This window comes from Actinoplanes regularis, assembly GCF_900188005.1.
Classification (GTDB): Bacteria; Actinomycetota; Actinomycetes; order Mycobacteriales; family Micromonosporaceae; genus Actinoplanes; species Actinoplanes regularis.
In genome coordinates this window covers 227,408-285,078 of sequence record NZ_FZNR01000007.1, presented here as the reverse complement: position 1 = coordinate 285,078, position 57,671 = coordinate 227,408, and the positions used below count along the sequence as shown (strand labels likewise).

The 57,671-nt window shown below is 71.7% G+C and carries 49 protein-coding genes (2 of these 49 running past the window's edge); 16 read left to right on the top strand and 33 right to left on the bottom strand.

The annotated features are described in order from the left end of the window. Window positions 1–1,071: the 3' portion of an amino acid permease gene (locus tag CHC09_RS20800; protein WP_089294812.1), read on the top strand. Its footprint begins 339 nt before the window's first position; only the last 1,071 of its 1,410 coding nucleotides appear in the window; its start codon lies beyond the left edge, outside the window; its stop codon occupies window positions 1,069–1,071. Then, window positions 1,068–1,931, top strand: a complete 864-nt coding sequence (locus CHC09_RS20795; RefSeq protein ID WP_089294811.1) for a universal stress protein — start codon at window positions 1,068–1,070, stop codon at window positions 1,929–1,931. The genes CHC09_RS20800 and CHC09_RS20795 overlap by 4 nt, the downstream gene beginning before the upstream one ends. 229 nt (window positions 1,932–2,160) lie before the next feature. Here CHC09_RS20795 and CHC09_RS20790 read toward each other — a convergent pair whose 3' ends face one another. Then, on the bottom strand, window positions 2,161–3,072 hold the full coding sequence (locus CHC09_RS20790; protein ID WP_089294810.1) for a glycoside hydrolase family protein: 912 nt from the start codon (window positions 3,070–3,072) through the stop codon (window positions 2,161–2,163). 50 nt (window positions 3,073–3,122) lie between these two features. Continuing rightward, window positions 3,123–4,076, bottom strand: a complete 954-nt coding sequence (locus CHC09_RS20785; protein WP_089294809.1) for a sulfotransferase family protein — start codon at window positions 4,074–4,076, stop codon at window positions 3,123–3,125. 485 nt (window positions 4,077–4,561) lie between these two features. Here CHC09_RS20785 and CHC09_RS20780 point away from each other — a divergent pair, with 485 nt between their 5' ends. The 8 genes from CHC09_RS20780 to CHC09_RS20745 all read left to right on the top strand — a co-directional run bounded on the left by CHC09_RS20780 (window position 4,562) and on the right by CHC09_RS20745 (window position 13,405). Beyond that, window positions 4,562–5,215 carry a hypothetical protein gene (locus tag CHC09_RS20780; RefSeq protein WP_089294808.1) on the top strand — a complete coding sequence of 218 codons (654 nt, stop codon included), beginning with the start codon at window positions 4,562–4,564 and terminating at the stop codon, window positions 5,213–5,215. A gap of 142 nt (window positions 5,216–5,357) precedes the next feature. After that, on the top strand, window positions 5,358–6,053 hold the full coding sequence (locus CHC09_RS20775; protein WP_089294807.1) for a nucleoside/nucleotide kinase family protein: 696 nt from the start codon (window positions 5,358–5,360) through the stop codon (window positions 6,051–6,053). 21 nt (window positions 6,054–6,074) lie between these two features. Next, window positions 6,075–7,259 (top strand): metallophosphoesterase, encoded by a 1,185-nt coding sequence (locus CHC09_RS20770; RefSeq protein ID WP_239138363.1) that lies wholly within the window; start codon window positions 6,075–6,077, stop codon window positions 7,257–7,259. A 143-nt stretch (window positions 7,260–7,402) separates the two neighbouring features. Beyond that, window positions 7,403–10,891: an ATP-binding cassette domain-containing protein gene (locus tag CHC09_RS20765; protein WP_089294805.1), complete on the top strand. Its 3,489-nt coding sequence runs from the start codon at window positions 7,403–7,405 to the stop codon at window positions 10,889–10,891. Window positions 10,892–11,111: 220 nt separating this feature from the next. Next, entirely contained in the window at window positions 11,112–11,423 is a 312-nt protein-coding gene (locus CHC09_RS46400; RefSeq protein WP_179277205.1) for a hypothetical protein, read from the top strand. Between the two features lie 195 nt (window positions 11,424–11,618). Then, window positions 11,619–11,966: a peptidoglycan-binding protein gene (locus CHC09_RS20755; RefSeq protein ID WP_089294803.1), complete on the top strand. Its 348-nt coding sequence runs from the start codon at window positions 11,619–11,621 to the stop codon at window positions 11,964–11,966. A 65-nt stretch (window positions 11,967–12,031) separates the two neighbouring features. Next, entirely contained in the window at window positions 12,032–12,754 is a 723-nt protein-coding gene (locus tag CHC09_RS20750; RefSeq protein WP_089294802.1) for a TIGR03089 family protein, read from the top strand. A 48-nt stretch (window positions 12,755–12,802) separates the two neighbouring features. Further along, window positions 12,803–13,405 (top strand): class I SAM-dependent methyltransferase, encoded by a 603-nt coding sequence (locus CHC09_RS20745; protein WP_089294801.1) that lies wholly within the window; start codon window positions 12,803–12,805, stop codon window positions 13,403–13,405. Window positions 13,406–14,035: 630 nt separating this feature from the next. Here CHC09_RS20745 and CHC09_RS20740 read toward each other — a convergent pair. From CHC09_RS20740 to paaN, 6 genes are read right to left on the bottom strand one after another with little or no spacing between them, the layout of a single operon-like run. Then, complete coding sequence (locus CHC09_RS20740) at window positions 14,036–15,370, bottom strand: 2Fe-2S iron-sulfur cluster-binding protein (protein ID WP_307833936.1); 1,335 nt, start codon at window positions 15,368–15,370, stop codon at window positions 14,036–14,038. 1 nt (window position 15,371) lies between these two features. After that, window positions 15,372–15,863 carry a 1,2-phenylacetyl-CoA epoxidase subunit PaaD gene (paaD, locus tag CHC09_RS20735; RefSeq protein ID WP_089294800.1) on the bottom strand — a complete coding sequence of 164 codons (492 nt, stop codon included), beginning with the start codon at window positions 15,861–15,863 and terminating at the stop codon, window positions 15,372–15,374. Continuing rightward, window positions 15,857–16,732, bottom strand: a complete 876-nt coding sequence (gene paaC, locus CHC09_RS20730; RefSeq protein WP_089294799.1) for a 1,2-phenylacetyl-CoA epoxidase subunit PaaC — start codon at window positions 16,730–16,732, stop codon at window positions 15,857–15,859. Before paaC ends, paaD begins: the two co-directional genes overlap by 7 nt. A gap of 8 nt (window positions 16,733–16,740) precedes the next feature. Then, entirely contained in the window at window positions 16,741–17,037 is a 297-nt protein-coding gene (gene paaB, locus CHC09_RS20725; protein ID WP_179277204.1) for a 1,2-phenylacetyl-CoA epoxidase subunit PaaB, read from the bottom strand. Continuing rightward, window positions 17,034–17,972, bottom strand: a complete 939-nt coding sequence (gene paaA, locus CHC09_RS20720; RefSeq protein ID WP_089294798.1) for a 1,2-phenylacetyl-CoA epoxidase subunit PaaA — start codon at window positions 17,970–17,972, stop codon at window positions 17,034–17,036. Before paaA ends, paaB begins: the two co-directional genes overlap by 4 nt. Window positions 17,973–18,021: 49 nt before the next feature. Next, window positions 18,022–19,710 (bottom strand): phenylacetic acid degradation protein PaaN, encoded by a 1,689-nt coding sequence (gene paaN / locus CHC09_RS20715; protein ID WP_089294797.1) that lies wholly within the window; start codon window positions 19,708–19,710, stop codon window positions 18,022–18,024. A 106-nt stretch (window positions 19,711–19,816) separates the two neighbouring features. Here paaN and CHC09_RS20710 point away from each other — a divergent pair, with 106 nt between their 5' ends. Continuing rightward, window positions 19,817–20,455: a TetR/AcrR family transcriptional regulator gene (locus CHC09_RS20710; RefSeq protein ID WP_089294796.1), complete on the top strand. Its 639-nt coding sequence runs from the start codon at window positions 19,817–19,819 to the stop codon at window positions 20,453–20,455. A 193-nt stretch (window positions 20,456–20,648) separates the two neighbouring features. Continuing rightward, window positions 20,649–22,520, top strand: coding sequence for a DUF6528 family protein (locus tag CHC09_RS20705; protein WP_143232438.1), 1,872 nt, complete (start codon window positions 20,649–20,651; stop codon window positions 22,518–22,520). A gap of 156 nt (window positions 22,521–22,676) precedes the next feature. On the opposite strand, the gene CHC09_RS20700 is transcribed toward CHC09_RS20705, so the two are convergent. The 12 genes from CHC09_RS20700 to CHC09_RS20645 form a co-directional block, all read right to left on the bottom strand. Further along, on the bottom strand, window positions 22,677–23,690 hold the full coding sequence (locus CHC09_RS20700; RefSeq protein ID WP_089294794.1) for a Gfo/Idh/MocA family protein: 1,014 nt from the start codon (window positions 23,688–23,690) through the stop codon (window positions 22,677–22,679). Then, entirely contained in the window at window positions 23,687–24,466 is a 780-nt protein-coding gene (locus tag CHC09_RS20695) for an ATP-binding cassette domain-containing protein (RefSeq protein ID WP_089294793.1), read from the bottom strand. Before CHC09_RS20695 ends, CHC09_RS20700 begins: the two co-directional genes overlap by 4 nt. Continuing rightward, a complete protein-coding gene (locus CHC09_RS20690) occupies window positions 24,463–25,497 on the bottom strand; it encodes an ABC transporter permease (protein ID WP_089294792.1) in 1,035 nt (344 codons plus the stop codon). Before CHC09_RS20690 ends, CHC09_RS20695 begins: the two co-directional genes overlap by 4 nt. Continuing rightward, window positions 25,494–26,483, bottom strand: a complete 990-nt coding sequence (locus tag CHC09_RS20685) for a substrate-binding domain-containing protein (RefSeq protein ID WP_089294791.1) — start codon at window positions 26,481–26,483, stop codon at window positions 25,494–25,496. Before CHC09_RS20685 ends, CHC09_RS20690 begins: the two co-directional genes overlap by 4 nt. After that, window positions 26,480–27,385, bottom strand: coding sequence for a TIM barrel protein (locus tag CHC09_RS20680; protein WP_089294790.1), 906 nt, complete (start codon window positions 27,383–27,385; stop codon window positions 26,480–26,482). The genes CHC09_RS20685 and CHC09_RS20680 overlap by 4 nt, the downstream gene beginning before the upstream one ends. Beyond that, window positions 27,382–28,890, bottom strand: coding sequence for a CoA-acylating methylmalonate-semialdehyde dehydrogenase (locus CHC09_RS20675; protein ID WP_089294953.1), 1,509 nt, complete (start codon window positions 28,888–28,890; stop codon window positions 27,382–27,384). Before CHC09_RS20675 ends, CHC09_RS20680 begins: the two co-directional genes overlap by 4 nt. A gap of 147 nt (window positions 28,891–29,037) precedes the next feature. Next, window positions 29,038–30,933: a 3D-(3,5/4)-trihydroxycyclohexane-1,2-dione acylhydrolase (decyclizing) gene (gene iolD / locus CHC09_RS20670; protein WP_089294789.1), complete on the bottom strand. Its 1,896-nt coding sequence runs from the start codon at window positions 30,931–30,933 to the stop codon at window positions 29,038–29,040. Beyond that, window positions 30,930–31,823: a 5-deoxy-glucuronate isomerase gene (gene iolB / locus CHC09_RS20665; RefSeq protein WP_089294788.1), complete on the bottom strand. Its 894-nt coding sequence runs from the start codon at window positions 31,821–31,823 to the stop codon at window positions 30,930–30,932. The genes iolD and iolB overlap by 4 nt, the downstream gene beginning before the upstream one ends. Further along, complete coding sequence (gene iolC, locus CHC09_RS20660; RefSeq protein WP_089294787.1) at window positions 31,816–32,766, bottom strand: 5-dehydro-2-deoxygluconokinase; 951 nt, start codon at window positions 32,764–32,766, stop codon at window positions 31,816–31,818. Before iolC ends, iolB begins: the two co-directional genes overlap by 8 nt. Window positions 32,767–32,976: 210 nt before the next feature. Next, window positions 32,977–33,579 carry a GNAT family N-acetyltransferase gene (locus tag CHC09_RS20655; protein WP_089294786.1) on the bottom strand — a complete coding sequence of 201 codons (603 nt, stop codon included), beginning with the start codon at window positions 33,577–33,579 and terminating at the stop codon, window positions 32,977–32,979. Then, entirely contained in the window at window positions 33,576–35,111 is a 1,536-nt protein-coding gene (locus CHC09_RS20650; protein WP_239138366.1) for an APC family permease, read from the bottom strand. The genes CHC09_RS20655 and CHC09_RS20650 overlap by 4 nt, the downstream gene beginning before the upstream one ends. Window positions 35,112–35,157: 46 nt before the next feature. Then, the gene (locus tag CHC09_RS20645; RefSeq protein WP_089294784.1) at window positions 35,158–35,808 is read right to left on the bottom strand and encodes a GOLPH3/VPS74 family protein; all 651 of its coding nucleotides are present in this window, start codon (window positions 35,806–35,808) and stop codon (window positions 35,158–35,160) included. A 428-nt stretch (window positions 35,809–36,236) separates the two neighbouring features. On the opposite strand from CHC09_RS20645, the gene CHC09_RS20640 reads away from it, so the two are divergent. Together CHC09_RS20640 and CHC09_RS20635 are read left to right on the top strand one after the other, a co-directional pair. Beyond that, entirely contained in the window at window positions 36,237–37,004 is a 768-nt protein-coding gene (locus CHC09_RS20640; RefSeq protein WP_203833148.1) for a dioxygenase family protein, read from the top strand. Between the two features lie 212 nt (window positions 37,005–37,216). Continuing rightward, window positions 37,217–38,218 (top strand): TerC/Alx family metal homeostasis membrane protein, encoded by a 1,002-nt coding sequence (locus tag CHC09_RS20635; protein WP_089294783.1) that lies wholly within the window; start codon window positions 37,217–37,219, stop codon window positions 38,216–38,218. Between the two features lie 273 nt (window positions 38,219–38,491). Here CHC09_RS20635 and CHC09_RS20630 read toward each other — a convergent pair whose 3' ends face one another. The 9 genes from CHC09_RS20630 to CHC09_RS20590 form a co-directional block, all read right to left on the bottom strand. Beyond that, complete coding sequence (locus tag CHC09_RS20630) at window positions 38,492–38,740, bottom strand: hypothetical protein (RefSeq protein ID WP_089294782.1); 249 nt, start codon at window positions 38,738–38,740, stop codon at window positions 38,492–38,494. A 651-nt stretch (window positions 38,741–39,391) separates the two neighbouring features. After that, window positions 39,392–42,157, bottom strand: coding sequence for a helix-turn-helix transcriptional regulator (locus tag CHC09_RS20625; RefSeq protein WP_239138367.1), 2,766 nt, complete (start codon window positions 42,155–42,157; stop codon window positions 39,392–39,394). Between the two features lie 63 nt (window positions 42,158–42,220). Beyond that, window positions 42,221–42,811 carry a hypothetical protein gene (locus CHC09_RS20620; protein WP_179277203.1) on the bottom strand — a complete coding sequence of 197 codons (591 nt, stop codon included), beginning with the start codon at window positions 42,809–42,811 and terminating at the stop codon, window positions 42,221–42,223. A 20-nt stretch (window positions 42,812–42,831) separates the two neighbouring features. Beyond that, window positions 42,832–44,049, bottom strand: a complete 1,218-nt coding sequence (locus CHC09_RS20615; RefSeq protein WP_089294780.1) for an ABC transporter permease — start codon at window positions 44,047–44,049, stop codon at window positions 42,832–42,834. Between the two features lie 40 nt (window positions 44,050–44,089). Beyond that, on the bottom strand, window positions 44,090–44,941 hold the full coding sequence (locus CHC09_RS20610) for an ABC transporter ATP-binding protein (RefSeq protein WP_089294779.1): 852 nt from the start codon (window positions 44,939–44,941) through the stop codon (window positions 44,090–44,092). Window positions 44,942–45,014: 73 nt separating this feature from the next. Then, window positions 45,015–46,223, bottom strand: a complete 1,209-nt coding sequence (locus tag CHC09_RS20605) for an efflux RND transporter periplasmic adaptor subunit (protein WP_089294778.1) — start codon at window positions 46,221–46,223, stop codon at window positions 45,015–45,017. 65 nt (window positions 46,224–46,288) lie between these two features. Beyond that, entirely contained in the window at window positions 46,289–47,842 is a 1,554-nt protein-coding gene (locus tag CHC09_RS48455; protein WP_275407874.1) for a sensor histidine kinase, read from the bottom strand. Further along, entirely contained in the window at window positions 47,839–48,558 is a 720-nt protein-coding gene (locus CHC09_RS20595; protein WP_089294949.1) for a response regulator transcription factor, read from the bottom strand. The genes CHC09_RS48455 and CHC09_RS20595 overlap by 4 nt, the downstream gene beginning before the upstream one ends. 74 nt (window positions 48,559–48,632) lie before the next feature. After that, the gene (locus CHC09_RS20590) at window positions 48,633–49,874 is read right to left on the bottom strand and encodes an efflux RND transporter periplasmic adaptor subunit (RefSeq protein ID WP_089294777.1); all 1,242 of its coding nucleotides are present in this window, start codon (window positions 49,872–49,874) and stop codon (window positions 48,633–48,635) included. Between the two features lie 190 nt (window positions 49,875–50,064). On the opposite strand from CHC09_RS20590, the gene CHC09_RS20585 reads away from it, so the two are divergent. Next, entirely contained in the window at window positions 50,065–50,664 is a 600-nt protein-coding gene (locus tag CHC09_RS20585) for a hypothetical protein (RefSeq protein ID WP_089294776.1), read from the top strand. 85 nt (window positions 50,665–50,749) lie between these two features. Here the strand turns inward: CHC09_RS20585 and CHC09_RS20580 are convergent, their stop codons facing one another. Both CHC09_RS20580 and CHC09_RS20575 read right to left on the bottom strand, forming a co-directional pair. Then, window positions 50,750–52,036 (bottom strand): hypothetical protein, encoded by a 1,287-nt coding sequence (locus CHC09_RS20580; RefSeq protein WP_089294775.1) that lies wholly within the window; start codon window positions 52,034–52,036, stop codon window positions 50,750–50,752. 127 nt (window positions 52,037–52,163) lie between these two features. Continuing rightward, entirely contained in the window at window positions 52,164–53,033 is an 870-nt protein-coding gene (locus CHC09_RS20575; RefSeq protein ID WP_089294948.1) for an alpha/beta hydrolase family protein, read from the bottom strand. Between the two features lie 204 nt (window positions 53,034–53,237). Here CHC09_RS20575 and CHC09_RS20570 point away from each other — a divergent pair, with 204 nt between their 5' ends. Further along, window positions 53,238–56,747, top strand: coding sequence for a helix-turn-helix transcriptional regulator (locus CHC09_RS20570; RefSeq protein WP_179277202.1), 3,510 nt, complete (start codon window positions 53,238–53,240; stop codon window positions 56,745–56,747). A 204-nt stretch (window positions 56,748–56,951) separates the two neighbouring features. Here the strand turns inward: CHC09_RS20570 and CHC09_RS20565 are convergent, their stop codons facing one another. Together CHC09_RS20565 and CHC09_RS20560 are read right to left on the bottom strand one after the other, a co-directional pair. Next, complete coding sequence (locus CHC09_RS20565; RefSeq protein WP_089294947.1) at window positions 56,952–57,365, bottom strand: hypothetical protein; 414 nt, start codon at window positions 57,363–57,365, stop codon at window positions 56,952–56,954. A 273-nt stretch (window positions 57,366–57,638) separates the two neighbouring features. After that, on the bottom strand, window positions 57,639–57,671 hold the 3' end of the coding sequence (locus CHC09_RS20560) for a LacI family DNA-binding transcriptional regulator (protein ID WP_089294773.1). Its footprint extends 951 nt past the window's final position; 33 of the gene's 984 nt are visible here — the last part of the coding sequence; its start codon lies beyond the right edge, outside the window; its stop codon occupies window positions 57,639–57,641.

The following is a 57,671-nucleotide window of genomic DNA, read 5'->3' as shown; positions in this document are numbered from 1 at the left end:
CTGATCCTGGAGTACGGCGTCTCGGTGGCCGGCATCGCGGTCGGCTGGGGCGGCAACCTCAACGCGTTCCTGGACGCGGCGTTCGGCGTCACCCTGCCCGACGCCATCGCCAAGTCACCCGAGGAGGGCGGCGTCTTCAACCTGCCGGCCGTCTTCATCGTGCTGGCCGTCACGCTCCTGCTGGTCCGGGGTGTGTCCGAGAGCGTCCGCGCCAACCTGGTGATGGTCGTGATCAAACTGACCGTGCTGGTCTTCTTCCTGGTGGTGGCGTTCGCGAACTTCAGCACCGGCAACTTCCACCCGTTCGCGCCGGCCGGGACGGACGGCGTGACCGAGGCCGCGGCGATCATCTTCTTCGCGTACATCGGGTTCGACGCGGTCTCCACCGGCAGCGAGGAGGCCCGGAACCCGGCGCGGGACCTGCCCTGGGCGATCATCGGCTCGCTCGCCATCTGCACCGCCTTCTACGTGCTCACCGCGGTCGGCGCGCTCGGCATCGCCAGCCCCGACCAGATGAAGGACAGCGACGCCCCGCTGGCCGCGGCCCTCGACCAGGGCGCCGGGATGAGCTGGGCGGCCGGAATCCTGGCCCTGGGCGCGGTCGTCGCGATCACCAGCGTGGCCCTGGTGATCCTGTACGGACAGACCCGGATCTTCTTCGCCATGTGCCGGGACGGCCTGCTGCCGCACCGGATGGCCCAGGTCCATCAGCGGTACGGCACACCGGCCCGGCTGACCGTCCTGCTCGGCGTGCTGATCGCGCTGCTGGCGGCGCTGGTCCCGCTCGGCACCATCGTGGAGCTGGTCAACATCGGCACGCTGTTCGCGTTCGTCCTGGTCAACATCGGGGTGATCGTGCTGCGCCGGACCAGGCCGGAGATGCCGCGGCCGTACCGGGTGCCCTGGTCGCCGCTGCTGCCGCTGCTCGGCGTGGCGTTCGCCGTCTACCTGATGTCGGATCTGCCGCTGGACACCTGGATCCGATTCGTCGTCTGGCTGGCGATCGGCCTGATCATCTACGGTCTCTACGGCTATCGGAACTCCCGGCTGCGCCGGCAGGAGGCGTCATGACCGCACCGGTGATCGTCGGCACCCACCACGGCGCCGGCACCGCGGACGCGCTCGCCCTGGGCCGCTGGCTGGCCGAGGCGCGGGAGGCCCCGCTGCTGGTCGCGGTGGTGCACCCGGCGCCGTCCGCGATCGGCTCCGGCCGGGTCGACGCCGAGTGGGTCGCGGACCGGTACCGGGCCGCCGAGCGGGTGCTCGCCGAGGCCCGCTCCACCCTGGGCGACCCGCCCGGTGTGGAGTACCGGATCATCGCGTCCAGCTCGGCCGCGCACGGCCTGCACGACCTCGCCGAGCAGACCGGCGCCGCGATGCTGGTGGTCGGCTCCCGCGCCACCGCGCCGGCCGCCCGGATCCTCGCCGGCAGCACCGCCGAGCGGCTGCTGGCGGGCTCGGTCTGCCCGGTCGCGGTGACCCCGGCCGGCGTCGGTGGGGCGCCCGGCTCGGCCGGCCGGATCGGGGTGGCCTACGTGGACACCCCGGACGGGCGGGCCGCGCTCGACGCGGCCGCCGTGCTGGCCCGCCAGACCAAGAGCGAGCTGCGGCTGGTCACCGTCGTGGCCGGGGGCGAGTCGGCACTGCCGTTCATGATCGGCGACGACGCGGAGCGGGCCTTCCTGGACACCGCCCGGGAGACGTACGAGCGGGCGTTGCGCCACGCCGCGGCCACCGTGCCGGACCTGCCGACGCGGTGGGAGGTGCGCTCCGGTGACGTGGTCGAGGAGCTGGCCGCGCTGGCCGAGGTGGACGTGCTGTTCTGCGGATCGCGTGGCTACGGGCCGGCCCGCCGGGTGCTGCTCGGCGGCGTGTCGACCCGCCTGCTGCGCAGCGCGGTCCGGCCCCTGGTCGTGGTGCCGCGCGCTTGAGCGGGCTCCGGCCCGGAACGAAAGAATGGCGGAACCGCGCCTTGTGGGCCGGTCCCGCCATCGACTGGTACCGCTGCTGTACGCGAGCACCCGACGTCATGGACGACGCTATGCCATCGGCCTCGAGTGCCCCCGCGAGCCCCCACCCAGAGTGATGGCCCTCTCAGTCATCAACCCGCTGAGCTGGCATTAACAATTTCAATCAATCTGCAAACATTACCGACTGCGATCAAACCTTCTCGGTACGCAGGTCGTGCGCCCCGTCCTCACGGGTCGCCTCGTAGTAGATCCGCCGGCCGCCGTCCGGCAGGTCGACCAGGCTCAGATAACGCAGCCCGTACGGCCTGTGCGGGCTGCCGACCGGCTCGCGCTCCTCCGCCGTGAGCACGCCGAACGTGCCGTCCGGCAGGCGGGTGCCGCGGGCCACCCCGGTGCGCTCCTCCCAGTTCTCCCCCGCCGTGGCCCGGCCGTCGTAGGCGACCGTGATCTCGTCGCCCACCACCTGGACCGACGAGACCCGCACCCCGCGGGCGTCCCACCGGCCGGGCCGGCCGGCGAGCGCGGTCCGCCGCCGGGTCCAGCGCACGCCGTCCGGGCTGGTCGCGTACTCGGTGGTCATCCGGTCGGCGTCGGCCCAGGACTCCAGCGGGTGCACGGAGGCCCACAGGTGCCAGCCGTGCTCGTCGTGGTGCACCACCGGGTCCTTCCACCCGGCCGACTCGTCGCCGGCGAGGACCGTCCGGCCCGGCGCGGTGGCCAGGCCCTCCGGGGTGTCCGCCTCGAGCAGGTCGACCCGCCAGTGCTTGGTGCCCGGGGTGGCGGCGCTGACGTAGAGCCGCCAGCGCCCGTCCGGCGTGCGCACCAGGGCCGGCCGCTCCAGCGACTCCGCCCCGAACTGGTCCTTGCCCACCTCGGCCACCACTGTGAAGTTCAGCCCGTCGGCGGACCGGGCGATCAGGTTGGCGACGCCCCGGCCCGCCCCGATCGGCAGCCGCACGCGGTAGGCGAGGTAGACGAGACCGTCCGCGACGATCGAGCTGGGCGCGCCGGACCAGGCGCCCGGCTCGGTGCCCGGCGGCTCCACCACCACCGTGGAGTCTTCCCAGCGCGGCAGGGGCAGGGCGGTGATTCCGATGGACAACGTCGTCTCCCTGGTATGCGGCTGCACAGACCAGTGAATTCTGCCATAACCTATTGGAATGGTGGGGTTTGCTGAGCCCGGGCGTGTCGGTCCACGCTGAGCCAGTCGTCGAACCGCTCGCCGGTGATGTCCTGCAGCAGCGCGATGTCCGTGGCGAAGTGCGGCAGCAGCTCGGCGCGTTCGGCCGGGGTGGTGACCGGGCGGGCGCCCTTCTTGCGGTGCAGCAGGGTGAGCAGCGGGCCACGGGCCGCCAGGCGCAGCGGCACCGGGAAGTGGTGACCGAAGTTCCCCCCGGCCCGCAGCAGGCCGCGGAGCACCCGGTTGAGCGCGTTGTCCTCGACGACGTGCCGGTTCACGTTCTCCTTCGGAATGGCCTTGAGCACGCCGGTGCGCACGCCGATGAAGGCGCAGACGCGGTCCAGCGTGGCGGCCGGCGCGTCCTTGAGCTCCTTGTAGCGCAGCAGCAGCACCTGCTCCCGGGGGAAATGCCGGTAGAGATGCTCCAGCTGGCGGCCGTACAGGCCGAGCCCGAGGTAGTGCCAGAACTGCGCCCAGCCGGCCTCGACGCGGGCCGGCTCGGCCCGGCAGGCGGCCAGGAAGTCGGCCTCCGGCTCCAGGCCGGCGTTCCACAGGTGGGTCCAGTTCGAGTGCGCGCGGTCCACCGGGTCCCGCAGCAGCAGGATGATCCGCGCCTCCGGAACCAGCGCCTTGATCCGATCATGGGCGGCCAGGTCGTGCAGGTAGAACGGGGTCGCCTCACCGAGCCGGGCACCGGCCGGCGCCGGCGCGAACAGCGCCTCGTAGTCGCCCCGGCGCCACACGTGCTCCTGATAGGTCTGCACGTCGCCGGGGCCGCCGTGGCGGGGTGGCGGGCCCTCGGAGAGGAAGAACTTGGGCTCCTTGACCGGCGACAGGAACAGCTCCGGATGGCCGGTCAGGGCCGCGTGCAGAGCTGTGGTGCCGGCTTTGGGAACACCGGCGATCAGGAAGTCGGGAAGTGCCATCTTTCCCCCTCGGAGGCCGCGACACACCAGAGTGCGGTAAGCCTACAGAATTAATAGGCTTTCGCAGCCCGAGAGGACCACAATTCGGGCGATCTTCAGCCCGGCCGACCTGACGACCATCGCCGCCACCAGCGGGAACGGCGGAATCGGGAACACCGGCCCGGGGCACAAGTCACACACTCGGTGCCCGCACGGTGGTGCTCGTGCGCCCCGAACGGATGTCCACACACGCAGGACGCACTGTCGGTCGTCATCCCCACCAGAATGCCAGCCCGCCCGCACGCCCGCGCCTTCGGCCCCCGAACAGCGCCGAGCCTAGCCATTTCACGTTACAGCGAGTAATCTGCGCTTGCTCCCGGGACGCCTGCCAGCGCAAATGTCGTCACGATTCAATGACAGAGCGTGACGGCTGAACTTTTTCGGCATGGTGCGCGTACCGGGAAACAACCGGCGAATCCGCTTCACCTTGGGAGCGTGCACCCACCATGTTTCGGCTCATCCAGCTGCACACCGAAGCCGGCGTGCCACACATCGGCGTCGACGCCGACGGCTACGTCAGCGCCCGCGCCGCCCTGGCCCGTTACCGCACCGCCCCCGCCACCTATTTCGCGGTCGGCCGGTTCGATCACGAGGGCACCCTGACCGAGGTGATCCTGGACCCGTCGTGCGGCCTGGACGGCGCCTGTCAGCGGCCCGCCTCCGTCATCCACGCCAAGACCTACCAACGGCTCTGCGAGGGCTGCTCGGCCGGCATGGACGTGCTCACCGTCCCGCAGCTGGCCCGCCGGCTCGGCATCGCCTGCCGCCTCGCCCCGCCGATCGCCCGGCAGCGGCAGAACACCCTCGGCGGCCTGCGCTCGCCGGCCGGCAACCGGATCGCCCGCGAGTTCGCCGACCACGTGCACGACCTGGCCTGGCGCCGTGAGCTCTGCGGTGAGCTCGGCCAGACCCCGACCGCGCTCAACGGGCTGCTGATCGGCGCGGGGGCCCTCAGCCACCGCCAGGTCCTCGACCTGTACCCGGCACTGTGCGCCCTGGGCGACGAACTGCCGGCCGGGATCCGCGCCGACCTGGCCCGGGCGACGGCCCGCCCGCTCTCCCCCGCCGGCGTGGCCGGCCTGCGCCTCGGCCTCGGCTGATCGAACCCCCAGGCCCACCCGCACCCTCCGCCTCGGCTACGGCCCCGGCCTGGCCGAACCCCCGAGCCGGTCTGGGCCGAACGGCCCGGCAGCACCGCGAGTCCCTGATCGGGCCCCCCGCCGGGGCGATACGGTCATCGTTATGACGAGCACGTTCCCGGAACTGGTCGCCCGGGCCCGGGCCCTCGTCGCCGGTGGGCGGCGTGCGGTGCTGGGCATCGCCGGGCCGCCCGGCGCGGGCAAGACGACCCTCGCCGAGTCACTGCTGGCCGAACTGGCGGCCGCCCCACCCGACGGACACACTCCTGGGACCTGGGTGGCGCACGTGCCGATGGACGGCTTCCACCTGGCCGACGTCGAACTGGACCGGCTCGGGTTGCGCGACTGCAAGGGCGCGCCGGACACCTTCGACGCCTGGGGGTACGCGGCGCTGCTGCGCCGCTTCCTCGCCGACGAGAACGAGACGGTGTACGCGCCGAACTTCGAGCGGATCCTCGAACAGCCGATCGCCGGGGCGATCAGCGTGCCCCGCACCACCCACCTGCTGCTCACCGAGGGCAACTACCTGCTGCTCCCGGACGGTCGATGGGCCGGGCTGAGCGGGCTGTTCAGCGAGGTCTGGTACGCCGACCTGGAGCCGGCGGAGCGGCGGCGGCGGCTGATCGCGCGGCACGTGCGGTTCGGCAAGGAGCCGGACGCCGCGGTGGCGTGGGCGACCGGCACCGACGAGCGGAACGCCGCGCTGATCGCCGCCACCCGGCCGATGGCCGATCTCGTGGTGCCCTCCGCCCTGCTGCGTTCGCTGGGCGCTGACCCCGGGGACGGGTTCTCGCCGTGACCCGGTGGCATGCTTGCGGGCATGTCTGTGGAAGAGGCGGCGGTCGCGGCGGAGCCGCGCCGGCGGCGGGGGCCCGGCTCCCGCTTCGGGTTGATCATGGTTGCGGTGCTCGCGTTGCTGTTCGGGGTGCCGTGGGCCACGCTGGTCTGGTCGGGCAACGCCTGGCCGACCCCGGTGTTCATCGGTGGCACTGTGCTGTTCGCGCTGGTCGCCGCCGGATTCCCGGTGCTGATGTTCCGTGGCCACGGGCGCCACGACGACGTCAGCGCCCGGATCGCCGACACGACGCTCGGCGTGATCTGGGTGCTCTTCGTCTGGTCCGTGCTCGGTCAGGCGCTCGGCCTGGTCCTCGCCCTAGCCGGGGTCGCTGATCCGGTCCGCTCGCGACTGGTCACCGCGGGGGTCCTGATCGTCTCGGCGGCCCTGCTCCTCTGGGGCTACACGGAAGCCATGCGCGTCTCCCGGGTCCGGAACGTGGACGTGACCATCCCCCGGCTCGGCCGCGGCCTGGACGGTCTGCGGGTCGTCCTGATCACCGACACGCACTACGGCCCGATCGACCGGTCCCGCTGGTCCCGCGGCGTCATCGAGGTGGTCAACTCGCTGCGGCCGGACATCGTGGCGCACACCGGCGACATCGCCGACGGTGAGGTCCCCCAGCGGCTCTCCCAGGCCGCCCCGCTCGGCGACGTGCGGGCCACCATGGCCCGGGTCTACGTCACCGGCAACCACGAGTACATGAGCGGCGCCCAGGGCTGGGTGGAGTACATGTCCTCGCTCGGCTGGGACGCCCTGCACAACCGCCACCTGGTCGTCTCCCGCGACGGCGACTCCCTGGTCGTGGCCGGGGTCGACGATCGCACCGCGGCCGGCTCCGGCCTCCCCGGCCACCACATGGACCATGAGGCCGCGCTCGCCGGCGCCGACCCCGACCTGCCGGTCCTGCTCCTGGCCCACCAGCCCCAGCAGATCACCGGGGCGGTCGCCCACGGCATCGACCTGCAGCTCTCCGGCCACACCCACGGCGGCCAGATGTGGCCCTTCCACTACCTGGTCCGCATCGACCAGCCGGTCCTGCAGGGACTCTCCCGCCACTCCGACCGGACCCAGCTCTACACCAGCCGGGGCACCGGCTTCTGGGGTCCCCCGTTCCGGATCTTCGCCCCCAGCGAGATCACCCTGCTGACCCTGCACGCGGGCGCCTGACACCCGCGCACCGATCCGGCCGCTACGAGTACCGGACGCGCACCGCTTGGACGATTCGCCGGGAATAAACCGGTTGAGACGGTCAAGCAGACCCGCGCAGGATGGGGTACCGCCTGCTTCCCCCATCGTCCAGAGGACTTCGTATGCGTCTGCTCCGCGACCTGTGGGTTACCTCCCGAAGTCGCTCGGCGCTCGCCGCCTTCCTGATCGTCCTGGGAGCGGCCGGATCGGCTGCGGCGCTGGCGCTGGCCGGGCCCGTACTGGTGAACCGGTCCGGGACACTCTTCATCGTGCTGGCCATAGCGCTCGGCGCGACCGTGATCAGCGACGTCTTCGTCGGCCTGGTCGCCGCCCGGCTCACCGCCGATTGGGCGGCCCGGGTCCGGCGTGGACTCAACCGGGTCGCCTTCGGCCAGGACATCCCGACCCTGGAGAACACCCCGGTCGGTGAGCTTCTCGACCGGATCGACTCCGACGTCTACCAGGTCGGCTCCGACCTGCGCGGCGGCGGGGTACGGATCGCCCAGTCGCTCGCGGTGGCCACGCTCTCCATCGTGACCGCGTTCTTCGTCTGGTGGCCCGCCGGCCTCGGCATGATCGTGGTGTCCGTCCTGATCTTCGTCACCATGAACAAGCCCATCCAGCGGATCTCCCCGGTGCGCATCGCCGAGGAGGAAGCCTGGTCCGACCTGGCCGCCGTGATGGAGGAGGCGATCCACGGCCAGGACGACGTCCGCACCAGCCTGGCCGCGCCGTACGTGCAGCGGCTCTTCGCCGACCGGGCCCGCGAGGTGCTGGCCCGCGGCCGCCGCGTCTGGCGCTCCTCGTCCAGGGTGACCATGTGGGCGGGGGCCATCACCCGCACGCTGATCGCCTCGCTCGTCGTGTTCGGCGCGTGGGCGCTGGTCACCGGGCACATCGACGGCGCCCGGCTGACCGCCGTCTGGCTCCTCGCGCTCGGCTTCGGCGGCACTCTGGAGCACGTCACCCGGATGGTCCCCGAGCTGCAGAACGCGCTCGGCGCCTGGAGTCGCGTGCAGCTGCTCAGCGCGGTCAAGCAGGAGCCGTCGGAGGGTGTGCCCCCGGTCGACGGCGACCTGGCGGTCCGCGACCTCACCTTCCGGTACGGCGAAGCGGACGGCGCACGGCCGCCGGCCCTGCGCGGGATCAGCCTCACCTTCGTGCGCGGCCGTTCGTACGCGCTGGTCGGACGGACCGGATCCGGCAAGTCCACGCTGGCCAAGGTGCTCACCCGGGCCGTCGACGTACCGCCGGGCACGGTCTTCCTCGGCGGCGTCGACATCAACGACATCGGTGTCGAGGGCCTGCGCCGGTGGACCGCGATCGTTCCGCAGCGCACCGAGATCCTGGCCGGCACCCTGGCCGAGAACATCGCGCTGTTCGACTCGGAGTTGCAGCCCCGGGCCGGCGCGGCCCTCGAAGAGCTGGGGCTCTCCGCCTGGGTCGCCGGCCTGCCGGACGGCATCGACACCAAGCTCGGCGAGGGTGGCTACAAACTCTCCGCCGGGCAGGAGCAGCTGGTCGCGTTCGCCCGGATCCTGGTCCGGGACCCGCAGGTGGTGATCCTGGACGAGGCGACCGCCCGGATGGACCCGGTCACCGAGTCCTGGGTGCAGCGGGCCACCGACCGGTTGCTGCGCGGCCGGATCGGTGTCATCGTGGCGCACCGGCTCTCCTCGGTGCAGCGCTGCGACGAGGTCGTGGTACTGGCCGACGGCGAGGTGCTCGAGGCCGGTCCGTTGCGCGAGTCCCGCCGGTTCGCCGAGCTGATGGCGAGCAGCAACCTGGCCGTCCCGGCACAGGCGGCGCAGCCGGGCCCCGGCGGGGTGCTGGTCGAGGAGCACGACTGGGACACCGCCGTACGGCTGGAGCTCGGCCCGGACGCGCTCGGCAATCCGCTGCCCACCGTGGAGCCGCCGCCGCTGCCCACCCCGCCGCCGACCCGGACGATGCGGGAGATCGCCCGGCTGGCCACCAACGACGCCCGGTACGGCCTCGGCGCGGTCGGCCTCTTCGTGCTGCTGGTCCTCTTCGGCCTGGACGGGGCGGTGCTGCCGCTGCTCTGGGCGGACGTGGTCGACGGCGTCGGCGATCCGATGCTGCCGGCCTTCGCGATCGCGGTGGCCCTGCTCGCGTTGGTCCCGACGCTGTACTACACCGGCGCGTGGTTCCCGGAGTGGTGGGTCCGGCAGATGCTGCGGATCAGCCTGCGCCTGGTGAACGGACAGATCGGCCCGCGCCGGGTCAGCAAGCACACTCCCGCCGAGGTCGTCGCCCAGGGCGGTGACACCGAACGGGTGGTGATGCTCGCCGACAACCTGATCGACAACGGGGTCGCCGTGATCACCGTGATCGTGATGACCGCGACCGCGCAGTCACTGGTGCCGGCCACGTTCTTCGTCGGCACCATGCTGGTGTCCGGGCTGGCCGCGACCCTGTTCGGGCCGCGGCTGGAGCAGGCCGCCCGGCGGACCGTGGCAGCCCGCGCGGCGTTCGCGACCGCGCTGGTCTCGTCCCTGTCGGCGGCGCGCACGGTGAAGCTGGCCGGCGCGACCGAACCGGTGCTGGGCCACCTGGCCCGGCTCGACGCGAAACGCAACGAGCTGCAGTGGCGGGAGATCGCGATCCAGGTGTGGGCGCGGTCCACGCCCGCGATCGCGAGCGGCCTGCTGCCGATCGCGGTCTGGGCGCTGTACCTGTCCGGCCGGCTCAGCGCGGCGGCGACCCTGATCGCGGTGGCGACGCTCGGGTCGGCCCGGTGGTTCGCGTGGACGACCGCGTCGCTGGTGTCGCACTTCCCCTCGGCGAAGGTCTGGACGAGACGGACGGTCGCGATGACCGGCTCCGGGGAGTACTCGTCCGACGTGCCCGGCGTGGACATCTCGGCGGGCACCGCACCGGCTCCCGCGGCGCCGGCCCGCAACCCCCTGCGCACGCTGGAGCTGCGCGGTTTCAGCGCGGTCCACGAGAACGGCGCCCAGGGGGTACGCGACATCGACCTGACCGTGGAACGCGGCCAGCTGGTGCTGGTGGTCGGCCCGGTCGGGTCGGGCAAGTCGTCGCTGCTGCGCGCGCTGGCCGGGATCGTGCACCACACCGGCGACCTGTGCTGGAACGGCGAGCCGGTCCACGATCCGGAGCTGTTCCTGCGGCCGAACCAGGTGGGCTACGTGGCCCAGCTGCCCAGAGTGCTCTCCGGGACGGTGGCCGACAACATCCGCCTCGGGCACGAGGTGGATGCGGCCGACGCGGTCTCGGTCGCCCAGCTGGACCACGACCTGTCCGCGGCCGGCGGCGGCCTGCAACTGCTGATCGGCCACAAGGGCACCCGGCTCTCCGGCGGTCAGCTGCAGCGGCTGGCCCTGGCCCGGGCGCTCGCCCCGCGCACCGAGCTGCTGATCGCCGACGACGTGTCGTCCGCCCTGGACGTGAACACGGAGCTGGATCTCTGGCAGGCATTGCGCACGCACGGGGTGACGGTGGTCGGGTCGACGTCGAAGCGGGCCGCATTGGCCCGGGCCGACCGGGTCGTGGTGCTGATCGGCGGCAAGGCCGAGGACCAGGGCACCTGGCCGGAGCTGGAGAGCCGCTGGGGGCACCTGGCCGGCTGACGTAACCGCGTGCCCCGCAATGTTGCGGGGCACGCGGTTGCGGTCCCCCGTACGGGTTCGGTGTGCCGGATGGGCCGTCGCTCCAATGTCCTCTACGGTCTTTCCGGTGAAATCGGGTCATATTGCCTGTTGTATTCCCCTTGCAGTGCTATCGGTCGGCCTGGTGGCCGGGTGTTCGGACCCCGCCCCCGTGTGGGTGGAGGGGCGGGCGCTACCGCCGGTGTCCACGGCCACAATGGCGGCGCCACTCTCCCCACCCACTTCGGTGCCACCCTCCTCGACGCCGGCCTCGTCCGCTCCGGATTCGGTCGCGCCGGTCGCACTCGGCAACGCCGATCTGTTCGTGGCGGCGGTACGGAGAGATCTACCGGATCTGGCAGTCGACCGGCGGGATGAGGAGATCGCCGATCTCGGCAACAAGGCCTGTGCCCTGGTACGCGGTGATCGGCAGGACGACCTCGCGGAGTACGGCGTCTCCACGGACCAGGAACTGCGACTGACCAAGATCGCCCAAGCCGGCCTCTGCCCGTAGCCGTCGACCGGGGCGCCCGTTCCCACCCACCACCTCCGCGCCTTCCGGAACCTCGCCCCTGTTCCGGAAGGCGCGCAGTCGTGGCCCGGTCGGCCGAAAGGCATAGGAATACCCCGCCGGCCGGGACTCTCGGCAGATGTCACGCCCGCCAAAAGCCCCGATGCTGGAGTGACACAGCGAATCGGGGAGGTGACGATGACCGCACGAGGTGTGCTCGCCGTGGTCGGCACCGCGGTCGGTGGCGTGATCGGCTGGGCGGAGACCCCGCCGAGCGCCGATCCGGCGAGCCTGCGGGCCCTTTTCACCGACTTCGGCATCGAGGTCGGCACGGACAGCGCGGAGCTTGCGGCGGCGGTGCGGGCGTTCCAGACCCGGGTCGGCGTGGCGGCCGACGGCGAGGCCGGTCCGGAGACGGTCCACCTTCTTGCCCGGTACGCCGCCGAGGCCCGCGAGCTGTCCCGCTTTCACCAGGCCGGCTGGGGAAAGCTTGAAGAAGGCCCTGATCCTGGGGGCGAGTCGAACGACAGTGGACCGCCCCGGTAGCTCGGAACGACCGATACCGGTCAGGACAACAGTTACCCTCGGGCGACCGGGTAGGTTGAGCAGCGGTGAGCGACATCAAGCAACGGCGCGCGGGTGAGTTGATCACTTACTACGACGACGCCACCGGAGAGCGGGTCGGGCTGACCGCGACTGAGCTGGGTCGGTGGAGCGGGGCGACCGCGTCCCTGCTGACCGAGGAGTGCGGGCTCGGGCCGGGAAGCAGGGCTGGGGTGCTGCTGCCGCCCCACTGGCAGACGGCGGCGGTGCTGCTCGGGGCGTGGTCGGCCGGGCTCGAGGTGTCCTTCCGCGGGTGGAGCACGGCCGGCCTGGACAGCGGTGGGCCGGACCTGGACGTGACGTTCGTGGAGCTGCGGCGGGTGGACAGCTGGCTGGACGAGGTGCCTCTGGCGAAGCACCAGTTCGTACTGGGCCTGGCACCGTACGGGGAGCCGGTTCACGAAGCACCGGAGGACTACCGCGATTTCCCCTCCGCGGCGCGGGCCCACCTCGGCGCCGAACCGCCGCGGGACCGGGTCGGGGTCTCCGGCGCGGCGACGACGGACGGAACGACCTTCGGTGAGTACGGCCTGGCCGCCGGGGTCATCGCGGAGTCGCGCGGGATCCTCCAGGGCGATCGGGTGCTGATCGATGCCGCCGGCTCCGAACAGCCGCTGATCTGGCTGCTCGCGCCGCTCACCGCAGGAGCGTCGATCGTGCTCTGCGCGAACCTGGACCGTTCCCGGCTGGACGAACGGATCGCCATCGAAGGCGTGACGCTGCTGTTTTGACGCCGATCTCTCTTCTACTGTGGAGCCCGCGAACGGTAGCGTTCGACCATGGAGGTTTTCGATCAGCTCGCCGAGAAATACCAGGGCGAGCACAGCCATAATCCGTACCAGGCGGCGCTGATCGAACGGATCAGCAAGCTGCTCCCGGCCGGCACCTCGGTGCTCGACCTGGGTTGCGGCACCGGTGTCCCCACCGCCAGGGCCCTGACCGACTCCGATCACCGCGTGGTGGGTGTGGACATCGCCGAGGGGATGCTCCGCCTGGCCCGCGATCAGGTGCCCGCGGCCGAGTTCGTGCACGCCGACTTCGCCAAGCTGCCCGACGACTTCGGGAAGTTCGAGGCGGTCACCGCGTTCTTCTCGCTGCTCATGCTCAGCCGAGCCGACATCGAGCGCACGTTGGACAAGATCGCCGGCTGGCTCAAGCCGGGCGGCTACTTCGGCCTCGGCATGGTCAACTTCGACGCGGACAGCATTCCCATCGAGTTCATGGGGGTGCCGGTGACCGTCTCCGGCTACCTGGAGCCGGACCTCAAGGCGGTCCTCGAGGCACACGGCTTCACGGTGGTCGACATCGAGACCGTCTTCTTCACGCCGACCGACGGTCCACAGGAGAGTCAGATCTTCGCACTGGCCAGGATCCCGGAGTAATCCACGGGGCCGGAGCGCCTGACGGCGCTTCGGCCCCTCCAGACCCGAAACCGGGACACCAGGTAGTCCCCACCCGTCCTGAACCGGGGCCGGGGCCGGGGCGCCTGATGGCGCTTCGGCCCCTCCAGACCCGAAACCGGGACACCAGGCAGTGCCCACCCTTCCCGAACCGGGGCCGGGGCGCTGGTGGCGCTTCGGCCCCTCCAGACCCGAAACCGGGACACCAGGTAGTCCCCACCCGTCCCGAACCGGGGCCGGGGCGCTGATGGCGCTTCGGCCCCTCCAGACCCGAAACCGGGACACCAGGTAGTCCCCACCCGTCCCGAACCGGGGCCGGGGCGCTGATGGCGCTTCGGCCCCTCCAGACCCGAAACCGGGACACCAGGTAGTCCCCACCCGTCCCGAACCGGGGCCGGGGCGCTGATGGCGCTTCGGCCCCTCCAGACCCGAAACCGGGACACCAGGTAGTCCCCACCCGTCCCGAACCGGGGCCGGGGCCGGGGCGCCTGATGGCGCTTCGGCCCCTCCAGACCCGAAACCGGGACACCAGGCAGTGCCCACCCTTCCCGAACCGGGGCCGGGGCGCTGGTGGCGCTGGTGGCGCTTCGGCCCTGCTGGCCCGGCGGTGGGTCACTGGTCGAAGTCGACCACCACCTTCGGTGACGCGGCCGTGCTCTGGCAGGTCAGCACGAACCCGGCGGCCAGCTCGGCCTCCTCCAGGGCGAAGTTGCGCCGCATGGTCACCTCACCCTCGACGACCCGCGCCCGGCAGGTACCGCAGACGCCGCCCTTGCAGGCGAACGGTAGGTCCGGCCGGGACCGCTGCGCCCCGTCGAGCACGGTGACACCGTCCTCGACGGTGACCGTGGTGGCCCGGCCGTCCAGGTGGACGGTGACCTCGCTGCTCGGACCGCGGAGTTCGGATTCGGAGCGGACCGGCTCGGGCGGCGCCTCGTCCACCCAGAACAGCTCCCGATGGACCCGCTCCGGCGCGACCCCCGCCTCGCCGAGGACCCCGGTCGCGTCGGTCACCATGCCGAACGGCCCGCACAGCCACCAGTGGTCCACCGCCGGGACGTCGACGAGCAGCGGCAACAGCGTCCGCAGCCGGGCCGCGTCGAGCCGGCCGGAGAAGAGGTCGGCCTCGCGTGGCTCACGGGACAGCACGTGCACCAGGTCCAGCCGGGCGGGATAGCGATCCTTCAGGTCGGCCAACTCCTCGGCGAACATCACGGTGTCCGTGCGCCGGTTGCCGTAGAAGATCGTCACCTCGGCCGTCGACTGCCGCAGCAGGGACGCCGCGATGGACAGCACCGGCGTGATCCCGGAGCCGGCCGCGATCAGCACGTGGCGGCCGCCGGCCGCCAGGTCCGGGGTGAAGGTCCCGGATGGAGGCGCGACCTCCACCTCGTCGCCCGGCCGCAGGTCACGGACGATCCAGGTGGAAACCGCCCCACCGGGAACCTCCCGCACCCCGATCCGAGGCGCGCTCCCCTCCGGGGCACAGATCGAATAGCTGCGCCGTTCGTCCGCGACAGCGGCCCGACCGGCCACGTCCGGATCGGCGCGCCCGTCCGACACCGCAACCGACCCGCCGGACCCGTCCGATGCCGCGACCAACCCGCCGGGCTCCTCCGACACCGCAACCGACCCGCCGGGCCCGTCCGACACCGCAACCGACCCGCCGGGCCCGTCCGACACCGCGACCAACCCGCCGGGCCCGTCCGACGCCGCAACGAACCCGCCGGGCCCCTCCGGTGCCGCGACCGGCCCGCCGGGCCCGTCCGGTGCCGGGGCCGACGCGCCGCGGCCGGCGAGCGGGCGCCGCACCGTGAGCGACTGCCCCGGGCGGAACGTGAACCGCTCGGCCAGCTCCGGCCGCACGGCGAAGGTCACCGCGACCGCGTCCGCGCACAGCCGGTCGATCGCGGCGACCCGCAGAGTGTGGAACCCACCGATCGCCACCTCAGATCTCCTTCATGTGTTCGAACGGCTCCCGGCAGTCCAGGCATCGACGCAGCTCACGGCAGGCGGTCGCACCGAAGGCGGCGATCGCCTCGGTCTGCGCCGAACCGCAGCGCGGGCACCGCAGGGTGCTCGGCCGGGGTGTCAGCGTGAGCGGGATCGGACCGGCGCCCCGGCGCGGGGCCGCGCCGGGCGGCGCGATCCCGGCCTCGGCCAGCTTGCGGCGGCCGCTCTCGCTGATCCAGTCGGTGGTCCACGCCGGCGCCAGCACCGTACGCACCTCGACCGGCCCGAATCCGGCTGTCCGCAACGCCGCGGAGATGTCCGCGCGGATGCTCTCCATCGCCGGGCAGCCCGAGTACGTCGGTGTGATCGTCACGGTCACACCGTCACCGTCCTGCCGCACCTCCCGCACGATCCCCAGCTCGGCGAGGGTGACCATCGGCAGCTCCGGATCGGTCACCGTCCGGACCACCTGCTCGGCGGTCACCACGAGCCTCCCGGAACGGCCCGGGCCAGCTGCTGCAGCTCGGCGAGGATCTCGGTCAGCGCCTCGGTGTGCTCCCCACCGCGACCGGTGCCGGCGGCCACGGCCCGCACCGGGCCGGCCTCGATGGTCGCCGCCGCCAGCACCTGGGTGAGGACGGCGTCGAACTCGGGGCGGAGGGCGGCCGGGTCGACGGCGACACCGGCCGCGGTCAGGCGCAGCTCGACCTCATGGGGCTGGAACAGCTCCTCGACCAGCGGCAGCACGGCGGTGACCGCCGCCGCCATGCGCTCGTGCGAGAGCGCGGTGCCGTCACCGAGCCGGACCACCCACTGCGCGGCGTAGTCCCGGTGGTACGTGAGCTCCTTGACCCCCTTGGCGGCGATCGCGGCCAGCATCTGATCACTCGAGCCGGCCAGCCGGTCGAAGAGCGCCAGCCGCCAGGTGGCGAAGACCAGCAGGCGCGCCATCAGGTGGGCGAAGTCGGCGTCGGCGCGCTCGGCGAGCCGGACGTTGCGGAACTCCCCCGGGTCACGTCCGTAGGCCAGGGCGTCCTCGTCGCGGCCCGCGCCCTCCGCCTCACCGGCCCGGGTGAGCAGCAGCCGGGCCTGCCCGAGCAGGTCCAGCCCGATGTTCGCCAGGGCCAGCTCGTCCTCCAGTTCGGGCGCGCGGGTCACCCACTGTTGCAAGCGGTGCGACATGACCAGTGCGTCGTCGCCGAGCATCAGGCAGTACGCCGTCAGGTCGGCCCGGTCCACCCCGTCCGGGAGCCCGGAGGGCACCCCGGCCAGGGGGTCGGTGAAGCCGGTGCCGTACGCCCAGCGGGCGTCGTCATCGTGGTCGGTGAGCGCACCGTACGCGTCGTCGAAGGCCATTTCTCACCTCAGATGTGCGGTACGGACTCAGGGATCGCGTAGTACGTCGGATGCCGGTACACCTTGTCGGCGCTGGGCTCGAAGTACGCCGCCTTGTCGTCGGGGTCGCTGGCGACCACGTCGTCGGACCGCACCACCCAGATGCTGACGCCCTCGTTGCGCCGGGTGTAGAGATCCCGTGCGTGTTGCAGCGCCATCCCGTGGTCGGCGGCCCGCAACGAGCCGACGTGCACGTGGTTGAGGCCCCGCTTGGCCCGCACGAACACCTCGAAGAGCGGCCACTCGTGCCGGATTCCGTCGCTCATCGCCCGCTCCCGTTCCCCGCGCTCCGCTGTTTCTCCGCATACGCCGCGGCTGCCTCGCGCACCCACGCCCCGTCGCTGTCGGCCTGCCGCCGCCGGGCGATCCGCTGCCTGTTGAGCGGCCCGTCACCGGTGATCACCCGCTGCAACTCGGACCAGTCCGGAGTGCCGAAGTCGTAGTGCTCACGCTCGGCGTTCCAGCGCAGCTCCGGGTCGGGCAGGGTCACGCCGAGCGCCTCGGCCTGCGGCACGCTCATGTCGACGAAGCGCTGCCGCAGCTCGTCGTTGCTGTGCCGCTTGATCTTCCAGGCCATCGAGCGGGCCGAGTTCGGCGAGTCGGCGTCCGGTGGGCCGAACATCATCAGCGACGGCCACCACCAGCGGTCGACCGCGTCCTGCACCATGTCCCGCTGCTCGGGGGTGCCGCCCATCATCGTCATCAGCAGCTCGTATCCCTGCCGCTGGTGGAACGACTCCTCCTTGCAGATCCGGATCATGGCCCGTGCGTACGGCCCGAAGGAGCTGCGGCAGAGCGGGACCTGGTTGCAGATCGCGGCGCCGTCGACCAGCCAGCCGATCACCCCGACGTCGGCGAAGCTCAGCGTCGGATAGTTGAAGATCGACGAGTACTTCTGCCGGCCCTCGATGAGCCGCTGGGTCAGGTCGCCCCGGTCGGCGCCGAGCGTCTCGGCCGCCGAGTAGAGGTAGAGCCCATGCCCGGCCTCGTCCTGCACCTTGGCCAGCAGGATCGCCTTGCGCCGCAGGCTCGGGGCACGCGTGATCCACTCGCCCTCCGGCTGCATGCCGATGATCTCCGAGTGGGCGTGCTGGGCGATCTGACGGATCAGCGTCTGCCGGTATCCGTCCGGCATCCAGTCACGCGGCTCGACCCGCTGATCGCGCGCGATGGTGTCCGCGAAGATCTCCTCGCCAGTCATCGCACCCCTCCTCTCCCTGCGGTTGTCCCGGGCCCTCGTGCCGCGCGGCTCATGACGCGGGCGCGGGTGGCACGTGATGCCGGGACTGGAGCGTGAAGAACCGTCCGCTGACGAAGTAGTCGTCGGTCAGCGACGCGGTCGCCGCGGGGTTCGCCCCGGTGCCGTGCAGGTCGCTGAAGGCGGCCGTCTGGTTCACGAACACCCCGCCGGTGAGGTTCTCCGACAGGTGCACGCCCGCGTCCAGTGCCGCTTCCCGCGCCGCGTCCAGCACCTCCGGCGAGCTCGAGTGCACCAGCGCGCTCAGCGCCCCGTGCGCCCGCACCGTCTCGGTGAACACCCGCAGGCTGTGCTCGGTCGAGTCGGTCGTGATCAGGAACGAGACCGGCCCGAACCACTCACGGGTGTACGTCTTGTCGTCGGCGGCGTCGAGCCGGACCACGACCGGGGTGCGGATGGTCGCGCCGGGGAACTGCTCGTCGGCCACCTCCGCGGACCGGAGCACCACGCCGGGCGAGCCGGCCGCCTCGGTGAGCCGGGCCAGCACGCCGTCGTTGACGATCGCGCCGAGCGTGCCGGCCGCCCGCTTCGGGTCGCCGAGCAGCTTGTCCACCGCGGCGGCCAGGTCGGCGCCGAACTCCTCCGGCGTGCGACGGCCGTCGCCGGTGTCGATGCCGTCACGCGGGATCAGCAGGTTCTGCGGGGTGGTGCACATCTGGCCGCTGTAGAGCGAGAGGGAGAAGGCCAGGTTGCGCAGGAGGCCACGGTAGTCGCTGGTGGAGTCGAGGATGACAGTGTTGAGGCCGGCCTTCTCCGTGTAGACGACGGCCTGCCGCGCGTTGGCCTCCAGCCAGTCACCGAACTCGCTGGAGCCGGTGAAGTCGACGATCCGCACGTCGGGGTGGGTCGCCAGGGTGGCCGCGATGCCGTCGCCGGGCTGCTCGACGGCGAGGGTGACGATGTCGGGGTTGAGCCCCGCCTCGGCCAGCACCTCGCGGCAGATCTGCACGGTGATGGCGAGCGGCAGCACCGCGCCGGGATGCGGCTTGACGATCACCGGGTTGCCGGTGACCAGGCTGGCGAACAGACCGGGATAGCTGTTCCAGGTGGGGAACGTGGTGCAGCCGATCACCAGGGCGACACCCCGGCCGACGACCGTGCCGGTCTTCGCCATGCTCAGCGGGTCGCTGCCGCGCTGCGGCTTGGACCACGACGACCGTGCCGGCATGCGGGTGGTGGCGGCCAGCGCGTACGCGATCGCCTCGAGCGCACGGTCCTGGGCGTGCGCGCCACCGGCCTGGAACGCCATCACGAACGCCTGGCCGGAGGTGTGCTGCACGGCGTGCGCCATCTCGAAGATGCGCGCGTTGATCCGGCTGAGGATCTCGGCGGCGATCCCGGCACGGCCCTCGGGACCGACGGCGCGCCAGGACGGGATCGTGGTGCGGGCGGCGGCGACCAGGGCGAGCGGGTCGGCCCGAGGGTAGCTGAGGCCGAGCTCGAGACCGTAGGGCGACTGCTCGGTCGACACCGTGCCGACGGCACCGGGCACGTCGATCGGGAACGTCTTGCCGAGCAGGGCGGTGAAGGCCCGCTCGCCGGCGGGCGCGGCGTCCTCGCCGTAGACGGACTTGCTGGGCGACTCCGGGAACGCCGACCAGTAGTCGCGGGCAGCGGCCGCCGTGATCGCGCGCTCGAGCAGCTCGCGGTGAGATGCGTACAGGTCAGCGGGTGTGGTCATTCCCTCGCTCCGTTGCGTTCGGCTACCCGTCATGTTTACCAACCCTTCGGTCGGTTAATCAAGCCCCCGGCTCTCCCGTGTCGGGAGATCTGACATATTGCGTCCCATGGACACCGCGCGACCCGTTCCGCGCCGTCGTGGCCGGCCCGGCCACGACGTGGACGCGGTGCTGGCCGCCGCCGTCCGCCTGTTCAACACCCACGGCTACGACGCGACCAGCATGTTCGACGTGGCCGAGGCGCTCGGCATCACCAAATCCACCCTGTACCACCATGTCAGCGGTAAGGAGCAACTGCTGGCGATGGCGGTGGACCGGGCGGTCGACGGCCTCTTCGAGGCCGCCGCGCGGGTGCGTGACGCGGAGACGACCGCGACCGTACGCCTGAAGGAACTGGTCCGGAGCAGTGTCCTGGTCCTCGCCCAGCGCCTGGAGTTCGTCACCCTCCTGCTGCGCGTCCGCGGGAACACCGAGGTGGAGCAGCACGCCCTGGCCCGCCGCCGGGAGTTCGACGCCCTCGTCACCGAGTTGGCCAGACAGGCGCAGGCGGAAGGCGGCATCCGCGCGGACGTCGACCCGGCGACCGCGGCCCGGCTGCTTTTCGGCATGGTCAACTCGCTGGTCGAGTGGTACCGGCCGGAGCGCGGACGGCCGGAGGCGCTCGCCGACACGGTGGTCCAGCTGGCTTTCGACGGACTTCGGACAATAGACACAACAACTGACCGAGGCGATCAACCGGAACAATGAGTTAACGTTGCCCCAGCAGGGCGGAAAACCACCGCGAAGCGTCCAGTGCACGCGGGCCGGGATTCGCCTGGAGACCGGGTGTCATCGCCGCCAACGACGTCGGCGATGACACTCCCGCGAGCGCCCCGCCCGAGCAGGCCACCGCCCTGTCGCAGAGCGAAAAGGTCGGGATCCGTATATATAGGATCCCATGATGATCACACGGGGTTCCGGCGCCGCTCTCGCGGCGCTGATAAGTGGGTTGTCGCTGGTCGCGGTGGCACCGGCCACCGCGGCGGCGGCCACTTCGGACTACAAGATCCTGGCCGGCGACCAGAACACCAACAAGATCTATCGGCTGGACCCGGCGACCTCGGCGTGGGAGGGCTGGACCTGGGCGCCGACCGCGGCCCGGGGCTTCTCCGCCGCCGAGATCGCCGGGTTCAACGGCGGCAACGACTTCCGGATCCGCGACACACCCGCCGGGCAGCGGCTCGTCGTGGTGGACGGTGCGGGGCTCGCGACGGTGGCGACCTATCCGGAGGGTGACCGGGTCTGGGCGAACAAGGCGCCCGGCACGGACAATCGGCACTCGATCGAGCTGATGCCGGACGGGAACGTGGCGGTCGCCGCCACCGACGGCGGCTATGTGCGGGTGTACTCGACCTCTTCGGGCTCGTCGGCCACGTTCGCCCTCCAACAGGCACACGCGGCGCTCTGGGACCCGGTGATCCAACGGCTGTGGGTGGCCGGCTCCCCGGGATTCGGGACGGACGACGAGGTTCAGGTCCTCAAGGCGCTCGAGGTGACCGGTCCGGCCTCGGCTCCGGGCCTGCGCGAGGACCCGGCCCGGACCCGGGTGCTCAGCAACGGCAAGGACGCCGTGCACGACGTGTCGGCCGACCCCGTCGACCCGGACAAGCTGTGGATCACCACCAACGGCCGGGTGTACACCTACGACAAGGCCACCCGGGAGCTCACCGGCGCCGGCGCCGGGATCGACCGCGGTGCGGTGAAGTCGATCAGCGGGCAGCCGTCCGGGCAGATCGTCCAGACCCAGGCGGATTACTACAAGAATCCGGCCGGGGCGTGCGGCTCGATCAACAAATGGTGCACCGCGACGCTGGACTTCTTCGGGCCCGCCAAGTCGGTGACCAGGTCTGGGGCGCAGTTCTACAAGGCCCGGGTGGCGAACCCGCACTACGGCGTCGAGGACCTCGTCCAGCGCGGCGCGGTGTTCGACACGGCCGGCGGCACGGCCACCCGGATCGACGGCAACCTCAAGATCGGCCAGATCGCCGCCACCGCGGACACGGACGGCCGGCTGCACGTACTCACCCTGATTCCGGGCAGCGGGATGTGGTCACGCACCCGGGGCACGGACGGCGCGTGGGAGGTCCCGGCGACCCAGGCGGACTCCAGTGCGAGGATCACCGACGCGGCGATCGTCGCCGATCCGGACGGCAACCTGCACGCCTTCACGCTCGTCCCGGGCTCGGGCGTCTGGTACCGCGTACGGCCGGCCGGCGGGGCCTGGGCCACGACGTCCAAGCAGGTCGACGCGAGTGCCGATGTCACCTCGATCGCCGCCGTCGTCAATCCGGTGACCGAGCGGCTGCATCTGCTGACGGCCGGCGCGAGCGGCGTCCGGGACCGTACCGGCAGCACGGCCGGGGTGTGGAACAGCACCGCCATGCAGGTCGACGGGAACACCAACATCGCGGATGTGTCCGCCGCCGCTCTACCGGACGGCGGCCTGCACCTGTTCGCGGTCACGGCGTGGGGCAGCGTCTATCACCGCACCGGCGACGACACCGCCTGGACCGGATCGGCGTCCCTGTTGCCCGGTGGCGGCGAGAGCCCGGCCACCGGACAGGTGCGAGCGCTGGCCGTGGCGGGCTGGCCGGCGTCGCAGCTCGACCTGGTCACCGTCCGGTCCGGCCTCGGCGTGTGGAACCAGACCTGGAGCGGCGGCTCCTGGCCGGCTCCGGTTCGCGGTGACGCCGACCCGGGCGCTCTGCAGGCGTACGCGGCGCGGCTCGCCGACGGCACCCTGCACACCGGAAAGATCACCGAGATCTCCTGACCGGTCGAGCCGGCCCGCCCGCCGCACCGTGCCCCCGGCACGGCACGGCACGGCGCGGCGGGCGGGCCCTTCCGCGTCAGGACTGCTCAGCCCACGGCCAGAACCCGTTGGTTCCCGCCTCGAGCAGCGGCACCATCCGAAAAGCAGAATCGGTTTTCAGTAGAGCCCGGGCCGCTCGGCGAGGGTGACCTCGATCCGCTCGCCGGTCCGCAGGGCGCGCACCGCGGCGTCGGACACCACCGCGGCGGCGTACCCGTCCCAGGTCCCGGGGCCACCGCTCACGCCGCCGCCGAGAACCGAGTCGGCCCACGCCCGCAGTTCGACGTCGTAGGTGGAGCCGAACCGGTCGCGCCAGTCCGCCGGCACCGGAGTGGCAACCCGGCCCGCCCGACGAACCGAGATCAGCCCCGGATCGCCGAGCGAAACCGTACCGTCCTCCCCCAGGATCTCCCCCCGGATGTCATATCCATATCGGACGTTGACCGAGATCTCGACGTCGACCAGCACCCCGTTGGCGAGCTCCAGAACGATCAGCATCGGGTCCGGCAGGTCCCCTGCGTTCCGGCTCGCCCGGGGCCGCAGCACGCGGACGGCGGCGATCTCGCTGCCGAACATCCAGCGCACCATGTCGATCTCGTGCACCGCGGTGTCGGTGATCGTGTTCTCCGGCTCGTAGAAGGCCGGGACCCCGGCGTTGCGGTGCGCGCAGTGCATCATCAGCGGCGCGCCGATCGCCCCGCTCTCCAGCGTCTGCTTCATCGCCAGGTAGGCGGCGTCGTACCGCCGCATGTAGCCGACCTGGACCAGTCTGCTGCCGTGCGCGACCTCCGCCGCCATGATCCGCAGGCAGGCTTTCTCGGTGGTGGCGAGCGGCTTCTCGCAGAACACCGGTTTACCGGCCGCGATGGCCGCCAGCACGTACCGCTCGTGCGTCCCGCCCCAGGAGCAGACCAGGACCGCGTCCACGGAGTCGGCGGCGATCAGGTCCAGGCCGTCCGGGAAGGCCACCGCCCCCGCCTCGGCCGCCACCCGCTCGGCGACCGTGGGATCGACGTCGGCGACCGCGACCACGGCGAGCCCGGAGAGGACCGTGGTCATCCGCCGGATGTGGTCCCGCCCGATCATGCCGGTGCCGATCACGCCGACCCGGAGCGTGGTGGGTGCGGTCATGACGGGCGCTCCAGCTCGCGCGCCAGTTCGGCGATTTCGTCACCGCCGGCCATCTGCGTGGTCAGGTCCTTCAGGGTGACGCCGCCACGCTGGGCGTCGAGGACGGCCGTGCCCAGTTTGAGGATCACGAAGTGGTCCCCCACCAGGTAGGCGTGCTGCGGGTTGTGGGTGATCAGGATGACGCCGAGACCCGCGTCGCGGGCCGCGGCGATGTACTTCAGCACCACCCCGGACTGCTTCACGCCGAGCGCCGCGGTCGGCTCGTCGAGAATCAGGACCCGGGCGCCGAAGTAGACCGCCCGGGCGATCGCCACGCACTGCCGCTGGCCGCCGGAGAGCGTTCCGATCGGCTGATCGAGGTCGGCCACCACGATGCCCATCTTGCGGAGCTCCTGGTCCGCGATCCGTTTCATCTCGCGCACCCGCATCCCGGCCAGCGGGAAGCGCCCGGAGGTCAGTTCGGAGCCGAGGAAGAAGTTGCGCCACACCTCCATCAGCGGGACCACGGCCAGATCCTGATAGACCGTCGCGATGCCGAGGTCCAGGGCCTCGCGGGGCGATCCGAAGTGCCGGTCCTCGCCGTCCACCCGCAGCGATCCGGAGGTGTGCGGGTGCAGCCCTGAGATGATTTTGATCAGGGTGGACTTGCCGGCGCCGTTGTCGCCGAGTACGCAGGTCACCTCGCCGGCGCGGACCCGCAGGTCGACGCCGTGCAGGGCACGGATCGGGCCGTAGTTCCGGCCGACACCGATCAGCTCGACGAGCGGCTCGGTCACGTCGGTTCTCCTTCCGGCGAGACCGACCGGGAGAACCCGGCGGAGGAGGTGGCGAGCCTTTTGACGTACGTGTTGACCAGGACCGCCAGCAGGAGCATCACGCCCAGGAACGCCTTGAACCAGTTCGGGTCCCAGCCGGCGTAGACGATCCCCAGGCTGGTCGTCCCGAAGATGAAGGCGCCGATCGCCGAGCCGAGCGCGTTGCCGAACCCTCCGGTCAGCAGCGTCCCGCCGACCACGGCGGCGATGATGTAGAGGAACTCGTTGCCCACGCCGTTGCCGGCCTGGAGTGTGTTGAACCGGTAGAGCGAGTGCATGCCCACGAACCAGCCCAGGAACGAGACGGTCATGAACAGACCGATCTTGGTCCGGGTCACCGGGACGCCGACGGCGCGGGCGCTCGCGGCGGAGCCCCCCACCGCGTAGATCCAGTTGCCGATCCGGGTGCGCCGCGACGTCCAGGCCGCGAGCCCGACGAAGAGGACCCACCACAGTACGGTGATCCAGACCGTCGCGGAGCCCAGCGTGGAGCTCGACGCGAAGATCCGCTGAAGCGAGCCGTACCCGTCGATCGCGCTGATGTCACGGCTCGACACCGAGCCGGTGACCAGCTTGGTCACGCCGAGGTTCGCACCCTGCAGCACGAAGAACGTGCCCAGTGTGATCAGGAAGCTGGGGATCCCGGTGCGCGTCACCAGCCAGCCGTTCAGGAACCCGACGAGCAGGCAGAAGAGCAGGGAGAGCAGGGCGCCGGCCCAGAGGTTGACGCCGAAATACCAGCAGAACATCGAGTTGACCAGGCCGGCGCTGATAGTGATCACGCCGGCTGACAGGTCGAACTCGCCGCCGATCATCAGCAGGCCCACGCCGACCGCGACGATCCCGATGGTCGACGACTGGTAGAGCACGGTGCAGAACGACGCCCAGGAGCGGAACGACGGCGCCACCAGCAGGAAGAACCCGAAGATCACGAACGCCGCGGCCAGCGCGCCCACCTCGGGGCGCGCCAGCAGCCTCGCGAGATGTCTCACCGGGTGTTCTTCTCGGTGAACGGGAGGATCTTGTCGATGTTCGTCTTGTCCACGAACGAGGGTCCGGTCAGTACGGCCTTGCCGCCGCCGATGTCATTACCGTTCTTCAGGTACAGGTAGAGCGAGGTGACCGCCAGGTAACCCTGCACGTACGGCTGCTGGTCGATGGCGAACTCCACCTGGCCGTCCTTGATCCGCTTGGCAATCTCCTGGTTCAGGTCGAAGGTGACCAGCTTGGCCGAGGACGACGCCTGCTGCTTGGCGTTGATCGCGTCGAGGGCGATCGGCGCACCCAGCGTCACCACGTAGTCGATCGACTTGTCCTGCGCGAGCTTGGCCTGCAGGGTGGTCGTCACGGCACTGTCGTCAGCACCGTTGACCTGCAGGTTCTCCGTGCCGGGGACGGCGCTCCTGACCCCGGCGCAGCGGGCCTCGAGGGCCACCGAGCCGGTCTGGTGGATCACGCAGAGCGGATGCTTGGCGCCCTCGCCGGCGATCCGCTTGCCGAGGCTGGTGCCGGCGAGGGACTCGTCGGAGCCGAAGTACATCAGCGCGCCGACCTTCTGGTACTGGTCGATGCCGGCGTTCAGGCCGACCACCGGGATGCCCGCGGCGGTGGCCGACTTGACCGCGCCGGTCAGGGCGTCCGGAGTGACCAGGGTGGTCGCGATCCCGTCGACCTTGGCGTCGACCGCGCTCTGGATCAGGCCGGCCTGCTTGCCGGCGTCCGGGTCGTTCGAGTACTTGAGGGTGACGCCCTCGTCCTTGGCGGCCTGTTCGGCACCGGCGCGGACCTTGTCCCAGAACGTGTCGCCGGGAGTCTCGTGGGTCACGAAGGCGATGGTGTAACCGGAGCTGCCGGGAGCGTTCCCGCCGCCGGTGGTGGTGTCCGGGTCGGTCTCCTCCCGGCCGCCGCCGCTGCAGGCGGTGAGCGCGAGGACCACCACCGCACCGGTGGCGAGCAGGCCGCGCCGGAAAGGCCTCATATGAAATCTCCCGTCTCTTCGAGATATCTGCGGGTGCGGGTGGCGATCGGCAGCGGAACGTCGAAGTCCACCGGGTACATGTCCTGCTCGACCACGACGAACAGCTCCCTGTCAAGGGCGGCGAGCGCCGCGAGGACGGCCGGCACGTCCGGGGCGCCGGACGGCGGGGCGACGCTCACCCCGAGGGCGACGGCCTGGGCGAAAGCCAGATCCTCGGCGGCCGCGCGGGTGGCGAGGACCGGGTCCATCTGCTTGAGGTGCACGTACCCGATGCGGTCCGGGTAGTCGCGGATCAGCCCCAGCACGTCGGCACGGCGATAGGCCAGATGACCGGTGTCCAGGCACAACGACACGAACCGTGGATCCGTCCCGGCCAGGAACCGCTCCACCTGCTGCTGGTTCTCCACCTGGTAGTCGGCGTGCGGATGGAAACGCAGGCTCAGCCCGTACTCCTCGGCGAGGATCCGCCCCAGCGTGTTCGTGTTGTCCAGCAGCGCCCGCCATTGCCCGGGCCCCAGCTCGGACGCTTCGAGATAGCCGCCTGTGGCGTCGTCCCGATAACCCGGCACCGGTACGAACACCACGTCGCGCCCACCTGCCGCCCGGGTCAGCTCGGCGACCCGGCGGGTCTCCGCGGCCACGTCCGGAAAGTTCCGGTGCGGGCCACCGACCCCGCCGACCGTCCCGGCCGCGCAGCTCAGCCCGCGCGCGGCCAACTCGTCCGCGAGCCGTCCGGGATCCGTCGGTAGGTAGCCGTACGGCCCCAGTTCCAGCCAGCGGTAGCCGGCCAGCACGAGCTCGTCGAGGAACCGTGACCACGGGGTCTGCCGGGGGTCGTCGGCGTACCAGACGCCCCAGGAGTCCGGGCAGCTGCCGAGCCGCAGCCGTCGCACGCCGCTCACCGCGCCGTCGGGAAGTGCAGCGAGGCCCGGGCCTGCGGCCCCGCCGAGGGGTCGTCGAACGGCCAGCGCTGGGTGACCACCTTCGCCCGGGTGTAGAACGCGACGCCCTCGGGCCCGTAGATGTGGCTCTGCCCGAAGAGCGAATCCCGCCACCCGCCGAACGAGTGGTAGGCCATCGGCACCGGGATCGGCACGTTGATCCCGATCATGCCGACGTGCACACCCCGCTGGAACCGGCGGGCCGCGGCGCCGCTGTTGGTGAAGATCGCCGTCCCGTTGCCGTACGGATTGCTGTTGATCAGTTCGATCGCCGCGTCGACGTCGGGCGCCCGCAGGATCGACAGCACCGGCCCGAAGACCTCTTCGCGGTACACGTCCATCCCGGTCCCGACGTGGTCCAGCACGGTCGGGCCGACGAAGAACCCGTTCTCGTACCCGGGAATCTTCAGGCCCCGCCCGTCGACCGTGACGGAGGCGCCCTGCCGCTCCCCCGACTCGATGAGGTTCTCGATCCGCTCCTTCGCGGCCGCCGTGATCACCGGCCCCATCTCGCTGGCCGGGTCCCGGCCCGGGCCGACCACCACCTCGCCGGCCTTGCGGCCCACCAGTCCGGCCAGTTCCCCGGCGGCGGAGCCGACCGCGACCGCCGCCGACACCGCCATGCACCGCTGGCCGGCCGACCCGAACGCGGACGCCGCGAGCTGGTCGGCGGCGAACGCGAGATCGGCGTCGGGCAGCACCACCGCGTGGTTCTTGGCACCGCCGAGGGCCTGCACCCGCTTCCCGGCCGCGCTCGCCTCCCGATGGATGTAGCGAGCGACCCGCGTGGACCCGACGAACGACACCGCGGCGATCCCCGGATGCCGCAGGATCGCGTCGACCGCCACCCTGTCGCCGTGCACCACGTTGAAGACGCCGTCCGGCAGCCCCGCCTCCCGCCAGAGCTCCGCGACGAATCCCGACGCGGACGGATCACGTTCGCTGGGCTTGAGCACGAACGTGTTGCCGCAGGCGATCGCGATCGGGTGCATCCACATCGGCACCATCGCCGGGAAGTTGAACGGCGTGATCCCGGCGACCACGCCGAGCGGCTCGCGGAACCCGAACACGTCCACCCCGGCCGACGCCTGATCCGAGTACGAGCCTTTGAGCAGCTCCGGAATCCCGCAGGCGTACTCGATCACCTCGAGGCCGCGCTGGACCTCCCCGGCGGCGTCGGAGAGCACCTTGCCGTGCTCGTCCGAGACGATCTCGGCGAGCTGCCCGGCCCGGGCGCTGACCAACTCCCGGAACGCGAAGAGGATCTTCGTACGGCGGCTCAGGGACTCCTCCCGCCACGTCTCGAACGCGGCCGTGGCGGCGGTGACCGCGGCGTCCACATCGTCCGGCTCGCCGAGCAGTACCTCATGCTGCACCGCCCCGGTTGCCGGCTGATGGACCGGGGCTCGGCGAGTGGCGGCTCCGGCGGTGTACCCGCCGCCGATCCAATGCGCGATGGTGCTCATGCCGCCACCTCCGCTGCGCTCCGGCGTCGCCATGAGCAGACAACTGTGCTGATCGATTCGGTCGCAAGCTCCCTCACACCGCCACCTCCGCTGCGCTCCCGCGCCATGAGCAGACGACTGTGCTGATTGATTCGCTCGCAAGCTCGCTCATGCTTGCCCTCCGGGTCGCAGATGATGCCGCTGGTCGCGCTTGCCCTCCAGGTATCCGGCGCGGGCGTGCCGGGTGCTGTGCAGGGTGGCGACCTCGGCGACGGGGACGTCCCACCACGAGTCCGAACCGGGGCCGGTGGCGAGCGGATCGGTCTCGACGTGCACGACGGTCAGGTGGTCCGCCTCGCGGGCCCGCTTCAGCCCCTCGGCCAGGTCGGCCGCGGTCCGGCAGCGGATCACCGCGGCCCCCAGGCTCTCCGCGTTCAGCGCCAGGTCGACGGGGAGCAGCGGGCCGTCGTAGTCGCCGGTCTGCGCGTTCTTGAACCGGTAGCTGGTGCCGAACCGCTGCGATCCGACCTGCTCGGAGAGGGCGCCGATGGAGGCGAAGCCGTGGTTCTGGACGACGACCACGATCAGTTTCACGCCCTCGGCGATCGCGGTGACGATCTCCTGCGCCATCATCAGGTAGGAGCCGTCGCCGACCAGCGCGTACACCTCGCGGGACGGGTCGGCCAGCTTGATCCCGAGCGCGCCGGCGATCTCGAAGCCCATGCAGGAGTAGCCGTACTCGACGTGGTACTGCTTCGGATCGCCGGCCCGCCAGAGTCGTTGCAGGTCGCCGGGGAGGCTGCCGGCCGCCTGGACGACGACGTCGCGCGCTCCGCACGCGTCGTTCACGACGCCGATCACCTCGGCCTGGGTGGGCAGCTCGCCGGACCTCTTCCGGTACGCCCGGTCGACGGTGGCGTTCCACGCGGCCACATCGTCGTGGAAGTCACCGGTGAAACGCCGCCCGTGCAGCGCCGGGCGCAGCGCCGCGAGACCGGCCCGGGCGTCGGCGACCAGCGGCAGCGCGGAGAGTTTGCCGGCGTCGAAGGAGGCCACGTTGAGGTTGACGAACCGGACCTGCGGGTGCCGGAACGCGGTCCGCGAGGCGGTGGTGAAGTCCGAGTACCGGGTCCCGACGCCGAGCACCACGTCGGCGTGGCCGGCCAGCCGGTTCGCCACCGGGCTGCCGGTCGCGCCCAGCCCGCCGACCGCGTTCGGGTGGTCCCAGCTGAGCGCGCCCTTGCCGGCCTGGGTGTCGGCGACCGGGATGCCGGTCTCCCGGGCGAAGCGGTCCAGCTGTCCGGACGCCTCGGAGTAGATCACCCCGCCGCCGGCCACGATCAGCGGGCGCTTGGCGCCACGGATCACCGCCGCGGCGGCCTCGACGGCGAGCGGGTCGGGGACCGCGCGGGCCACATGCCAGACCCGCTGGGCGAAGAGTTCGTCCGGATATTCGTACGCCTCGGCCTGCACGTCCTGGGGAAGGCAGATCGTGACCGCACCGGTCTCCACCGGGTCGGTCAGCACCCGCATCGCACCGAGCAGGGCCTGCGGCAGCTGCTCGGGCCGCCAGACCCGGTCGAAGTACTTCGACAGCGGCCGGAACGCGTCGTTGACCGAGACGTCGCCGAACCGGGAATCCTCCAGCTCCTGCAGCACCGGGGTGGCGACCCGGGTGGCGAACACGTCGGAGGGCAGCAGCAGCACCGGGATCCGGTTCACGGTGGCCAGGGCCGCACCGGTGAGCATGTTGGTGGAGCCGGGGCCGATCGAGGCGGTGCAGGCCATCGCGGACAGCCGGTTGCGCATCCGGGCGTAACCGACCGCGGTGTGCACCATGGCCTGCTCGTTGCGGGCCAGGATGTAGGGCATCTCCGCCCGGCCCGAGGCCGCTTGACCGGTGCGCTGGGCCTGCAGCAGCGCCTGTCCGATGCCGGCGACGTTGCCGTGCCCGAAGATGCCGAGGAACCCGGCGACGGCCCGCTGCCGGATCCCGTCGCGTTCGGTGAGCTGGTTGGCCAGGAACCGCACTACCGCCTGCGCGACGGTGAGCCGATGCTTCATGTCCGTCTCCGCTCCCGGGCCGTGGTGAGGGGCAGCCGTGGGTCGATCTCCTGGACCGCCCAGGCGCCGCGGACCCAGCCGTGCTCCGGGTCGTCGCGGATCAGCCAGCGCCGTTCGCCGGGGCCGGCCATCACGTTCAGGTAGTAGAGGTCGTAGCCGGGGGCGGCCATCGACGGGCCGTGCCAGCCGTACGGGATCAGCACCACGTCGCCGCTGCGCACCTCGGCGCAGACGTCGATCGGGCGGTCCGGGTGGCCGTACACCCGCTGGTAGCCGCAGCCGGGCCGGCCGGACGGCGACGGCGCCACCTCGAAGTAGTAGATCTCCTCCAGGCGGCTCTCGCCGGGGCTCTGCTCGTCGTGCTTGTGCGGCGGGTACGACGACCAGTTCCCGCCCGGGGTGAGCACCTCGACGGCGATCAGCGCGTCGGCCTCGAACGATTCCGGTGTGCAGAAGTTGTTGACCTGCCGGCTGGCGGAGCCGGCACCGCGCAGCTCGACCGGCACCTCCTCGGCCGGGCCGTACCGGAACGGAAGCTGGCGCCGGGCCCGCGCGGCGGGCAGCGCGAACCGCCCGCCGTTGGGCGCCCGGAGGCTGACCACGGCGTCGCGCGGCAGGTAGGCGAAGTCGGTGACCCTGGAGAAGACCGAGCGGCGGCCGGTCAGGGTGAGGCGTTCGTCGTCGCAGGCGACGTCGCAGCCGCCGATCAGCGGGAGGACGAGCATCTCGTCGCCGCCGGTGACGAACTTGACGCGGCCGCCGACCGGAAGCTGGACGACGCGCAGGCCACTGTGCGTCCAGCCGGCGTTCTCCGGGTTGACCACTACCTCGAACGGGCGCTCGGCGGTGGAGCCGTGCCGGACCAGCGGGTTGACCCGGGCCTCAGTCATGGCCGGCCCCGTCGAGCAACTCCCGGACCTCGGCTTCGGTGGGCATCGCGTCGGCGCAGGCCAGCCGGGTCGCGACCAGGGCGCCGGCGGCGTTGGCGAAGTGGATCGTCGCGCCGAGGTCCCAGCCGGCGAGCAGGCCGTGGCAGAGGGCGCCGCCGAACGCGTCGCCGGCGCCGAGGCCGTTGACCACTTCGACTTCACAGGCCCGGGCGTACGCCGTCCCGGTGCGAGTGGCGGCGCTGACCCCGGCCGGGCCCTGTTTGACGACGGCCAGTTCCACACCGGCGTCGAGCAGTGCGGCGGCGGCCCGGGCGGGGTCGCGCTCGCCGACCGCGATCTCGGTCTCGTCGACGTTGCCGACGGCCACGGTGGTGTACCGCAGCGCCTCGGTGTACCAGGGGCGGGCCTCGGCCGGCGAGCTCCAGAACATGGGTCGCCAGTCGAGGTCGAAGACCGTCGTTCCGGATCTGTCGCGCTCCTTCAGCGCGGCCAGGGTCGCCTCGCGCGACGGTGACGCGCTCAGCCCCGTACCGGTGACCCAGAAGATGTCAGCCGAGCGAATCGCCGCCATGTCCAGTTCGGACGGGTATATCTCCAGATCCGGGGCTTTGGGGTATCGGTAGAAGTAGAGCGGAAACCGATCAGGCGGAAAGATCTCACAGAAGGTGACCGGCGTCGGCAGGCCCTCGACCGCGCTGACGTACCGGTCGTCGACCCCGAAGTCCCGCAGCGCCGTGCGCAGGTAGTCCCCGAACGGGTCCGCCCCGACCCGGGTGATCACCGCCGCCCGCCGCCCGTGCCGGGCCGCGGCCACGGCCACGTTCGTCGCGCTGCCGCCGAGGAACTTGCCGAACGTCCGCACCTCGGCCAGCGGCACCCCGATCTGCCGCGGGTAGAGATCGACGCCGATCCGCCCCATCGTCAGGACTTCCGGTACGGGCATGTCCGTCCCTCCGGCCATCCACGCGGGAGGAGCAGGTCCCGTGCGGTCACGGACGCGATGAACCAAGCCGTCAGCGGCCGGTGATCGTCCAGGGACGCTGAGTGGACCTGGTTTCGATGTAATTACGCTAGTGCGGCCGCGTCAATACCCGCAGAGAAACGGAAGAAGGGGTACAGGCTCGTCGCCCGTACCCCTTCTCGAGGGAACACGTCAGGAAACGGGACGCCACATCCGATAGAACGGGGTGCCGTCCGGCAGCAGGATCGCGAACGGGTCCATGTCCGTGTAGCCGTACCGGCGGTACAGCCGCACGTTGTTCTCGTTCGTGGCCTCCAGGTACGCCGGCAGGCCCTGCTCGTCCAGGATGTCGTGGACGTTCTTCATCAGTTTGCCGCCCAGCCCGTGGCCCTGCAGCGACGGGCGCACCGCCAGGAACTGCAGGTGCCAGTGCTGCTCGGTGGGGTGGTTCTTCTCGAAGAGCTCGCCCAGCGCGCCGAACCGGTCCAGGTGGTCACCGGCGAGCGCGGTCAGCCGCTCCATGTAGTTCGGGAACTCCGGCAGCGGGGCGACCCGGTCGTACCACACCGCGGCGGCCGCGTAGCCGCCGTCCTCGTGGTCGATGACCTCGACCTTCCCGTGGCTGAAGGCGTACTCGGTCTCCAGCGTGAAGAAGTCGGCCATGATCCGCTCCCGGTCCGCGGGGACCGGGACCAGGTACGCGTCCGCGTCGAGGTGGTCGAACGAGTTCGAGATCAGCGCGCCGATCGCGGTGAGCTCGTCCGCTCGGGCGGGTCGGATGATGAACTCGGTCATCGGCGGGCTCCCCCGTCGGCCGGGTCCGTCGGCTCGGCGAGCGCGGCCGCGAACCCGCCGCCGCCACCGGTGGTAGAGCTGTTGGCGCCCAGGCCGATCCCGTTGTAGACCTGCGGGCGGGCGCCGCGCAGGTAGAGGCCCCAGAGTACGCCGAGGACCAGGATCACGCCGAACGACGTGGGCACCACGATGGCCGGCGTGCTGCCCGGCTCGACGCCCAGCAGGGTGGCGATGTTGTCCAGCGCGAGGTAGGAGACGACCACCAGCAGCACCGCGCTGATCACCGGGGCGACGACCCGGTGCAGGACGTCCTCGTCCGTACGGTGGCGGGCGAAGTATCCGATGACCGCGAACGAGGTGAGCGTGATCAGCAGCAGGACGCCGAGGCCGCCGCCGGTGCCGCCCCAGAAGAAGAGCTGGACCAGCGGGTCCCAGCCGGCCACCGCGTAGGCCACGATGACGATCAGGCCGACCACCGACTGGGCGAGCGAGCCGTTCTTCGGCGCACCGGTGCCCGGCACGGTGCGGCCGAACATGCGCGGCAGCACGCCCTCGCGGCCGAGCGAGAACATGTACCGCGAGATGATGTTGTGGAACGAGATCATCGCGGCGATCAGCGAGGTCAGGAACAGAATGTGACCCAGGTCGGTCGCGATGGTGCCGAGCGGGCCGGCCGCCAGGTTGAAGAAGAGCTCCGGGCCCTCCTCGACGGCGCGGCCGACGACCTTGTCGCTACCGGCGGCGGAGATCATCGCCCAGGAGGCGAACGCGTAGAGCACGGCGATCAGGGCGATCGCGATGTAGGTGGCTCGCCCGACGGTACGCCGCGGGTCGCGCGACTCCTCGCTGAAGACCACCGACTGCTCGAAGCCGACGAAGCCGGTGATCGCCATGACCAGCAGCGCGCCGGCGCCCGCGCCGGTGAGGCTGGAGACGTCGACCGGGGCGGCCGAGGCGTGGAAGCCGTCCGAGAGCAACTCGGCGACGCTGAACACCACGGTCAGCGCGATCTCGGCGACCAGCAGGGTGGCCAGCACCTTGCCGTTGACGGCGACGTCCCGGACACCGAGCACGGCAACCAGGGCCCAGGCCGCCAGGCCGAGCACGTACCAGGGGATGTCCACACCGAACCAGTCCTGGAACAGCGGCTGGCCGATCGCGCCGAAGCCGCCGTACGAGGCGACCTGGAACATGTTGTAGGCGACCAGCGCCACCCACGAGGCGCCGACGCCGACCGGGCGGCCGAGGCCCTGGGAGACGTACGCGTAGAACGCGCCCGCGTTGGAGATGTGCCGGGCCATCGCCACGTAGCCGACCGAGAAGATCGCCAGGACCAGGGCGACCGCGACGAACGCGATCGAGATGCCGGTCAGGCCGGTCACGGCGAGGCCGGTCGGCACGACGCCGGCGACCACGGTGAGCGGGGCGGCCGCGGACATCACGAAGAAGACGACGGCGGCGACGCCGAGCCGGTCCCGGGCCAGGGCGTTGGAGAGTTGGCTCTCCGCGGGTTGGGTTGCGGTCGAAGACACGCGAATCTCCATTTTTATTCAGGGGGTGAGGGGAGGAGGAGCTTTTTCAGGCGCGGCGAGCCAGCACGGCGTCGCCGACGGCGGCCTCGGCATGCGCGACGAGTTGCTGGAGCATCGCCGGGAACAGCCGGCGGAACTGGTCGAACAGCGTGGCCCGGTCACGGGCGTTGAGGGTGGCCAGCACGTGCTGGTCCAGACCGGTGGCCAGGATCAGCCCGGCGAGCAGCAGGTCGGCCACGTCGAGCTGCTCGTCGCGGGAGACCTTGGTGCGGATGCGGGTGGCGGGCCAGCCGGCGGTCATCGAGTCGGCCGGCACGAACGAGACCTTGGTGCCGAGGATGCCCCGTTTCTCCACCCGCTTGATCAGGCCGCCCCGGGAGAGGCGGCGCTCGACCAGGTCGGTGGCGATGCCGGTGGACAGGTACGAGATCCAGTTGCGCACGCCGTGCTGGCCCGCCTCGCGCCGGATCTGCTCCAGCAGGGCCGTGGTGGCGGCGTCACCGGTCGGGCGCTCGTCGATGACGATCAGCTCCGTCTCGACCAGGTCGACGCGGCGCCAGAGCATGAGCTCACCGAGCAGTGCCGCGCCCAGACCGAGCCCGAGCGTGGCCGGGGACAGCAGCGATTTACCGCGGATCGTGTCGTGCGCGGTCAGATAGAGATCGTCCGCGGGCGGTAGCTGCGGCGGTAACGCCACGGCTTGTTCTCCTTTCGACGCCTTAGGAATGCCCGCGCAGTTCACCGAACGTAATCAAGGTGATGTACCACGAAGCAATGTCGTTGCGCTCCCCGTAGCGCGACCGCGTGTAGCCTGCCAAACACGGTCGATATGCGCAACGTCCGGATAGGACAAATGCCGGTTCCATAGTGGGCGAAGTTGATCACAAGTCCTGCCAGGTATTTCGAGCGTCGATCAATAAACCCAGGCCGGGCCGGGATATCACGGCCGACTTAACAAACTCGAAACGTCCATCAATCCCCCGCAGGCCCGGGGGCGGGACCGTCCGCGCCGCAAAATTCAAGATCAATTATTACTGTAAGTAAGCGTCCGTGCGGATAGTTGAAGGATCAAGCATTTCGGCGTACGGTGGTGGTCAGTTAGTTGAAGTTTCAACGGAGGTCACCATGCGGATGCCCACCCTGTTCCTGAGCCACGGCGCTCCGCCCCTGGTAGATGACGCCACCTGGGTCGCGCAACTGCGCGACCTCGCGGCCGCCCTCCCCCGTCCGAAAGCGATCCTGATGGCCTCCGCCCACTGGGAGTCGGCCCCACTGATGCTCGGCGCCACCGAAACCGTGCCCCTGGTGTACGACTTCGGAGGGTTCGCCCAGCGTTACTACGAGGTGCGGTATCCGGCCCCCGGTGCCCCGATCCTCGCCGACCAGGTGGCCGCGCTGATGCCGGATGGCGAGACGGTCGCCCGCACCGATCGCGGCCTGGACCACGGGGCCTACGTTCCGCTCACCGTCATGTACCCGGAAGCCGACATCCCGGTGCTGCAGATGTCGCTGCCCACCCTCGAACCGGACCGGCTGCTCGAACTCGGCGCCCGGCTCGCCCCGCTGCGTGACGAGGGCGTGCTGATCGCCGGCTCCGGATTCACCACGCACGGGCTGCCGTTCCTGCGCGACTGGAGCCCCACGGCCGCCGCGCCCGGCTGGTCCCGCGAGTTCGACGCCTGGACCGCGGAGACCCTGTCCCGGGGCGCCGTCGACGAACTGGCGGACTTCCGCGCCGTGGCCCCCGGCATGCCGTACGCGCACCCGACCATCGAGCACTTCGCCCCGATGTTCCTCACCCTGGGCGCCTCCGGTGCCCCCGACCAGGCCCCGAGTCAGCCGATCGACGGCTTCTGGATGGGTCTGGCGAAGCGCTCCTTCGTCACCGCCTGAGACCGGACGCGCCGGACCGCTCACCTCTCCCCCGGGTCCGGCGCATCTTTCCCTGGGTGCGGCGCGTCTCCCCGGGTCCGGCGTGCTTTCCGGTCCTCAGGCCGCGATCTCCACGCCGTGATCCGGCCCGGTCGGTGCGGCCCGGCGGTCACTCAGGTTTCTTCCAGGCGATTCCGGGCGTTCTTTGCAGGAAATTTGGGGATCCTGTGAGCATGCTTGAGGTCACCGCGCTCGGCTGGACCCTGACGATCGGCGTCATCGCCGCCCTGCTCGCCCTCGATTTGGCCCTGGGGGTGTTACGGCCGCATGTCGTCGGCTTCCGGGAGGCCGCCGGCTGGTCGATCTTCTACATCGCGGTCGCGATCGCGTTCGGGCTCGTCTTCGGGAGCGTCGCCGGCTGGAATTTCGGCGCTGAGTACTTCGCCGGCTACATCGTCGAGAAGAGCCTGTCGATCGACAACCTCTTCGTCTTCGTGATCATCATGAGCACGTTCGCCGTGCCGGAGCGCTACCAGCAGGAGGCGCTCACCTTCGGGATCATCATCGCGCTGGTCCTGCGGGTCGTCTTCATCGCGCTCGGCGCCACGCTGCTGAGCCTGTTCTCGTTCATGTTCCTGATCTTCGGGCTGATCCTGATCTACACGGCGGTGCAGCTCTTCCGGCACCGCGACGAGGATCCCAGCGTCGATGACAACGGGCTGGTCAAGGCGGCCCGGCGCTGGCTGCCGGTGACCGAGGACTACGTCGACGGCAAGATGATCACCCGGGTCGACGGGAAGCGGATGGTCACCCCGCTCTTCCTGGTCCTGCTCGCGATCGGCAGCACCGACATCCTGTTCGCCCTCGACTCGATCCCCGCGGTCTTCGGCGTGACCGAGCAGGCGTACATCGTCCTCGTCGCGAACGCGTTCGCCCTGCTCGGCCTGCGTGCCCTGTTCTTCCTGGTGAAGGGCCTGCTGGACCGGCTGGTCTACCTCTCCACCGGGCTCTCGGTGATCCTCGCGTTCATCGGGTTCAAGCTGATCCTGCACTGGGCGCACAAGGCCGTCAGCCCCTCGGTCCCGGAGGTCAGCACTCCGGTCTCGCTCGGCGTGATCATCGGCATCCTGGTCGTCACGACCGTCGCCAGCCTGATCAGATCCGGACGCGACCCGTCGTTGAAGGCGCACGCCGGCAGCCTCCAGGCCCACCCGGACCGCCAGCCCCACCAGTGACCACCGTCGCGGCCGCGACCCTCGGCCGTCCGTCCGCGACCGATGAGCCTTCTCCGGTACGGCGCCCCGGCGCTCTCACGCCGGGACGGTCACGGGTCAGCCCGATCCGGGACGGTCCAGACCCGGAACACAGAACCGCCCCGGCACTCTCGTGCCGGGGCGGTTACGGGTCAGCGCGCGATCCGGGGACGGGCCGGACCTGTCGTGGTAACCCGCCGGGTCGGCCTTACGACCCGGGGTCCAGTGTGTAATTCGGGGTGCGGCCCGCGTGGATCAGGCGTGGCCGCCGCCGACGCCGGACGACTGCACGGCGGCGTGGTAGCGGCGCTCCGCGTCCTGGCTGTTGAGGATGGCCTCGATCTCGCGGGTCTCCTCGGCGGTGTGCCGACCCAGCATCAGGTCCAGCTCGGTGCGCTCGGCGTGGGTACGGAACGCGGCGAGTTCGGCGGACAGCTGGCGGTGGGCGCGGCGCTCGGCGAGACGGTTGATGATCGACTTACGAATCTCACGGATGAACGGCATTGAGCACTCCTCGACGGATTGTCACGGAGAAAGCCTCGTCGCTTCCGGGTACAACAATGCCGAGCGTTTGCGACATCCCCAAATCGACCAGGTAAAACTTGGAAGCTGAAAGTGACGGCCACCACCGGATCATGGTTACCCCCATCACTCTGCGTCGCCGCTCCCCTGGTCAGCGATACCTGGTGATCTCAGCCACGGCAACCACTCCTAAGGCACGAGCCGGCGCGGTCGCCGGCTGGTCCCGGCAGTGCTGTCCGGGCCTCCGACACGACGATGGCGGCGAGCCGGAGGGGACGGGCCGGCTGTCACGGTCGAACCCCGAGCGTGGACACCGCCACCGGAACCAGCCCGGGTCCGGTGGCGCGCCGCGGCCCGGGAAGGGCAGCGCCCTCGCGCGGTGAAGGGGAGGGCAGGGCGGCGCGCCACGGGCGGGAATGGCAGCAGCCTCGCGCAGTGAGCCGAACGGGCCGGGGCGCGCGCCGGAGTCTGGGGTGCGACGGACGTCGCGCGAGATCGCCACAGGGCTCGGCCGAGAGGCCCGACCGCGGGGCTCCATCGGACGTACCGGAGAAGGGTTGAAGAAGAGCCGGCGGCCCGGCGGCGATCGACGGGTTGAGAAGAAGGACCAGCAGCCCAGCGGCGACCGAAGGTCTAGTTCGGGTCGGGGAGGGTGCCTTCGATGGCCTGGAGGCGGGAGGAGAGCTGGGTGCGGGAGCGGACGCCGAGTTTGCGGTAGACCCGGGTCAGGGTCGCCTCGACCGTCTTCACGCTCAGGTACAGGCGGGAGGCGATCTCCCGGTTGCTGGCGCCGTCCCGGACCATGGCGGCGATGCGCAGTTCCGTCGAGGTCAGGCCCTGTTCCGGGGCGAGGCTGCCCTCGGTGCGGGCCAGCGCGCGCTCGGTCTCCTCGGCCCAGGGGCGGGCGTCGGCGGACATGAAGATCGCCAGGGCGGCGCCGATCAGCAGGCGGGCGGCGGCATAGCGGCGCCGGCGGCGTTCCGCTCCGCCGGCCACCAGCAGCGCGTGACCCTGCTCGACCGGCTGGCGTAGCTGCTCGAACAGGTGCGCGGCGGCGGTGGAGAGCTCGACGGCCGAGTCCGCCTGGCCACTCTCGGAGTGGACGATCGCGGTGGCCCGGTCCAGGTAGCCGGCCAGGGCGGGGCTGCTGCCCAGCTGTTCGGCGGCCTTGCGGGCGCGGGCCAGCGTCTCGGCCGCCTCGACGTGGTCGCCGAGCGCGGCCAGACCGGCGGCCAGGTCGGCGTGCCAGCGCACGATCATCGGGTCCGAGTTGCCGGCCTCGGCCTCCAGGTCACGCAGGCGGCGCAGCGCGGCGACCCCGGCCCGGGTCTCGCCGGAGCGCAGGCCGGCCTGGCCCAGCGCGTGTAGGTTCCGGCGTAGATAGATGTTGTCGCCCTCCTGTTCGGAGGCGCGGATGCCGCGCTGGGCGAAGCCGGCGGCCGCGGGCAGACTGCCGCCGGCCAGCTCGGCGACCGCGGCGGTGTACCAGGTCGGGCCGGGACTCAGGCCGGCCTCCTGCGCGGCCTGCACGGCGCGATGGGCGTACCGCAGCGCCTCCCGGCAGCGTCCGGCCCGCGTCGCCACCTCGGAGAGGCTACGCAGCACCTCGACCCGGGCCTCGCCGATCCGGTCGTGTTCGGCGACCGCGAGCAGGGCCAGCAGTTCGGCGCGGGCCTCGTCGAGCCGGTCGTCGATCATCGCGAAGCGGGCGGCCATGTAGTGCGGTCCGAGATGGAGCCAGTCCGGCGCCGGGGAGGCGGGCAGCGCGAGGGCCCGGGCGAGCGAGTCGCGCCAGGCCGGTTCGCCGCGCATCCGCTGGATCTGGGCGAGGCCGCTGAGCGCCATCGCCTCGCTGGTCGCGTCGCCGGCCCGGCGGGCGATCGCGATGGTGCGCAGGGCCTCGACGGCGGCCCGGTCCGGCTCGCCGGTGATCATGGCCTGCCAGGTGAGCCGGAGCCGGACCGGAGCGAGCAGCGCGGGGTCCTCGCCGGCCTCGGCGAGCGCCGCGGCGAACATCTCACCCATCTCGCCGAGCGCCTGCCCGGCCAGGTCGATCAGGACGACCCGGGCCCGGACCCGGTGGCCGGCGGGGGCGTCGGCGGCGATCACCGCCTCGGCGGCTCGCCCGGCCAGGGCCGGCGCGCCGCCGGTGAGCGCGGTGCGGGCGGCGGTGACCAGCCAGTCGAGGCGCTCGGCGGCCAGCTGGTGCGGGCTGCGGTCGGCGGCCAGCAGGTAGAACTCGGCTGCGGTGCGATCGGCCCCGCGGGCGGCGCACTGGGCGGCCGCGGCGGCGAGCCGCCGGGCCACGCCGGCGTCCGGGCGGGCGGCACGCAGGGCACGATGCCGCAGCGCCTCGAGCGGTTCGAGCGCGGCCGCGGCGAGTGCGGCATGAGCTCCGGTACGTTCACCCGCCGCCGTCTGCTCGACCAGCACCTGCGCGATCAGCGACGGCGTGAACCGGATCGCCTCGCCGGTCACCTCGACGACGCCCGCCGCGGCGGCCAGGCGCAGCTCGCGGTCGGCCTCCTCGCGGCCGGCGCGCAGCAGCAGGGTGACCGTCGGGTCGGTGGCCAGCGCCGCCATCAGCAGGGTCGCGTGCACCTCGGCGGAGAGACAGTCGAGCAGGTCGCGGGCCAGGTCACGAGCGGCCTCGGGCAGCGGCGGCGGACGCCAGGCGGGACCGTCGGCGCCGGTACTGCCCAGGGCGAGGGCCAGGAACGGGTTGCCGGCGCTGGCACGGTGCAGGCGGCTGGCCGTGCGGCAGGGCAGGCCGCGGGCCTCGAGCATGGCGGTGAGGTCGTCCGGGGTGAGCGGCGGCACGGCGATCTCGGTGACCGGGGGCGGGCAGAGCCGGGCGGCACGGCCGCGACCGCCGCGGTCGGGGCGGCGCTCGGCGGTGATGGCCCGGATCCGGGCGCCGGGGCGGCGGCGCATCGCGAAGCCGATCAGCGCGGCCGACTCCGGGTCGAGCCACTGCACGTCGTCGAGGACGAGGAGCACCCCGGCGCCACGGGCGCTGTACGCGAGCAGGGCGGGCAGCAGCAGGCGGCGGGCCAGGGCCGGAACGCCGGTGCGGGGCGGCCGCCCCTGACGCAGGGCGGCGAGCGAGTTGCGAGCGGCGGGCGCGAGGGCCGCCACCGCGTCCGGCGGCACCTGGCGGACGAGGTCGGCGACGCCCGCGTACGCGAGGGTGCGCTCGCCGCGCGCCGGCCGCAGGCGCAGGATCCGCTCCCCGCGCGCCGCGGCCTGCTCGGCGACGGCGTCGAGCAGCGCGGTCTTGCCGATGCCGGGCGGCCCGTGCAGGGCCACCCCACCACCACCGGCAAGGCGCGCCTCGATCTCGGCGAGCAACGGTGCCCGCCCGTGCAATGTGGGCAGTTCGCGCGGCAACGCGGCCACCCCCTAGTCCTGAGCTGGGCTCAGCCTAGGGAGCGGAGGCCGCGCTCATCAATGGGTGCTTGGTCACTTGTGCTGCGAGGTCAGCGACGTGGCGGTGACCGCGCCGTCGCTCCCGGTCGCACCCTTGACCGTGATCGAGTCGCCCGCTTTCACGTCGGCGAGCTTGCCCTTCTTCGCGGTCGACACCGTGGTCTTGCCGTCGGTGTTGACCGTGACGACCGTGCCGTCCGCGGTCTGCACGTAGATCGTGGTGCCGTTGACCAGCTTGACCGTGCCGGTGGTGCCGGCGTCGGTGGTCCCGGTGCCGCCCGTGCTGCCCTGGCCGGCGCCGGAGTTACCGCCACCGCCGAAGTTGCCACCACCGGGGAAGCCGCTGGCGCTCAGGCCGGTCGGGAAGCCACCGCCGCTGCGGCCGCCGGGGAAGCCGGAGGCGGCGGTCGAGGACTGGCCCCACTCCTTCTGCGAGTAGACCCCGCCGAGGAAGCCGCCCATCAGCAGCACGGCCACGCCCAGCCCGATCGTGCCCCGGTTCCACCACTGCTTGGGCGCGGCGGCGGCGAGCTCCTTGGCCAGGCCCTCGTTGTCGGTGTCGTCGGGCTCGACCGGGTCGGCGGGCGCCGGCACGGTCGGCAGGACGGCGGTCTCGTCGTTCATCCGGTTCACAGCTTCAGTCCTCACTCGTAGCGCAGCGCGTCGATGGGACGCAGGCGGGCGGCGCGGGCGGCGGGCAGGCCGCCGAAGAACAGCCCGATCGCGATGGACACACCGACGGCGAGCCCGATCGAACTGGGCACGATCACGGGTTTCACGCCGACGATCGTGAAGTGGCTGCCGATCAGCGCGGCCGCCACGCCGAGGGCGCCACCGAGCACGCTCAGCAGGGTCGCCTCGATCAGGAACTGGGTCATGATCGTCCGGCGGGGCGCGCCGAGCGCCTTGCGGATGCCGATCTCCCGGGTCCGTTCGGTGACCGTGACCAGCATGATGTTGGTGATCCCGATGCCGCCGACCAGCAGACTGATCGCGGCGACCGCGCCGAGCAGCGTGGTGAACGTGTCGGCGGTCTCGGTCTGGGTCTCCAGCAGCGACGACGCGTTCTGGATCCGGTACGGCGTGCTGTTGCTGTTCCCGCTCGACGACGTGGACGACACGTTCAGCTGCTGGTCGAGGATCGTGGAGACCTCGCTCTGCACCGCGTCCACCTTGTCCGGGTCCTTGGCCTCGACGATGATCGAGGTCAGCGAGCCGTAGCCGGCGAGAACCTGCTGGACCGCGGTGAGCGGGGCGACCGCGGTGTCGTTGGAGTCCTGGAAGCCGGTGGAGCTCTTCTCCTTGAGCACGCCGACCACGGTGAACAGCGCGCCGCTCACGGTGACCTGCTTGTCGATCGGGTCGACCCCGGGGAACAGCTCCTCGGCGACGGTCTGTCCGATGACGACCACCCGGCGTCCCTGGTTGACGTCGTCCTCGGTGAACGACGCGCCCTTCTCGACCGGGGTGCTGGAGGCGGCGAACCAGGCGGGCGTGGTGCCGACGAAGGTGCTGACCGAGTGGTCGGAGCCCTCGTACGTCATCGTCGCCGACGACGCGCTCACCACCGGGGAGACCGACTTGATGTCCGGGGCGAGCTCCGGGTCGATCAGCGCGTCGGCCATCTTCTTGGTGAGCGCCGTGCTGCTGGACCCACCGCGGCCGGTGCTCATCACGGTGATGGTGTTGGTGCCCAGCGCCTCGATCCGGTCGCTGATCGCCTTGGCCGAGCCGTTGCCGACCGCGACCAGCAGGATCACCGCGGCGACACCGATCAGGATGCCGAGCATGGTGAGCGCCGAGCGCAGCTTGTTCGCCGACAGACCCCGGAGCGAGAACCTGACGACCTCAAAGAAGTTCATGCGAGCACCCCGCGTTTGATTTTTTCCTCGCTTCGCCCGGTCATGAGCTGTGCCGGCCCCCGTTCCACTCCGAGCCGGCCGGACTGCCGTAGGTGGTGCCCCCGGCCCGGACCGCGACTGCGTGACCGGCCGCGACGTGGCCGGCGGCGACCGCCTGCACCCGGGCGTGCGCGGCCGCGGCGCCGACCGGCGGGAGGTCGATCGGGGACTGCCGGACGTCGGTCACGATCGCGCCGTCGACCAGGCGGACCAGGCGCTTGGCCCGGGCACCGACCTCGTTCTCGTGCGTGATGATCACGATGGTCCGCCCGGCCGCGCTCAGGTCGTCGAAGACCTTCAGCACGTCGTCGGTGGACTTGCTGTCCAGGTTGCCGGTGGGCTCGTCGGCGAGCAGCAGGGCCGGCTCGGTGACCAGGGCCCGGGCCACCGCGACCCGCTGCTGCTGACCACCGGAGAGCTGGTTGGGCTCGTGATCGGCCCGGTCCGCGAGACCGACGATGTCCAGGGCGGCCAGCGCGCGGCGGCGCCGCTCCGTCGGTTTCACTCCGGCGTACGCCAGGGGCAGCTCCACATTCGCCACCGCGGACGTACGAGGGATCAGGTTGAACGCCTGGAAGATGAACCCGATGAGCCGGTTGCGGGCCAGGGCGAGCTGGGCGTCGGAGAGCGTGCCGACCTCGACACCGTCCAGCTTGTACGAACCGGTCGTGGGGATGTCGAGCGCGCCCAGGATGTTCATCAGGGTCGACTTGCCCGAGCCGGACGAGCCCATGATCGCCACATAGTCGCCACGGTGCACGGTCATCGAGACCCCGCGCAGCGCGTGGACGGTCGCCTCACCCGTACCGTAGATCTTCTTGAGGTCCTGGACGTCGAGGACCGGGCGGCTCATCGCGCCACCTCCGCTGCGCTCCGGCGCCGCGATGAGCTGATGACTGTGCTTTTGGATTCGCTCGCAAGCTCGCTCATCGGCCGCCACCGTTGCCGGTCCGGGCGCCGCCGCCACCGAGGTTTCCACCGCCGAGGTTTCCACCGCCACCGGGAAAGTTACCGCCGCCGGGGAATCCGTTCTGCTGGTTGCTGCCGCTGCTGGTCGAGGTCGTCTTGACGACGACGCTCTCGCCGGCGGCGAGCCCGGAGGTGATCTCCGTGGTGGAGTCGCCCGCGAGGCCGATCTCGACCGTGCGGGTCTCCTTCACGCCGTTGGCGACCACGGTGACCGTGTGCCGGTTGCCGACCGTGGTGATCGCCGCGGAGTTCACCGCGATCACGTTCTCCTTGGAGCCGGTGGTCACCACGACCGAGACGGTCTGTCCGACCTTCGCGCCGGTCGGCACCTTGTCCAGGGTCAGCGTGACGCCGTAGGTGACCACGCTGTTCGAGGTGGTGCCGGAGGGGTCGATCGCGGTGACCTTGGCGCTCTGGCTGGTGCCGCTGAGCGCGTTCCAGGTCACCGTGGCGACCTGCTTCTCCTTGAGCTTGGTCGCGTCCGCCTCGGCGAAACTCGCGGAGACCTGCATCTTCGTCAGGTCGGCGATCTCCATGAAGCCGGTGGAGGACGACGACGAGGAGTCCGACCCGCCCCCGCCCTGCGAGCCGCCGCCGCTGGACGAGCTCGACGAGCCGGTGCCGGAGGCGGAGCTGCCGACCGTGCCGCTGATCGACGTAATCGTGCCGGCCATCGGGGCGGTCAGGGTGGTCCCGGCGACCCCGGCCTCCGCGTCGTCGACCGCCAACTGGGCCTCGGTCACGGAGTTCTCCGCGTCGGTGGTGTCCGAGCCGGCGTCCTGCGCCCGGTCCAGCGCGTCGTTCGCGGCGTCCAGGTTGGCCTCGGCCTCGGCCAGCGTGCGCTTGGCCGCCGCCGGGTCGACCTTCGCCAGCACCTGTCCCTTCTTGACCTTGTCGCCGACCTTGACGCTGATCGCGGTGACCGTACCGCTCGTCTCGAAGCTCGCACTCGCGGTGCTCGCGCTCTCCACGGTGCCGTCCGCGGTCACGGTCTTGGTGACCGTGCCCTGCTGGGCCGAGACCGTTCGCTCGGAGGCCACGGCGGCCGTTCCCCCGTCGCCGGAGGAGGAAAATGTCTCGTACACCGTGATGGCCCCGGCGACGAGCACGACGCCGATCACGGCGTTGACCACCAGGGACGGGTGGCGGCTCAGGCGTACCTTCATGCCGCACACTCTGGGTGCGCGGCCTTGGAGGAGATTCGGCGGAAGCTCGGAGCCAGCTTAGAATCTCACGCCCAGTCACCGACGGACGGAAGCAGCACCCGGAAGGTGGCACCGCCACCGGGCGTCTCGCACAGCTCCACCCAGCCGCCGTGCCCGTGCACGATCGCCGCCACGATGGCCAGGCCGAGCCCGGAACCGCCGCCCTTGGCCCGGGTCCGGCTGGGGTCGGCCCGGTAGAGCCGTTCGAAGATCCGGGGCGCATGCTCGGGCGGCACGCCGGGCCCGTCGTCCTCGACCTCCAGCACCGCGATCGACTGTCCATCACTGACAGTCAACGGACCTGAGCACACCGCAGCCTCGCCGGCCGGACCGGCCGGCTCCTGCCCCACCCGGACCGTGATCCGGGTGCCGGCCGGGGTGTGGTGCAGCGCGTTGGCGACCAGATTGGTGGCCACCTGCCGCAGGCCGTGATCGTCGCCGAGCACGGTGGCCGGCTCGAACGTGTCCTCGTCGTCGCTGAGCCCGGCGAGCAGCACCTTGCGGCCGGGCACCCGCGCGTGCGCGTCCCGGATGGTGTCCGCGGCGATCTCCAGCAGATCCACCGGGCGCAGGTCCAGGGTGCGCTGCCGGTCCATCCGGGCCAGCATCAGCAGGTCCTCGACCAGCACACCCATCCGGCCGGCCTCGGCCTCGATCCGGCTCATCGTCTCGTCCAGCAGCGGGCCGGCCGGAGCGCCGCCGCGCCGGTACAGCTCCGCGAAGCCACGGATCGAGGTGAGCGGGGTGCGCAGCTCGTGCGAGGCGTCCGCGACGAACTGGCGCAACCGCTGCTCCGAGGCGGTCCGCGCGCTCGCCTCCGATTCGATCCGGGCGAGCATCGAGTTGAGCGCCCGCCCCAGCCGGCCCGGCTCGGTGTGCGGGTCGGCGCCGGGCACCCGCATCGAGAGATCACCGCCGGAGATCTCCGCGGCCGCCGCCTCCATCTCGGTCAGCGGGCGCAGGCCGATCCGGACCACGTACGCCGCGCCCAGCCCGAGCAGGGCCAGGATCAGCAGCATCACACCGGCGTCGATGAGCAGGAGCTGGTCGCTGGTCTGCCGCACCTCAGACAGGGAGGAGCCGAGCAGCACGTACCCGCCGGTGGTGCCGATCGGGAGGGCGATCATCCGCCAGTCGGTGTCGTCCGGGCCGGTGACGGTGTACGGCTTCTTGGTCACCGCCCGCGCCACCACTTCGGAGAACGGGGTCACCGGCGGCTTGGACTCATCGACGGCGGTGCTCCTGCCGACATCCAGCGAGCCGTCCGCGGCATAGACGTACGACAACTGGTCCGGGCCGATCCGGAAACCCCGGCGAGGGGCGTACGCCTCCCGCGGCGGGTTGCCGAACTCCACGGCCCGTGACATGCCGGTGAGCTGCTGGTCGATCCGGTCCTGCAGGTAGAAACGGATCAGCAGGACACCGGTGAGGTTCGCCGCGACCAGGGCGATCGCGGCCAGCACGCCGACCACCAGCACCAGGCGGGACCGCAAAGTCCAGTGCCGCCAAGGTGGGAAACGCCGGATCACTCCCATCCGGCCGCCCCGCCCACCACCCAGGAACGAACTGAAGGCTGTCATTCTTCGCGGGGCAGCCGCAGCGCGTACCCCACGCCTCGCACGGTGTGGATCAGTGGCGGATCGGTCCGGTCGATCTTGCGACGCAGGTAGTAGACGTAGGACTCGACGATCCGGCCGTCGCCGCCGAAGTCGTACTTCCAGACCCGGTCCAGGATCTGTGCCTTGCTGACCACCCGGCCGGCGTTGATCATCAGGTAGCGGAGCAGGTTGAACTCCGTCGGCGACAGCTCGATCAGACGGCCCGCCCGGTGTACCTCGTGGGCGTCCTCGTCCAACTCCAGGTCGGCGTACCGGAGCACGCTGGTGTCCGGTTTCGGTTCCTCCGGCTGGCTGCGCCGCAGGATGGCGCGGATCCGTAGCACGACCTCCTCGAGACTGAACGGCTTGGTGACGTAGTCGTCGGCACCGGCGGAGAGCCCCAGGATCCGATCCTCGACCGCGTCACGGGCGGTGAGGAAGAGCACCGGAGTCCGGGACCCGGCGGCGCGCAGCCGCCGGGCCACCTCGAACCCGTCCACGTCCGGCAGCATCACGTCGAGCACGATCAGGTCGGGCTCGAACTCAGCGACCGCCACCAGGGCGGAGTGCCCGGTCTCGGCGACCCGCACGTCGAAGGCGACGAGCCGCAACGTGGCGCTGAGCAGCGCGGAGATGTTCGGCTCGTCGTCCACGACGAGGACGCGGGTGGGCCGCGCCGACGTGTCACCGACGGTCATGGAGTAACGGGTTTCGGAAAGCACCGCCAAGAAGTATCAACGGTTTCTTTGAATCAGCTATGAGCCCGCTGTCACTACCAGGAGCGGGCGACCGTGTCCCCCTCGGTCAGACCCGAGGTGATCTCGGTGTACTGGTCGCCGCGAAGGCCGATCTGCACCTTCACCTCGGCACCGTCCTTGCGAACGGTGGCGTCGGTCCCGGAGATGTCGTGCACCGCGGTGCTGGGCACCCGCAGCACGTCCGTCTTGCTGCCGGTGGTCACCTTCACCTGCGCGCTCTGCCCGACCAGCAGGTCCTTGGGCGCGTCGACGAAGGAGAGCACCACGCCGAACTTGGTAAGTGTGCCGTCGCTGGTCCCGACCGGGTCGACCACCACCAGGGTGGCGTCGAAGGTCTCGCCCGGCTTGTCGGCCAGGGTGATCACCGCCTTCTGCTTGACCGCGAGGTGATCCGCGTCGGCCTCCGGGAAGTCGGCGCTGATCTGCATGTCGTAGATGTCGGCCAGGGTGACGAACGCCGAGCCGGAGCTCACCTGGCTGCCGACCTTGCCGCTGACCGTGAGGATCCGGCCGGCGATCGGCGCGGTGATCGTGGCACCCTCCAGCGCCTCCTCGGCCTCCGCCAGCTTCACCTCGGCGGAGTTGACCCGCTGCTGAGCGCTGAGGATGGCGTCGGTGCCGCTGTTCTGGCCGCCCTGCTGGCCGCTGCCGCCGCTCCCGCTGCAGGTGCCGGTGCCGGGGTTGCCGCCGCCGGTGCCGGTGCTCTTGGTCCTGGTCGGCGTGGCCGTGGCCGTCGCGCTGACGGTCGCGGAAGCGGACGGGACCGCTGACGCGGACGGAGACGCGGAGACCGACGACGAGGCCGTGGCCGCCACCCGATACGCCGCCGCCGCGTTGCAGCCGGTGCCGGCCGCCGAGGTCGACGACCCGGACGCCTCCTTCGCGTCCGCCAGCGACTCCTCGGCCGAGTTCAGCGCGTCCTGCGCGTCGTCGACCGCCTCCCGCGCGTCCTCGTCGGCCACCGTCGCGAGGGTCTGGCCCGCGGTCACCGTCGTACCGGCCCGGACCTTGACCGTCTCCACCGTGCCGGCCACCGCGAACGAGAGACTGCGCGTCTGCGCCGCCGCCAGCGTGCCGGTGGTCGCGACCTCGGTCGTCACCGCGCCCTTGTCGACCGTGACGGTCTCGGCCGCCTTCGACTCCTCCGCGCCGTCCGCCGTCAGCGCGCGCACCACGCCATAAGCGAGCAACGCGAGCACGACGACCGAGACGCCGAGCCAGATCCAACGCCGGCGACCGGCCAGTGCAACACCCATGGTCGAGGAGTCTGAAGACCCTCCCTGGCCGCGGGCTCGGTCCTGCCTCGGAGTTCGCTCGGAGCGGCGGCCCCGCTCAAAGGGAATTCCTAGCCCGGTCCGACCTTGCGCATAGGAAGTCCGGGTTCGCTATGCCGTCGTGCCCGCCCGATGAAAAAGGAGGCGGGCCCGTGGCGAAGAGGAGACGCTTGTGCCGGTAGTCAAGTCGAAGGTGGCCCGCCGGGTCGCCGCGTGCGCGGCGGTGGCGTTCGTCTCGGTGGCTTTCACCGCGGCGTGCGGCAGCAAGGACGACAGCAGCAACGGCACCTCGAACGGCTCGACCGGGCAGAACGGCGGCGGCAACTCGGCGTTCGCGGCGTACACCGAGTGCCTCTCGAAGAACGGCGTCACGATCACGATGCCGTCCGGCGGGCCCGGCGGTGGCGTGCGGCCCTCCGGCGGCCCCGGCGGCGCCGGCTTCCCGTCCGGCCAGCCCCGGCCCTCCGGCAGCTTCGGCGGGGGCCGCGGCAACGGCGGCGGTGGTTTCCCCGGTGGCGGCGGCTTCCAGAAGCCGGAGGGCGTGGACGACGCGACCTGGACCAAGGCCCAGGAGGCGTGCGCGTCGGTGCGGCCCAGCTTCGGCGGCCGGGGCAACGGTGGCGGCGGGAACGGCGCGAACGCGGCGTTCAACGACTGCCTGAAGAAGAACGGCGTGACCGACACCGCGAGCCTCAACACCGCGGACGCCGCCACCAAGAAGGCCATCGAGACCTGCAAGGTCCTGCAGCCGGCGGCCACCGCCACCTCCTGACCCATCCCCGGTAAAACACCGTGCCGGCGTCGCTCGCCCCCCGTCGTGGCGACGCCGGCACGGTCATGTCCGCATCAGATCTCGGTCAGCTCGTGGAGGTGACGGGTCGGTGTGACCCCTCCGCCATCGCGGCCACGAGGATCTGCTCCAGCACCGCGCGTGGCAGCTTCGGGTTGGCCGCGGCCCATACGGCGGTCGTCGGGTCGGCCAGCAGTTCCAGGGCCCGCTCGGTGCTCAGTCGCCCGTCACCGGCCATCCGGGCGCGCACTCCGGCATCGTCGTCGCGGCTGAGCCGGTCGATCAGCTCGGCCGGGGCGGTCGGGTCCATGACGACCACGGCACGGGCCTCCCAGCGCGGCGAGTCCGCGTACCGGACCAGGTCCGTCCGCGGGAACGCCGGATGCCGCAGCAGCCTGTGCGGGGTGAGCACCCGGCCCTGCGCCTCCAGGTACGTCCGCACCACCAGGTGCGGGGGCACGTCGTCGTACTGCTCACACAGCATCAGGCGCACCGCGAAGTCCGGATCCCCGGCCAGGATCGCGACGTGCTCCGGGGTCAGCCCCGGGTTGTGCACCGCACTGCGGCGTAGCCCGACGTGCCTCGAGCGGACGCACCGGTCCAGCGTCTCCGGGGCGGCGCGCCGCACCCAGTCGAGGACCGGCAGCCGGTCGTCCCCGCCGACGTGATGATCGATCGCGGCCCGCTCCCGCTCGGTCAGATCCGGCCGCATCGACAACCAGAGCCGCACCCCGGGGTCAGGGTCCGCGCCGAGGGCCGGCGGCGACGGGGCGTCCCGCACCGCCCGCAGCCGGTCCTCCGGGCGGTCGCTGCGGACCAGCCGCTCCACCTCGGCCCGGTCGAGGACCCGGGGCTCCGCCCTCCGCGGCTCGGGCGGGCCGGACTCGCCCGGCCTCGCGGCGAACGGGTCTTCCAGAGTGTCCAGGACGGCTCTCGCCTCGTCCGGCAGACAGGCCAGCGTCCAGATGCCCCGTCGCACCCGTCGATCCGGGTCGGTGGCCAGCCGCCGGTACGCCTCGTCCGGCATCGGCTCGTGCCGATCCTCCGGCCCCACGGCGAGTGCCGTGCGTACCCTGGGATCCGGGTCGTCCACCAGGCGGGCGCGCTGGCGGCCGGTGCTGCCGGCGGACTGGGCCAGGTCGGCCCGGATCTCCGGGTCGGGGTGCGCCGCGAGGGCGTCGAACGCTTCGTCGGTCCACTCCGTCCGGCCGGCGATCAGCAAGCTCCGGAGCCACGACTCGATTCCGGGGTGCTCGATCAGGCGGAGGAACAGGTCCTCGGGGAGTGCCGGGTTCCGCCCCAGACCACGCAGGCGGGCACGGTCCAGCTCGTCGACGTTCAGAATTCCTCCCACAGATCGGCGACAGTGACCGACCCTACGGAGAAAATCCCTGGTCAGGCACGGTCTTTCGACCGAGTGACCGGGGTGGACGGGCGCGGTAGGCTGGAGCCGTCAACCGCTGACGACTCCAGTCTCCCCGTCAGGACAGCGGGCAGGTGGCGCGGTAATCCGAGACCAGCAGGCCGCTCGGCCCCGGGCAGATGAACTGGTCGTAACGGGTGTCGTCGTCGACGAACCGCTTCAGCCAGGACACCGCCTGCACCGCGGTCGTGGTGTTCGCCGACTGCGGGAAGAAGTGACTCTGCCCGGCGAGCTCCACGTAGGACTTCTCCGCCGAACCCGGGATGCTGTTGTAGAACGGGATCGAGTGGCTCGCCACCGGCGCGATGGTGTCCGACTGTCCGCCGACGATCAGGGTCGGTACCCGCAACTCGGTCCACGACTTGTCCGTGTTCCACGGTGCGAGCGGCACCGCGGCCTGTAGCGACGACCGGTCACTGGCCGCCTCGAGGCTGCCGCCGCCGCCCATCGAGTGCCCCGCCACCGCGAGCCGGCTCGCGTCCACCCGGGCGCGCACCGAACTGCGCTGGGTCAGGTAGTCCAGCGCCGCCAGCAGTTGCGCGCCGCGCGAGGCGGGCTGGTCCAGGGTGGTCAGCGTCTCGATGCCGATGACCACGAAGCCGTGCGAGGCGAGGCGCGGGCCCAGCCAGGAGATGCTCGACCAGTACGCGGTGAAGCCGGGCGAGATCGCGATCCCGCCGAACGTACCGTCGGCGGTGCTGGTGGGGTAGTAGATGGTGCCGCCGCCGAAACCGGAGACGCTGAGCGAGGAGACGCTCACCTGCGAGACGGCGTAGGGTCCGCGGCTCGCCTGCAGCGCGGCCATGGTCGGCGCTGGGCCACGCTGGTAGGGGTTGTCGGCGGCCTGCGCGGCGGTGGCGCCGAGCGGTGCGGTGACCGCGACGGCGGCGGCCACCGTCACCAGTAGCCTCTTCCATGATCGGTGCACGTCGAACACTCCTTCACCTGGGGGAACGGATCGACGAGCGCCAGTCTGCGCAGCACCCCGGCGAGCACGCATCGGCGAAATCACCGGCTCCGTGTTCATCGCTCCGCAACATCCCGGAAATTTCACCCTCTGCACGACATCGACAACCTTCTTTAACTTCGGGTCGTCGCGAGCAACACTCTCGACATGTTTCATGCACCTTTAGTGCAGGAAGTTGAACGGCTGCTGCGGGCCGCCACCGAGAACCGGGGTGGCGCACTCCTGCTGGGCGGCGCCCCCGGCTCCGGACGCAGCACCCTCCTGCGGACGGCCGCCGCCCAGGCCGAGGGCTGGACGGTCCTCACCGTCCCCGGCCACCTCGCCGAACGCGACCTCGCCCTGGCGGCCCTGCACCGCCTGACCGACCAGGCCCGCCGCTCGCTCACCGCCGGGCCCGGACCGGACGAGGATTTCCACGGCCGGAATGTGGTCACCGCGGGCGATTCACTTCTGCGTCTACTGGGTACGGCCTCGGCCCACCGCCCGCTGCTCTGCCTCCTCGACGACGCCCACCTGTTCGATCCGCCGTCCCTGCGGGTCATCGCGTATGCCGCCCGCCGCCTCGGCGGCCAACGGATCGCCCTGCTGGCCGCAGGCCCACCGGACCTCGCCGAGTGCGCCCGGCCCGTCCCGCCGCTCTCGCCGGAAGACTGCCGCGCCCTGCTCGCCGCACGCGCCCCCGACCTCGCCGACGACGTGGCGGCCGCGCTGACCGGGCTCTCCGGCGGCAACCCCGCCGCCCTGACCGACCTGGCCGCGGCCCTCTCCCCCGAACAGCGCCGCGGCTACGCCCCACTCCCGGTCACGCTGCCGCCGGACAGCCCGCTGCGGCGGCGCCTGCGCGCGGAGCTCGGGGCTCTGCCGCCGGCCACCCGCGAACTGCTGCTCCTGGCCGCCGCCGATCCCCCGGTCCCGCTCCCCGACCTGCTCGCCGCCGCGGCCGCCGGCGCCCCGACTCCGCTATCCGGCCCATTCGCCGCCACGACCGCAGGCAGTTCGGCACCGCCCTCCGGCCCAATCGCCGCCACGACCGCAGGCACTCCAGCACCGCCCTCCGACCCATTCGCCGCCACGACCGCAGGCACTCCAGCACCGCCCTCCGGCCCAATCGCCGCCACGACCGCAGGCACTCCAGCACCGCCCTCCGACCCATTCGCCGCCACGACCGCAGGCACTCCAGCGCCACTCTCCGACCCGCTCGCCGCCGCGGCCGCCGGCGCCCCGACTCCGTTATCCGACCCGCTCGCCGCCGCGACCGTCGGTGCCGGCCCAGGACTGGATGACCTCGCGCCCGCCGAACGGGCGGGACTGATCACGATCGACGGGACTCGGGTCCACTTCGGGTCGGAGGTGGTGCGCGCGGTGACATACCGGGAGATGCCCGCGATCGCGCGGCGGGCCGCGCACCTCGCCCTGGCCCGGGTCTCGGCCGCTCGCGGGCGGCTGCTGGACGCGCTGCTGCACCGCGCCGCGGCGGCGACCACCGCGGATCCCGCGCTCGCCGCAGCGCTCACCGAGGCTGCCGCGCCGGCCGCACCGTCCGAGGCCGCCAAGGCGCTCCGGTACGCGGCGGAGCTCACCCGCGATCCGGCCGAACGCGCCGCCGCGCTGGTCGGCGCGGCCCGCTCCGCCTGGCTGGCCGGCCGCCCGCACGAGGCCATCCCGCTGATCCGCGACGCGGAGCGCAGCACCGGGTGGCACCGCAGCGCCGCGATCGAGTCGGTCACCACAGCCGGCGACGGAACGTCGACGGCCACAGCCAGCGACGCAACACCGACAACCAACGACGCAACACCAACAAATACAGCCAGCAACGAGACGTCGACGACCACGGCGAGCGATGCAACACCAACGACCACAGCCAGCAACGAGATGTCGACGACCACAGCCAGCAACGCAACACCAACAACCACAACCGGCAACGAGACGTCGACGACCACAGCGAGCAACACAACGCCGACAACCAACGACGCAACACCAACGACCACAGCCGGCGACGGGACGTCGACGACCACAGCGAGCAACACAACGCCGACAACCAACGACGCAACACCAACGACCACAGCCGGCGACGGGACGTCGACGACCACAGCGAGCAACACAACGCCGACAACCAACGACGCAACACCAACGACCACAGCCGGCGACGGGACGTCGACGACCACAGCGAGCAACGCAACGCCAACGGCGACAGCCAGCGATGGGACGACCACAGCAAGCGACGCAACGCCGACGGTCACGGCCAGCGCCGGAGCGTCGGCGGGTCTGCCGGCACCCGCGCGGACTCGGCTGCGCGCCCGTGGGCTGGCGGCGGAGATGCGGCCCGACGAACCGACGTCGCGGGAGATCCTGCTGGACGTCGCGGCGGAGCTCGGCGACGGTGATCCGCTGGCGGCGCTGGACGCGCTGTCGCTGGCCGGAGAGGCCGCGAGCCTCGCCGGCGAGCAGGTCAGGTACGCGGTGCTGGCCCGGCGGGTCATGGCGCGACAGCACGGCGACGAGACGCCGGCGGTCGCGATGGCCTATCACCACGTGGCGGGCCTGGCGGAGATCGCGTGCGGGGACCAGCCGGCGGCGTTCACCCGGTTCCGGCGGGAGCTGGACCTGGCCGGCCGGGTCGCCGAGCCGATGCCACTGATCAGGGCGGCCACCGCCGGCATCCTCGTCGGCGACGCCCGGCGCGCGACCGCGGCGGCCGGACGGGCGGCGGTGCTGGCCGCGGCGGGCGGGGCACGCAGCCTGGTGCCGCGCGCCCTCGAACTGGCGGCGCTCGCCGGGATGGCGGCCGGCGACTACGACTCGGCGACGACGGCCGCACTCGACGGGGTCGCCATGGCCCGTGGCACCGGGCAGAGCGCGCTGGCCGCGACCCATCTGGGCCTGCTCGCCGTGCTGGCGGCGCTGGTCGGCGACCGGGAGAACGGGCAGGCCCGGATCCGGGCGGCCACCGGGACCGATCACGCCCGGCCGCTCTGCGAATGGGCCCTCGCCCTGCTGGACCTGGTCGACGGACGGCAGCGGGCCGCGGCTCAACGTTTGCACACCCTGGTCGCCGGCCCACCCGGGCGAGGATCGGCGCTGCTGCGGGTCGCGGTGGTGCCGCACCTGCTGGAGGCGGCCGGGCCGGAGCCGGCGCTGAACCCGGTGGCGGCGGCGTTCGACGACTGGGCCGGGCGAACCGGCCAGGACGTGTGGCTGGCGCTGCGCGACCGGTGCCGGGCGCTACGGACCCGGGACGGGGAGGCGGCCGAGGCACACTTCCACACGGCGCTGCGGCGGGTCGGTGAGGGTGGATTCCCACGGGCGCACACCGAGTTGCTGTACGGACGGTTGCTGCGCCGGCGCCGGCGGCACGTCGCCGCGCGGGAACACCTGCGGCGGGCGGCGGAGACGTTCCGGCTGCTGGGGGCGGATCCGTGGGCGGCGCAGAGCGTACGCGAACTGCGCGCCGCCGGCGAACGACCCGCGACCGGCGCGGGCTGCACCGTCGAGGGCGGGCTGACCGCTCAGCAGGAGCGGATCGCGGCCCTGGTCGCCGAAGGTGCCACCAACCGGGAGGTCGCCCAGGAGCTGCACCTCAGTCCGCGAACCGTCGATCACCACCTGCGCAACGTCTTCGCCCGGCTGGGCGTCCGCTCCCGCACCGAGATGGCACGCCTACTCGCCACCCGCTGACCGGCCGCAACGTCAACCGCCTACGCACCACCCGCTGAACGGCCGCGATGCCCCGCCCCTCCTCACCCAACCCTGAGCAGCCGCGACATCCACTGACCGGCCGCGACGTCAACCGCCTACGCACCACCCGCTGAACGGCCGCGATGCCCCGCCCCTCCTCACCCAACCCTGAGCAGCCGCGACATCCACTGACCGGCCGCAACGTCACGCGGCGCGGGCCAGGTCGAGGTTCGCCCAGCGCTCGGCGAGCTGGCGGCGACGGCAGGCGACCAGGTGGCCGGCCAGGATCGCGGGGTGGCCGTCGCGAACGCAGGCGTCCGCGCCCGCGCTCAGTACCTCGGCGACGAGCTCCGCCGACGCCCACTCATCGATCACCACGACGATCGTGGTCCGCCGGGGAAGCATCGCCCGCGCCCGCCGGACCTCGCCCACGCCGACCCCGCTGAGCAGCACGATCTCACCGGGCCGAGCATCGTCCAGGTCGGACAGCCGGCGGATGGTCCACCCGGAAGGCAGATGCCGTGGCAGCGCGCCCTGCCGACCGAGAACGGCGACGACCGGATCGGCGGCCGGCGCCGGGATGCGGGCCTCGACTTCACGGGTCAGCTGTTTGATCATGGTGATCATCTCCTCGTGGGGGTCCCTCGTGTACCCTCCACGATTCGCCTCCGACCTTGAGAAGCCGTGTGCCACGCCTGTGCATTCGTTGGCAGTCGATCTCGCAAAGCGCTGAAACAGCCTCACGGAACGCACTTAGGCAAGGCTGCGGAACGAAGACACACGGCCTCACGGAACGCGCTCAGGCAAGGCTGCGGAACGAAGACACACGGCCTCGCGGAACACGCGCAGGCAAGATTGCGGAACGAAGACAGGCGGCCTCGCGGAACGCGCTCAGGCTGACTCGCGGATCACGACGCGGACCAG

Excerpts from the sequence above, each read along its gene's own strand:
- CHC09_RS20795 (WP_089294811.1), top strand. The coding sequence starts at position 1,068 with ATGACCGCACCGGTGATCGTCGGCACCCACCACGGCGCCGGCACCGCG.
- CHC09_RS20785 (WP_089294809.1), bottom strand. The coding sequence starts at position 4,076 with ATGGCACTTCCCGACTTCCTGATCGCCGGTGTTCCCAAAGCCGGCACC.
- CHC09_RS20780 (WP_089294808.1), top strand. The coding sequence starts at position 4,562 with ATGTTTCGGCTCATCCAGCTGCACACCGAAGCCGGCGTGCCACACATC.
- CHC09_RS20775 (WP_089294807.1), top strand. The coding sequence starts at position 5,358 with ATGACGAGCACGTTCCCGGAACTGGTCGCCCGGGCCCGGGCCCTCGTC.
- CHC09_RS20770 (WP_239138363.1), top strand. The coding sequence starts at position 6,075 with ATGTCTGTGGAAGAGGCGGCGGTCGCGGCGGAGCCGCGCCGGCGGCGG.
- CHC09_RS20765 (WP_089294805.1), top strand. The coding sequence starts at position 7,403 with ATGCGTCTGCTCCGCGACCTGTGGGTTACCTCCCGAAGTCGCTCGGCG.
- CHC09_RS20755 (WP_089294803.1), top strand. The coding sequence starts at position 11,619 with ATGACCGCACGAGGTGTGCTCGCCGTGGTCGGCACCGCGGTCGGTGGC.
- CHC09_RS20745 (WP_089294801.1), top strand. The coding sequence starts at position 12,803 with ATGGAGGTTTTCGATCAGCTCGCCGAGAAATACCAGGGCGAGCACAGC.
- paaC (WP_089294799.1), bottom strand. The coding sequence starts at position 16,732 with ATGGCCTTCGACGACGCGTACGGTGCGCTCACCGACCACGATGACGAC.
- paaB (WP_179277204.1), bottom strand. The coding sequence starts at position 17,037 with ATGAGCGACGGAATCCGGCACGAGTGGCCGCTCTTCGAGGTGTTCGTG.
- paaA (WP_089294798.1), bottom strand. The coding sequence starts at position 17,972 with ATGACTGGCGAGGAGATCTTCGCGGACACCATCGCGCGCGATCAGCGG.
- paaN (WP_089294797.1), bottom strand. The coding sequence starts at position 19,710 with ATGACCACACCCGCTGACCTGTACGCATCTCACCGCGAGCTGCTCGAG.
- CHC09_RS20710 (WP_089294796.1), top strand. The coding sequence starts at position 19,817 with ATGGACACCGCGCGACCCGTTCCGCGCCGTCGTGGCCGGCCCGGCCAC.
- CHC09_RS20705 (WP_143232438.1), top strand. The coding sequence starts at position 20,649 with ATGATCACACGGGGTTCCGGCGCCGCTCTCGCGGCGCTGATAAGTGGG.
- CHC09_RS20700 (WP_089294794.1), bottom strand. The coding sequence starts at position 23,690 with ATGACCGCACCCACCACGCTCCGGGTCGGCGTGATCGGCACCGGCATG.
- CHC09_RS20685 (WP_089294791.1), bottom strand. The coding sequence starts at position 26,483 with ATGAGGCCTTTCCGGCGCGGCCTGCTCGCCACCGGTGCGGTGGTGGTC.
- CHC09_RS20675 (WP_089294953.1), bottom strand. The coding sequence starts at position 28,890 with ATGAGCACCATCGCGCATTGGATCGGCGGCGGGTACACCGCCGGAGCC.
- iolD (WP_089294789.1), bottom strand. The coding sequence starts at position 30,933 with ATGAAGCATCGGCTCACCGTCGCGCAGGCGGTAGTGCGGTTCCTGGCC.
- iolB (WP_089294788.1), bottom strand. The coding sequence starts at position 31,823 with ATGACTGAGGCCCGGGTCAACCCGCTGGTCCGGCACGGCTCCACCGCC.
- iolC (WP_089294787.1), bottom strand. The coding sequence starts at position 32,766 with ATGCCCGTACCGGAAGTCCTGACGATGGGGCGGATCGGCGTCGATCTC.
- CHC09_RS20655 (WP_089294786.1), bottom strand. The coding sequence starts at position 33,579 with ATGACCGAGTTCATCATCCGACCCGCCCGAGCGGACGAGCTCACCGCG.
- CHC09_RS20640 (WP_203833148.1), top strand. The coding sequence starts at position 36,237 with ATGCGGATGCCCACCCTGTTCCTGAGCCACGGCGCTCCGCCCCTGGTA.
- CHC09_RS20635 (WP_089294783.1), top strand. The coding sequence starts at position 37,217 with ATGCTTGAGGTCACCGCGCTCGGCTGGACCCTGACGATCGGCGTCATC.
- CHC09_RS20630 (WP_089294782.1), bottom strand. The coding sequence starts at position 38,740 with ATGCCGTTCATCCGTGAGATTCGTAAGTCGATCATCAACCGTCTCGCC.
- CHC09_RS20620 (WP_179277203.1), bottom strand. The coding sequence starts at position 42,811 with ATGAACGACGAGACCGCCGTCCTGCCGACCGTGCCGGCGCCCGCCGAC.
- CHC09_RS20615 (WP_089294780.1), bottom strand. The coding sequence starts at position 44,049 with ATGAACTTCTTTGAGGTCGTCAGGTTCTCGCTCCGGGGTCTGTCGGCG.
- CHC09_RS20610 (WP_089294779.1), bottom strand. The coding sequence starts at position 44,941 with ATGAGCCGCCCGGTCCTCGACGTCCAGGACCTCAAGAAGATCTACGGT.
- CHC09_RS20605 (WP_089294778.1), bottom strand. The coding sequence starts at position 46,223 with ATGAAGGTACGCCTGAGCCGCCACCCGTCCCTGGTGGTCAACGCCGTG.
- CHC09_RS48455 (WP_275407874.1), bottom strand. The coding sequence starts at position 47,842 with ATGACAGCCTTCAGTTCGTTCCTGGGTGGTGGGCGGGGCGGCCGGATG.
- CHC09_RS20595 (WP_089294949.1), bottom strand. The coding sequence starts at position 48,558 with ATGACCGTCGGTGACACGTCGGCGCGGCCCACCCGCGTCCTCGTCGTG.
- CHC09_RS20590 (WP_089294777.1), bottom strand. The coding sequence starts at position 49,874 with ATGGGTGTTGCACTGGCCGGTCGCCGGCGTTGGATCTGGCTCGGCGTC.
- CHC09_RS20565 (WP_089294947.1), bottom strand. The coding sequence starts at position 57,365 with ATGATCAAACAGCTGACCCGTGAAGTCGAGGCCCGCATCCCGGCGCCG.